This is a genomic window from Actinomadura chibensis NBRC 106107 (assembly GCF_001552135.1).
GTDB classification, from domain to species: domain Bacteria; phylum Actinomycetota; class Actinomycetes; order Streptosporangiales; family Streptosporangiaceae; genus Spirillospora; species Spirillospora chibensis.
This window is the reverse complement of sequence record NZ_BCQP01000040.1, coordinates 1-55741: the sequence shown is the minus strand read 5'-3', so window position 1 is coordinate 55741 and position 55741 is coordinate 1. Positions and strand designations below refer to the sequence as shown.

Here is a 55741-nt window from a genome sequence, read left to right as displayed (position 1 = left end):
GGACGGGTCGCCGCGCCGCGACGTCCGGGTGCGGCGCAGCAGGTCGGCGACCAGCTCGCCGAGCGGGGCGGCGCCGAGCGCGTCCGCGAGCTCCGCCGCCGTCTCCAGCCGGGCGGTCGCCGCGTCGTGGTCGCCGCCCGCGGCGGCGGCCTCCGCCGCGCGGAACAGCGCGCGGGCCCGGTAGTAGGGGTTGCCGAGGGTCTCCCAGGCGGCGGCGGCCGCGTCCCACGCCGCGAGGTCGAGGACGCCGCGGACGCGGGCCAGCTCGGCGGCGAACGTGAGCTGGTGCGCCCGCTGCAGCGGGCCGCAGACGGCGAGCCCGGCCGCGCGCTCCTCCACCCGCCGCAGGTCGTCGGCGGCGGCGTCGCCGAGGTCGGCGCACGCCGCCGTGGCGGCGATCAGCGTCGGCCAGGCGTAGCGGGCGTCGTCCGGCAGGCCGGAGTGGTCGAGGACGGGCCGGACCGCGTCCAGGGCGGCGCGGGCGTCGCCCTCAGCGAGCAGGATGCTCGCCTCGAGCCAGAGCGTGGTGAAGTAGTCCTGCGTCTTCATCCACTTCATCTTGAGGTTCATGATCTCGCGGGACAGCACGAGCCGGGCCCGCGCGGTCTCGATGTCGCCGCGCGCCAACGCCACCCACCCGGACAGGACGAGCAGCGACGTCCGCGTGGTGACGGCCGGGTCCTGCTCGATGGCGTGGTCGAGGACGGCGAGCGCCTCGTCCCACCGGCCGAGCGACACGAGCGGCTCGGCCTGGTTGATGGACAGGAACGTGCCCTGCGTCCGCTCGACGCCGTACTCGCGGGCCAGCTCCTTGCCGCGCGCCGCGACGGCGGCGGCCTCCTCGTGCCGTCCCGCGCCCTCCAGGAAGTGCGACTTGATCACGTAGTAGCGCAGCAGCACGCGGTGGTTGCCCGCGCTCTCGGCGGTCTCCTCGACCTCCAGCAGCCCGGCCTCGGACTCGTAGTCGATGTCGGCGCAGAACCGGGTGATCAGCGCCTCGGCGATGGTGACCGGGTCGCCGAGCGCGCGGGCGATGGAGAGCGCCTCCTCCGCCGTCTGGCGCGCCTTGGCGATGTCGGTGGTGATGCGGACGTAGTTCCCGAGCGTCGACAGGGCGCGGGCGCGCAGGACGCTCGGCGGGTCGACGGGCAGCGCCTCCACGGCGGCGCTCAGGTCCTCGACGAAGCCGGGAAGCGCCATCTGGTTGCGCATCCGGCCGCGCAGCTCCAGCAGCGCGGCGCGCTGCTCGGGCACGTCGCCGCTGGCCTCCAGCTCGCGGAGCGCGGCGTTGACGAGCTTGATCCCGCGGTCGAACTCGCCCGCCTGGTCGGCGGCGGTCGCGGCGTCCTGGAGGACCTTGATCTGGTTAGCGCCGATCCGCTCGGCGGCGTCGGGCACCTCGTCCCACAGGCTGAGGACCCGGGACAGCATGGTCAGGCACTCCGCGTATGCCAACGACTTGCGCGCCTCGGCGGCGGCGCGCCAGGACGCGACCAGCGCCCACGTGCTGTTGTGGGCCCGTTCCCAGTGGAAGCTCAGCTCGACCCAGAGCCGTCCGGGCGGGACGAGGCCCGGGTCGTTCTCCATGGCCTCGGCGTAGCGCTTGTGCAGCCGCGTGTACTCGCCGGGCAGCAGGTCGTCGCTGACGGCCTCGCGGATCAGGGCGTGCCGGAAGGCGTAGCCGTCGCCGTCGACGACCAGGACGTTCGCGGCCACGGCCGGACGCAGCGCGCGGGTCAGCTCGGCGTCGTCCAGCCCGGTGACGGCGGTGAGCAGGGCGTGGTCGATGCGGGTGCCGCCGCCGCTGGCGTCGCGCAGCACCTCCTGCGTCTCCTCGGGCAGCCGCTGGACGCCCGCGAGCAGCAGGTCGCGCAGCGACTCGGGCAGCAGGCACGGCATCGTGCCGTCGTCGTCGAGCAGGGCCTCGATGAACAGCGGGTTGCCCTCGCTGCGGGCGACGACGCGGTCGACGAGCCCGGCGGGCGGGGTGTCGCCGAGCAGTTGGGTGACGAGGGCCGCGGTGTCGGAGCGGGACAGCCGGCCGATCTCCATCCGGCGGACGCGCTCGGTCCGCTCCAGCCCGGCGAGCAGCGGGCGCAGCGGGTGGGTGCGGTGCAGCTCGTCCGACCGGAACGTCACGACGATCAGCACGGGCGCGTCGGCGACGTTGCGGATCAGGAAGGCGAGCAGGTCGCGGGTGGAGCGGTCGGCCCAGTGGGCGTCCTCGATGACGAGCACGACCGGGCCGCTCTCGGCGAGCCGCTCCAGCAGCGTGAGCATGACCTCGAAGAGGCGGGCGCGCTCCTCGTCGGTGGCGGTGTCGGACTCCGGTTCGCCGAACTCGGGCAGCAGCCGGGCGAGGCAGCTCGTGTCGCCGCGCGGGACGAGCCCGGCGATCCCGTCGATTCCGACGTCCCGGACGAGGCCCCGCAGCACGGTCGTGAACGGCGCGAACGGCAGCCCGTTGGAGCCGAGCTCCAGGCAGCCGCCGCTGAGGACGCGGGCGCGGCGGCCGTCCACGGCGGCGGTGAACTCGCGGATCAGGCGCGTCTTGCCGAGCCCGGCCTCGCCGCCGACGAGCACGGCCCCGGGCGCGGCGGCGAGGGCGTCGTCCAACCGCCCGAGCTCGACCGATCTGCCGACGAGGACGGGGCTCATCGCGTGTGCGCTCACGTCACAAGCATGCCAAACGGATCGGACAATCCCACCTGAATATCACTCCGTGAGATGCCGCCGAAGGGGCGTACGGCGCGTGAACGCGCGCCCGGATCGCGGCGGCGCCGGGGCCCGGCGCCTACCGGGACCGCGGGCTCAGAGGTTCAGGCACTTGACGGGGCCCGCGACCAGCGGCACCAGGTTCGCGCCTCCCGGGTTCGACGCCGCGGAGATCGTGCAGTTGATCATGCTGACGGGGTCGGGCGCGGCGGCCCGCGCGGGCTCGGCGCCGGCGGGCAGGGCCAGTGCGGCGACGGCGGCCGTGGCCAGCGCGGCCACGGTGACACAGCGGGTGAGAGCGCTCATGCGGCTACCTCGCTTACTCGCGGTTGATGATCAACACGGAGAGTAGCAGCATGGACACGGATGGCGCGCGACCGTGTACGGCGGGTCACCGGCGTGAAGGATTTGTGGTGGCCGTGGTCCCCCGATGTCCACGGCCACCACACAGTCAGACGTCCGCGCCCGCGGCGAAGTTCGCGTTTCCCGTATACGATTTCCGGCCATTTGTTCAGCCGCCGTCGACCTCGGCGCGGGACACCACGTCGGCGGACATCAGCACCCGGATGTCCCGCCCGCGTCCCGTGAGGACTTCGGTGTACGGGCTCTCGACCTCCATCACATAACCCGTGACCGTGGAGCCGTCCCGGAGCAGGAGCCTCTGCTCGGGCACCCAGACCGTGTCGGTGAGCCCGCCCAGAGCGAGGAACGCCAGCCACCCCACGACGCCCATGTGCGCGTACACCTTCGCCAGGTACGGCCTCAGCGGACCTTGCCGCAGCGTCACCACAAGGAGGGTCGTGCTCACCACGAGCACCGCGACCAGAGTGGGCCAGTCCCGCAGCGTGATCAGGGCGGCCGCGAAGACCCCGGCGAGGGCCGCCATGAACACCGTCTGGTGCGGTTTCCACTCGCCCCGCCGGACGTGCTGGACGTGCCGGGCGAACGCGAGCGGCAGGACCACCGCCAGCAGCACGCCGGTCAGCGTCTCCGCGCCCAGGAACGTGCCGACCACCACGCCGATCACGTCGTCGAAATTGACGGAGCTCGCGAGGGAGAACGCGACGTGCCAGTCGTAGTGCGCGACGGCCAGCAGGCGCAGCAGCAGGAAGATGATGCCGCCGAGGCCCACCGCGTTCACGCCGGTCGCCTTCGACGCCACCGCCCGTCCCCTATTTCGCCGACGGACGGCCCGCGACGAGGTCGCTCAGCCGGTCCCCGAGCCGCTGGAGGGGCTGGCGGTAGCGGCGTTCCCGCACCTCGGCGCGGCGGGCCTTGCGGGAGTCCGGTGAGTACCGGCGGCGCGCCCACGGCGACCCGGGCCGGGCCAGCCGGACGGCCCCGACGATCGCGACGATGCCGATGAACACGCCGATGAGGCCCGTCCAGACCTTGCCTTTGGCGAGGGCGATGATGGCGACGCACAGGTCGAAGACGAGGACGAGCACGATGGCCCAGAAGCCGTCCCCGGCGGCGTCGTCCACGCCCAGCGGACGCAGGCCGAGCAGCATCAGCCCGCACAGCGCGATGGTGATGAACACGACCTCGACCGACAGGCGTCCCTGCTGGCTCCAGTAGACGTCCTCCAGGTGGAGGACTAGGGCGAACTCGTCCAGTACCAGCGCCGCGCCCACTCCGAACACTCCGGCGGCCACCGCCGCTATGGCGGACGATCCGTCCTGGATGGCCAGCCCGCCCACACCGCCGACGCACATGAACACGAGCCCGAACACCACATGGTGGATGTGCTGCCCACCGGGCGTGACGTTCCCCGGCCACCACCGCACCTGCGCCCTGATCATCCGGACGCTGACCCGGATGAAGAGGAAACCGGCGATGAACGCCACGAGGAAGCAGAACAGCCGCAGCCGTCCGGCGTCCGTGATCTCCCGTGTGAACCAGTCCCCCACGTCGCAGACCTTCCGCGGACGGCCCCAGCCCACACCCAACGGTTGGTTACCGAAACTTCGCCTTGAGGACGGCCCAGACGCACTTTCCCTCGGCCTCGTCCCGGACCCCCCGCCTCTCCGACAGCGAGTCGACGATGCCGAGCCCCCACCCGCCGGGGTCGGGAGCGTCGTCCGCCACCGGCCCGCGCGGAACCGACAGGTCGGGCGTGGACGGCCGCGGCCACACCGGAGAGGAGTCCCACACCTCCACGCAGAGGCCGTCGTCCGCGAGCCCCATCCGCAGGGAAATCGCGCGGTAGGGGGTGGCGTGGACGGCGTTCGTGAGCAGTTCCGACGCGACCTGCACGGCCGCGCAGACGGTCTCGCGGGCGAGCCCCCACTGCAACGCCTGCGCCTCCACGATGAGGCGCCCCTCCCTGACGGCCTCCGGCACCCCGAGAAGCCCCCGCCGAAACGCACGCGGCGCCGCCACCGTCCTTTCCACTCGAACCAAACATCCCGTCATCTCGAACCCCCGCCCCACCTCATTCCGCCAAACGATCATTTCCCCCACCACTCCCTTCGCTTCTTGTGAGCAATCCGCTGCACATCGTGGGAGGTTCCCGTTATCGTCGGAAGTGGGGTCGGTTTTGTTGAACTCGATAGTTCCGGAGGGCAACTCGTGGTGAATCGGAAGCAACTCGACCCGACCGAGTCGGCGGCGGCACTTTTCGGGGCAAAGCTCCGGAAGCTTCGCGACAAAGCCGGACTTTCCCAGTCGCAACTGGCGGACGCGATCGGCTACTCCAACGACACGATCTCCAAGGTCGAGACCGCCGCGCAGGCCCCGTCCTTCCAACTGGCCGAGCGCCTGGACGCCCACTTCGGCACCGACGACCAGTTCCAGGAGCTCCAGCCCCTCGCCGCCAAGGAGGGCATCCCCTCCTTCTTCCGCCCCTACGCCAGCCTGGAGAGCACCGCCAACGCCATCCGCGTCTACGAGTCCATCGCCGTCACCGGGCTGTTCGAGACCGAGGACTACGCACGCGCCATCCTGCGACCTGGGCAACGCACCAACGTGCTCGACCGCGCGGTGAGCACGCGAATGGCCAGGCAGGAGATCCTGCAGCAGGAGAACCCGCCCTGGATAGTGGTGCTAATGCAGGAAGCGACGATCCGGAAGATCGTCGGAGACAACGAAATCACCAAGGCCCAGCTCGCCCGGCTCTTGGATCTGGGCAAGGAGCCCAACATCAGCATCCGGATCGTCCCTGCCGAGGCTCAGGTTTTTCCTTCCAGCGGATTCACGCTGTTCGGCTGCGAGGGGGAACCGGAGATTGGGTTCGTGGAAGGCGCGGGCGGTACCGGCCGCGTGATCGAACTAAGCTCCCATGTGGAGCAGCTTCGACAGCTGTGGGACCTCATCAGCAGTGTGGCCATGACCGAAATGGCCTCCGAAGCTCTGATCCGAGAGGTGATGGAGGGCTTGTGAAGGACCTGAAACACGCCGCCTGGCGCAAGAGCAGCTACACCGGCCAGGAGGGCGGTACCTGCGTCGAACTGGCCGACCTCGACACCACCGTGGGCGTCCGCGACAGCACCGATCCCCACGGCCCCGTCCTCCAGTTCAGCCGCCCGGCCGTAGCCGGGCTCATCGGCCGCATCAAGGCCGCCGAACTCGACCGATAGCCGTCCCCCCCACAGGCCCCCTCTTAGGAGGGGGCTTTCTCATTTTCGGCCATGGGCAAGGGCCCCAGGTATTCCCAGGGCCCCTTGCGCATGGGTCAGTGCTTGCGATGAACCTTGGTGTTGGTTTTCACGACGCAGTTCCATCGCTTGTCGGATGACTTGCAGTGCCAGGTGAGAATGTTGCGTAGTACCCCCGGGTTGCAGGCGATCACCGTGTAGGTGATCTCGGCCGTCTGACCGGGTTGCAGATCACCAGTCCAGGTCAGGGTGTGGTCGGTCAGGCGGGCGGCGCCGACGCTGGCGTGGATCGGCCCCTTGAGACGGCCGTTGTCGAGGACGTCGGCCAGGTCATCGGTGAACGTGGCCTTGTGGAAGACGCCGGCGCAGGTGTTGGTAACGCGGATGCGATAGTGCACCGTCCCTCCGACCGGCACCCTGGCCCGGTCGGTGGTCTTCTCGACCTTGAGTTTCTCGTTTGGACACGGTGTAGGAGAGGGCTTGGTCGGCGTCGGCGTCGGCGTGGGTTCCGTTGGCGTCGGCGTAGGCTCCGTCGGCGTTGGCGTCGGCGTAGGTGGGACGCCGCACGACTCGGTGTCGTAGGTGAGTGTCACTTCGCCATCGCCCTGGCGGACGCCGGTGTTGTAGGTGGCATCGGCGGGGCCGAGGCTTGAGCCTCCCGCACCGCCGCCCCCATACATGGTGCCGACCGAGGAGGAGCCGCCGGCGCCACCGCCCTGCGCGCCTCCGCCGCCCCCGCCGCCCGTTCCCATGTGCGGATCCTGGAGGTTCACGGCGCCGTCTCCGCCGACGCCGTCGACCGCGTCGCCGCCGGGGAGGCCGGGCTGGTCGAACTCCGCGACCGGTTGCCCCGCCGCGCCGCCCTTGCCCGCGGAGGTACCGCCTCCGCCCGCGCCGGGCTGGTCAGGGGTGCCGCCGTTGGTGCCGGTACGGCCGCCGTCCCCGCCGTGGCCCGCTGAGACGTCGGTGAAGCTGCCCGCGCCCCCGCCTCCTCCACCCGCGATGATGAGCGGCTCCAGGGCAAGGCTGACCTTCGTCGCCCCGCCACCGCCGCCGCCGACGGTGCCGTTGCCGGGAATGCGCTCTTCGTTGAACGCGCCGGGCTGGCCGCCCCCGCCGTAGCCGCCTCGCGCGGGCGTTCGAACGTTGGCGTCTCCGCCGGTGCCCGCGCCGCCGACGTCGATCGTCAGTGCGTCCCCGGGAGTGACCGGGACAGTGGCGATGACCTCACCGCCCCGTCCCCCGGGAGACCCGTAGAAGGCGTCGCCGCCTGCGGCTCCGAAGGCGTCCACCGTCAACTCGCAGACCCCTTCCGGGACGGTGAACGTCTGCGGCGCTCCGGTGTAGCCGAACGTCCGGCTGACCTGCTGCGCGTGTGCGGTGACCGGCACGAGTGCCAGCGCCGCGGCCGTCGTCGCTCCCGCAAGGAGCGACAACCACTTAGAGTTAAGTTTAGTCACATATAGTAACGTAAGCTGGCACGAGCCAAGAGGTGACCGCCTACCGGCCATGAACTCCCCACGCCGCAGAGCGCGTTCGGTGCCTTGCGGCACTCGTAAGCACACGGGCCGCAATCCGCGTGCCGGCAGGGCGGAACCGACCCGCAGGGCCCCGATCCCCGGTTCAGCCGGACGGTCGGCACCGGTCTCGTCAATCGCACCAAGACCGGTGAACTCGACCGGTAACCCGTCCCCCACAGGCCCCCTCTTCGGAGGGGGCTTTCCCATTTTCGGCCATTCGCTTATGCGGCTTCGCCCAGCTCAAACTGGTGACGGATGGCGCAAGAGTAGTTACAGGGGTGGCGGCTCGGGTCGGGTGCCGGCCATGGGGTCGCCTTTCTGGGCGGTTTCGGCTACAAACTGGAATGGAGACGTGTGGCGGCGCGGCTGGTGTTGGAGCGCCCGGTGGGAGGAGTGGACGTGAGCAGACTGCCCTTGGGGCCTAATCCGGGGATCGGGTACGGCCATTTAGTGTCCACCACCTCTGGTGTCTTTGTGGCCAAGCGCGAGTGGCTCGTCCACCCCGTTCCCGTCGAGCGGCCGGAGCACGGCCACCAGGACACGCGAGTGCAGTGCTCCGCCTGCGGCAGGACGCTGACCGTGCGAGTCTCCTCACTGGCGAGGGCCAGGCGGCGGCAGCAGTTGTTCCGGGGGCTGACGGTTGGCTCTCTGGCGGCTGCGGTGCTCTGCGCGCTGCTGATGATCCCCGCTGGAGAGGCGCTGCGGCCGTTCCTGTTCGGCGGCGCGGGTCTCGGGGTCGTCTTCGCTTTCGCCTTCTACATGCGCCTGGGCGTGGAGGACGGGGTGTCCGTGCGGTGGCCGACGCTGACCCGCATGCGCGGTCACCAACTCCGCTGGCCGCCGGGAACGCCCAGCCGCCTGCACCGCTGACCACCGTCCAAAGGCGAGAAATACCCCTCCATCGACAAAGGGCGCGCGACATACTTCATTTTTGGATTGAAATTTAAAAAATTGACGGCGAGTGGGCGGCGCTGGAACCCTGTGCAAGGTCACCGAAGAAGGCTCTTCATGACCTGGTGACTACGGGGAAACAGAGGGGAAAGCATGCTTCTCACCACTTCCGTCAAGGTAGGGCTGTCGACTGCCGTCGTCGCGTCGGCGCTGCTGATTCCGACCGGCGCTTCGGCGTCCCCTACCTCCGGGAAGACCGTCAGCGCGGCCACCAGCTTTGACGCCAAGTGCAGGAGTCACAGCCGCAATTACATCCTCAAGAGGTACTACCGGGGGCCTCAGGCCTTCACCCTGCGCTGCGGCACGCGAACGTGGGGCTGGAAGCACATCAAGGCACGTCACGGCTGGAACAGAACGATGGACCGGAAGATCGGCACCGCGATCTGGTCCGGTGACCCGAACGGGCGCGGCGGCTATTCCACATACGCGAATCAGTGCCCGCGAAGGGAGAAGTTCCGCACCATCATCGGTACTCCGGCGGGGAGCAACGACCTCCTGACCGCCTACCCGGTCAACCAGCTCGCGGCGACCGGGTCCGCCTGCTAGGCGCGTGTCGGGCGCGGGACGAGGTGAAATGGTAGCCCTGTGGAAGAACAGACGCAGGCCGAGCAGGCCCTGAGTCGCTCGTACGTCACCGCGGACGGGGTCCGCTTCGACATCACCGACCTGTCGGTGGAGCACGATCCGGACCGAGGGCCGACGTTGACGTACCGGCTGACCGTACGCCGCCAAGGCCACCCGGACGAACACTGGGTGGTCACGCTCCCCTGGCACGACAAGTCCTGGGTGGACGTTCTCACCTCGCCCGCGCCCTCTCCCGAAAGACTCCGGCAGCTCGTCCACCTCGTCCACACTCATCTGGAAGAATGGTGGGATACGAAGGGATACAATCGGCAGTCGGCGAAAATGGGACGACGACTCGATTGATCATTCCTTCATTTTCCGAGACGCTAACTCACTGCCCTGAGGGTGCCTGGACGATTTCAGAGAGCGTCGTCCCTGCGCGAAGTAGAGACAGGGCGCATTGGGCGATGGCGTTCAGGCGGGTGTCGAGCGCCTCCAGGGAATGGCTCACGTCGTGAAGGTCCCGGATCGCCGTGACGGCTCGCTGGACGTCCGGGATGCGGTATCCGGCAGCGCGTAGGGCTGCGGTGATTCGGGCTTCGCGGATCGCGGCGAGGTGGTAGCGGCGGGCCGTTCCGGCTCGGGTCTTCATGCGTTCTGGAGTTACCAGGCCCATTTGCTCCCAGAAGCGGAGCGTGGACGCGCGCAGGCCCAGCGCTCGGGACAGTTCGGTGATGGTCATCGAGTCGGCTTCCGCGGGTTCGGCGTCGGTCGCCGCTTCCGCGCGAATGGCACGGAGCGCCTCGCGGGCGGCGAGCGCCTGTTCCCGTTCCTGGTTGAGACGGGCGTGGAAGGAGCAGAGCAGCGCCACCGCTTGGTCTGGCGGCAGCGACCGGATTTCGCGCATTGCCCTACGCGCCTCGACCGGGCCCACCGCATGGGCGAGATCCCGGTAGGCGCGCAGGTCGCGGACGTGCGTCATAGAGAAGCTTCGGTATCCGTTGGGCGCCCGGGACGCGGCCGGAATGACACCCCGCGCCTCCAGGTCGCGGATCTGCTGGACCGAGTAGCCGGTCGCCGCCGCCACGGCCGCGGTACTCAGGGGCTCCACCGCCGGATCGTCGTGGCCCACGAGCCAACCCTCCATAAGCACTTCAACGCCACGCTTGAACCATGAGTATGGAGCAGATCCTCGCGGCGGTCCGTGCGTTCGACGGGGTGCTTGAGCTGGCGCCGTCCGAGGGAAGCGAGTTCCCGGAGATCGCCTGGGGCGACCACTTCTTCTACTACGCGCCCGACAGGCAGGTGCCGCAGCGCACGCAGCCCTACGCCACCATAGTGACGAAGAACTACCCCGACGACAGCCTGAGCGACCTGGACCGTCCCGACCGGTGGCGGCTGAACATCCACGTCGGCAGGCGCGCGTCCGCCGAGCTCATCGGGGAGGAGGCGGGCGAGCCGGTCGACTTCGCGGCGGCCGACACCCTCCTGCCCCACCCCGTGTATCGCGCGCAGGGGTGGGTCTCGATCGTCTGTCCCGGCGCGGAGACCTTTTCGCTGGCGGTTCGCCTCATGCGCGAGGCGCATGAGGCGGCGCGCTCGCGGGCGGCCCGCCGCTGACGGTCCTACTTCGGCGGCGACGCGATCGGGACGTTGTATCCGAGGCTCCGCACGACCTTCGTCGTGCGGTCCACGGTGGCCTGGCTGCCGGAATTCTTGCCGAGCGTCCGGAGCCTGATCGGCGGGCCCGCCGTCACCAGAGTGGGGACGAAGGCGGGCTGCGCCCTCCACCGCTTCTGAGCGTCCCGGGTGAAGGTCAGCCAGGCGATGAGCCCTTCGTGCGTGGTCTGCTCGTTCGCGGTCGGGTTGGCGACCTGGTTCCCCATTCCGTACACGACCCATTTTCCATTGATCTGCTCGAAAGGCTGCACGACATGGGCGTGGCACCCGATGATCAGGTCAACGTTGTTCGACGCCAGCAATGTCCTCGCCAGGCGCCGCTGCTCGGGTGTGGCGGCGTGCTGGTATTCCGTTCCCCAATGGAGGCTGAGTATCACGACTTCGGCACCGGCCTGCTTGGCACGGGCCGCGTCCGAGAGAACCCTGTCGGGGTTGATCGGCGTGTTCACGAGCCAGGTCTTCCCGCCGGGCGCCGAAATGCCGTTGGTGCCATAGGTGTAGGAGAGTTGCGCGACCTTGACGCCCTTCACGGTCATGAGGTTGATCTGCTTCGCCTGTTCCGGGCTGAGGGCCGTGCCCGCGTGCCGGACGTCCACCCTGTTGAGGTCGTCGATCGTCCGGCGGACACCGGGTTCGCCCTGGTCAAGGGAGTGGTTGGACGCCGTGGAGCACGTGTCGTAGCCGAGCCCGCGGATCGCGTCCGCGATCTGCGGCGGTGAACTGAACATCGGATATCCCTCAAAGGGACCCGAGGGCGGGGCCAAGGGCGTCTCGACGTGGCAGACCCCCAGATCCGCCTTGCCGATATATGGCTTCAACTGGGCGAGCATCGGAGTGAAGTCGAAGCCTTTCTTGTCCCTGGCACGGGCGTCCGCGGCGGCCTGTTTGGTGATGGGCTCATGGAGAAGGAAGTCGCCCGTCCCCGCGACGGTGAACCGGCCCGTCCCGGGGGCGGCCGATTCGGTCGCCCCCCGCTGCCCCGCCGGACGCTCCTTACCGCTGTCGCAACCCGACAGCGCGGCGAACCCGAGCGCGCCGACCAGCAGGACGCTCGTCGCCCCCCTGCCGCGAGTGGGCCGCCGCGCCTTCGGGGCCTTCCGAATGCATGCCGAAGTTCCCATGCGTAGGTCATCAACATCTCAATTCACTCGAAACGACGCCTTACCGGAAGCTGGCCCGGCATTAGGCATACTTTGAGAAATTGGATGGCCATCACGAACTCGGCCAAACACGGACGATTCTCCGACCGCCGGAGCCGCGCCCCGCCCGAGCCGCGCCCGGCGGCCGTCCGGCTCCGGCGTCCCGCTCGACAAGACGCGTAACACGATGGTTACATGTCCTCCATGGACGCCTTCGCCGCCGTCGCCGATCCGGTGCGCCGCCGCATCGTGCTGCTGCTCGCCACCGGCGGCCCGCGCACGGCGGGCACGCTGGCCGCCGCGTTCCCGGAGATCAGCCGTCCGGCGGTGAGCCGCCACCTGCGCGTGCTGCGCGAGGCGGGCCTCGTCGCGGCCGAGACGGCGGGCCGCGAGCGGCACTACCGCGCCGACCCCGGCCCGCTCCGGGAGATCGACCGGTGGCTGGCGGCCGTCCGCGGGCAGGCGTGGGAGCAGCGGCTCGACGCCCTGGACACCGAGGTCCACCGCGCCCGGCGCGACCGGCGAACGGCCGCCGAACCGACCGACACCCCGAAGAGGAGCGCAGGATGACACCACCGCCCACCGGCCGGTTGCTCACCACCGCGACCGGCTCCGACCTGCAACTGACGCGCCACTACAAGGCCGCGATCGAGGACGTCTGGGCCAGCATCACCGAGTCCGAGCGGACGGCGCGCTGGTTCGCGAGCTGGACCGGCGACGGCAGGCCGGGCGCGACGGTGCGGCTCACGCTCGTCCACGAGGAGGGCGCGCCGGAGAGCGACATGACGATCATCGCCTGCGAGCCGCCCCGCCGCCTGGAGGTGGAGACGGTCGACGAGTACGGCCGCTGGCACCTGGAGGCCCGGCTCAGCGAGGCGGACGGCGAGACGACGCTGACCTTCCTCCACCACCTCGACCCGGGAACGGACGTCACCACGACCGGTCCGGGCTGGGAGTACTACCTCGACATGCTCACCGCCTCCATGACGGACGCCCCCAAGCCCGAATTCGACGACTACTACCCCGCGCAGGTCGCCTACTACGAGGGCCTCTCACCCGAATGACCGCCGAAACGGCGAGGAGCCTCCAGGAGAAGGCGGCCAGGGCCCTCCCGGCGGACGACACCAGAGAAGTCGGCGGATGGCGCCTCCGCCACACCCGAGGCCCGTCCTGGTGGATCGGGACCGTCCTCCCCCATGGCGACGCCGAGCCCGGCGAACTGGCGCGCAGAATCGCCGAAGCCGAAGACTTCTACGCCCGCCGCGGCGCCGCCGCGCGCTTCCAGATAACCCCGGGCGTGTGCCCGGACACGCTCGACGCCGCCCTCGCCGAACGCGGCTACCAGCGCGAACTCACGGTGTCGCTGAGAGTGGCGGCGACCAGGCGCCTTTTGACGCGGCCACCGTCGAAGCGGGTCCGGGTGGACGACCACCCGTCCCGCGAATGGCTCGAAACCTGGCAGGCGGTCAACGGCGGCGACGTCGACGCCGAACGGGACCTCCTCCGGCGCGTGCCGGGGCCGTCCGGATACGCGAGCCTCATCGACGGCGGTTCCGTCGTCGCGGTCGGACGCGCCGTCGCCGACGACGGCTGGGCCGGGATATTCGGCATGGCGACCCGTGCCGAGGCACGCGGGAGGGGCGCGGGGCGGGACGTGCTCGCCGCGCTCGCGGACTGGGCCCGTGCGCGGCGCGCGACCCGCATGTACCTCCAGGTGCTGACCGGCAACCGTCCGGCCGTCCGGCTGTATGAGGGGGCGGGGTTCGGGGAGCTGTGCGGGTACCACTACCGGCGCCGGTGAGCGGGATGTCCTGGATCTGCAAACGCCGACGTCCGGGAGAGGAAAGACGGGGGTGGTGAACGCGAGGTTCACTCACGGCAACGTGCTGTGAGAGGAGCCGTTCACATGCCTGAAACCCCCAGTTCGGAGTTCTGGAAGAACCTCAAGCCGATCGAGAACTCCCTCAAGCCGGACGCGCTGCCGGAGGTCTACATCCCGAATGTGGCCACCGACGACGACCGGTACTACGTGCCGTTCACCGAGACGGTCGGTTCCCGCCCCCTGTGGATCAACGTCAAGGACAACACCTGGTCCGACATCCTGCGGTCCAAGGAGGCCGGGCTCGTCAACCGGCACTACCACCCGCACGAGGTGTTCGCCTACACGATCTCCGGCAAGTGGGGCTACCTGGAGCGGCCCTGGACGGCGACGGCTGGCGACTTCGTCTACGAATCCCCCGGCGAGGGCCACACGCTCGTCGCCTACGAGCACGAAGAGCCCATGAAGACGCTGTTCATCGTCAAGGGCCCGCTCATCTGGCTGGACGAGAACGGCGACACCGCCGGGTACTTCGACGTCCACGACTACATCGACATGTGCCGCAAGCACTACGACAAGGTCGGACTGGGCGCGGACTACATCGACTCGCTGTTCAGGTAGCCCATGGTCACCCTGCTGAAGCGCGCATCGCCCGCGACGACGCCGGACCGGTACGAGAACCGGTTGCTGGCCGTCCTGTTCCTGGCGTTCGGCTTCGTGTTCTTCGACCGGCAGGCCCTCGCGTTCCTCGCCCCCTACATGGACGACGACTTCGGCCTGTCGAACTCGCAGTTGGGCGTCCTGTCCGGGGTGCTCGCGCTGACGTGGGCACTCGCGGGGATGTTCGCCGGGAGCCTGTCGGACCGCCTCGGCAGGCGCAAGCCGATCCTGATCGCGGCGGTCCTGCTGTTCTCGCTGTTCTCGTCGGCGTCCGGGCTGATGAGCGGCTTCCTCGGGCTGCTCGCGGCGCGGGCGCTGATGGGCACCGCGGAGGGCGCGGTGCTGCCGATGGCGCAGTCGCTCATGGTCGAGGCGTCGCGGGAGTCGCGGCGCGGGCTGAACATGGGGCTGCTGCAGGGCTCGTCGGCGGGCCTGCTCGGCGGGATCGTCGCGCCGGTCGTGGTCGTGTGGATGGCGGACGCGTTCGGCTGGCGGACGGCGTTCTTCGTCACGATCGTCCCCGGCCTGATCGTCACCGCGCTGATCGCGAAGTTCGTGCTGGAGCGGGCGCCCCGCGCGGCCGCCGCGCCCCGGGAGCGGGCCGAGAAGACCCCCGTCAAGGACGTCCTGCGGCTGCGCAACGTCGTGATCTGCATGCTGATCGCGCCCTGCTACCTGACGTGGTTCGTCACGCTGATCACCTTCACCCCCAAGTACCTGACCGACGAGAAGGACTGGGGCTCCGGGACGATGAGCGCCGTCATGACCTGCCTCGGCGTCGCCTGGGTGCTGTGGGGCTTCGCGACCCCGGGGATCTCCGACCGGATCGGCCGCCGCAAGGCGCTGATCGGGTTCACGCTGCTCGCCGTCTGCTGCCCGGTCGCCGTCGTGTACGTGGACAGCCCGCTGCTGCTCGGCACGCTGATGATCCTCACCTACACGGGGCTCGGCTGCTTCACGCTGTTCATGGCGACGATCCCGGCCGAGACCGTGCCGCGCGCCGCGCTCGCCACCGCGCTCGGCGTGATCATGGGCGTGGGCGAGCTGGCGGGCGGGTTCCTCGGCCCGCTGGTCGCCGGGCGGGCGTCCGACATCTGGGGACTGGACGCGGCCATGTTCATCGCCGCGGGAGGGGCGGCGCTCGTGGTGCTGCTGTCGTTCGGCCTCCGCGAGACGGCCCCGGCCGTGCTGCGCCGACGTGAGGCGGTCACTCGATGAAGGCTGCTGTCTGGCATGGGCCCAGGGACGTGCGGGTCGAGGACGTCGCGCCTCGGCTGCCCGGTCCCGGCGAAGTGGCGATCACCGTCGCGTACTGCGGGATCTGCGGGAGCGACCTGCACGAATACGCCGACGGGCCGCACGCGATCCCGGTCAAGGAGCCGCACCCCGAGTCGGGGCGGACCGCGCCGCTCACCCTCGGCCACGAGTTCTGCGGGACGGTCGCCGCCGTCGGCCCCGGCGTCACCGGGTTCGAGCCCGGCGACCCCGTCGCCGTCGAGCCGCACTACCGGTGCGGCGAGTGCGCGCGGTGCGAGGCGGGCGAGTACAACCTGTGCCGCCACTTCGGGTTCGCCGGGCTGATGGGCGACGGCGGGCTCGCCGAGCGGGCGGTCGTGCCGTCCTACATGCTGCACCGGCTGCCGGACGACGTTTCGCTGGAGCAGGCGGCCGTGTTCGAGCCCGCCGCGGTCGCGCTGCACGGCGTCCGCCGGTCCGGGCTCCGGGAGGGCGAGACCGTCGCGGTCGTCGGGCTCGGCCCGATCGGGCTGCTGGTCGTGCAGCTCGCCGTCCGGTACGGGGCCGGGAAGGTGATCGGGTGCGACCCGTCCCCGACCCGCCGCGCGCTCGCCAGGCGGCTCGGCGCGGCGGACGTCGTGGACGCCGGTGAGCTGCCGCCCGGCGCCGCCGACCTCGCGTTCGAGGCGGTCGGCGCGGAGCGGACGCTGTCCGACTGCCTCGCCGCCACCCGGCGCGGCGGCCGGGTCGTCCTGCTCGGCCTCGGCGGGACGTTCGCGATCGACGCGTTCGCGCTGGTCAACAACGAGCAGTCGATCATCGCGTCGGTCGGGTACCGGGACTGCCACCCCGAGCTGATCCGGCTCGCGTCCGAGGAGGGCATGGACTTCGCGTCCATCGTGACCTCGGTCGTCCCGCTGGACGAGGTCGTCCGCGACGGGTTCGAGACGCTGCTGAACACCATGGAGGAGATCAAGGTGCTGGTGCGGCCATGACCGACGCCACGGAGGGGTTCGCGCCCGGCCTGTTCGCCGGGCGGCGGGTGTTCGTCACCGGCGGGACGTCCGGGATCGGGTCGGCGACCGCCGTCCTGTTCGCCGAGCTCGGGGCGGAGGTCGTCGCGCTCGGGCTGCTGCCGTCCGATCCGGACGAGCTGCCGCGCCACGCCGGGGTCCGGGTCGTCGAGCACGACGTGCTGGACGACGGCGGCCTGACCCGGATCATCGCCGACACCGACCCGCTGGACGTCCTCGTGAACTGCGCGGGCGTCAGCCACGACCGGGACGAGTACGACCTCGGCCGGTGGCGCCGCGTCCTGGAGATCAACCTGACCGCGACGATGGTGGCGTGCCAGGCGGCCCGTCCGGCGCTCGCCCGGCGCGGCGGGTCGATCGTCAACGTGTCGTCGATGTTCGCGTTCTCGGGGAGCCGGGACCGTCCCGCCTACAGCGCGAGCAAGGGCGGGATCTCGCAGCTCACGAGGTCGCTCGCGGCCGAGTACGCGGCGGACGGCGTCCGGGTCAACGCCGTCGCGCCCGGCTTCGTGGTCACCCCGCTGGCCCGGGGCCTGCTGGACGACCCGCCCGCCGCGGCGGCCGTCCTGGCGCGGATCCCGGCGGGCCGGTACGGGCGGCCGGGCGAGGTCGCGGCGGTCGCGGCGTTCCTGTGCTCGCCCGCCGCGTCCTACGTGAGCGGCGCGATCCTTCCGGTGGACGGAGGCTACCTGGCGGTTTGACGGGTAAAGCGGCGTAGGCTCCGACTGAGGCCGCCCGTCACCGGGAGGAAGAGACCAATGCCGGGACCCGCACAGATGATCTCCCAGGCCAGCACGGAGGACGTCGATCCGCGCGAGCGCATCGAGTTCTGGGAGGAGTACAACCGCAGAGCGCTGGTCGGGCTGTCCGTGTCCGCGTACTCGGAGCACGGGCTGCTCGCCCGGCAGTCCAACTTCGACCTCGGCGACGTCCGGCTGGCGGAGATCAGCGGCAACGCTCACGCCGTCGAGCGGACCCCGCAGGTCGCGCGGTCCACGCCGAAGGACTCCGTCTTCGCGACGCTGCTGGTCAAGGGCGAGGCGGTGTTCCTGCACGAGCACGGCTGCCTGTCCGCCGCCGCGGGCGACCTCGTCGTGTACGACACGCGCCGCCCGTACCTGTTCGGGTTCTCGTCGTCGATGCGGCAGTTCCTGGTGGACGTTCCCCGCGACCTGTTCGTCGAGGAGTGCGTGTCGGGCGGCGTCGCCGCGCCCATGCTGTTCGGGCGCGGGACGGCCCGCGAGGGCGAGCTGCTCGGCGCGCTCCGCACCGTCCTGGAGAACCCCGGCGCGGACGGCCCGGAGGGCGCCCGCGACACCGTCCTCGACCTGATCAGGATGCTCGCCACCGAGCGCGCGGGCGGCGGCGACGCGCCCGCCGCGTACCGGACGCAGCTCATCGTCGCCAAGGACTACATCGAGCGGCACCTGCACGACCTCACCCTCACCCCGGGCCAGGTCGCCGGGGTGATGGCGGTGTCGGCGCGGCACCTCGGCCGGATCTTCGAGTCGGCCGGGACGACCCCCGCCAAGTACATCCTGGAGCGCCGCCTCCAGCGCGCCCACGACGAGCTGACCGCCCCCGGCGCGGCGGACACGACGATCGCGGACGTCGCCTACCGCTGGGGCTTCTCCAGCCAGGCGCTGTTCGCCCGGCACTTCCGGGCCCGGTTCGGGCGCACCCCGTCCGAGGCCCGCGCGGGCCGCTAGCGACCTTTGAAGTCGGGCGGGCGGTTCTCCAGGAAGGCCGTGATCCCCTCCTTGGCGTCCTCGGTGGCGGCGAGGCCGACCAGCTCGCCGAGCAGGTAGGCCACCTGGTCCTCCAGCGGGCGCCCCTCGACCGCGAAGAAGGCGTCGCGGCCGCGGCGCAGGCCGACCGGGCTCTTGGACGCGATCACGGCGGCCAGCTCGTCGACGCGGGCGTCCAGGTCCGCGCGCGGCACGACCTCGGTGACGAGGCCGATCTCGCGCCCCTCGGCGGCGGTGATCCGGGAGCCGGTGTAGTACAGCTTGAACGCGTGCTTCGGCGCGACGTTCCGGTCGATGATCGCCATGATCATCATGGGCCAGAGACCGACGTTGACCTCGGGGGTCGCGAGCTTGACGTCATCCGCCGCGATCACCAGGTCGCAGGCGGCGGCGAGGCCGAGGCCGCCCGCGACGGCGTGCCCGGCGAGCCGCGCGATGATCGGCTTGCCGAGCCTCGGGAACGCGGTGAACAGGCGGAAGGGCGCACTCCGCCGGATGTCGGCCACGTCCAGGCCGGCGCGGCCGAGGCCGCCGAGGTCGGCTCCGGCGCAGAACGCCCGGTCTCCCGCCCCGGTCAGGACGATCACCCGTACGGCGTCGTCGGCCGCCGCCCGCTCGAACGCGGCGAGCAGCTCCCCGATCATCCGGTCGTTCAGCGCGTTGCGGGCCTCGGGCCGGTTCAGCGTGATGCGCGCGACCCGATCGTCCACCGAGTAGAGGACCGTCTCATCCATTTCCAGCCCGTTCCCAGCCGCCGCGCGCGGCCCGCCCGTCCAGCCCAGCGGGCGGGCCGCGGCGGGGGCTACAGCCGCTCGATGATCGTGGCGTTGGCCTGGCCGCCGCCCTCGCACATGGTCTGCAGGCCGTAGCGTCCGCCGGTGCGCTCCAGCTCGTGCAGGAGCTTGGTCATCAGGATGCCGCCGGTCGCGCCGAGCGGGTGCCCGAGCGCGATCGCGCCGCCGTTCGGGTTCGTCTTCTCCAGCGACGCGCCCGTGTCGCGCGCCCATGCCATCGGGACAGGCGCGAACGCCTCGTTGACCTCGAACACGTCGATGTCGTCGATCTTCAGCCCGGACCGCTCCAGCGCACGCTCCGTCGCGGGGATCGGGCCGGTCAGCATGTAGACCGGGTCGGAGCCGGTCACCGCGAGCGTGTGGATCCGGGCGCGCGGGGTCAGGTTGTGCCGCTTCACCGCAGCCTCGGACGCGATCAGCAGCGCGGACGCGCCGATCGAGATCTGCGAGGCGAGCGCGGCGGTCATCCGGCCGCCCTCGCGCAGCAGCTTGAGGCCCGCCATCTTCTCCAGCGTCGTGTCGGGGCGGGCGCCCTCGTCCTTGGTCAGCCCCGCGATCGGCGCGATCTCCCGGTCGAAGTAGCCCGCCTCGATGGCGGCGGCGCCGCGCCGGTGGCTCTCCAGCGCGAACCGCTCCATCTCCTCGCGGCTGAGGTCCCACTTCTCGGCCATCAGCTCCGCGCCGCGGAACTGGGAGATCTCCTGCATGCCGTAGCGCTCGGCCCAGCCCTCGCCGAACGGGAAGTCCATCCCCTGGACGATGGTGGACCCCATCGGCACCTTGGCCATCTGCTCGACGCCGGACGCGACGACGAGGTCCTGGGTTCCGGACAGCACGCCCTGCGCGGCGAAGTGGATCGCTTGCTGCGACGAGCCGCACTGCCGGTCGATGGTCACGCCGGGCACGCTCTCCGGCAGCCCGGCCGACAGCCACGCGGTGCGCGCGACGTCGAGGGTCTGCGGGCCGACCTGCATGACACAGCCCATGATCACGTCTTCGACCGCGGACGGGTCGACCCCGGTGCGGTTGACGAGCTCCTTGAGCACGTGGGCCCCGAGGTCGGCCGGGTGGACGTCCTTGAGAGCGCCCTTCTTGGTGCCGACGGGGGTACGGACCGCGCCGACGATGTACGCCTCGGCCACTGCGCCTCCAAGTGGTGGGGTGGGTTCCGTCCCGGGAAACCGAGCGAGATTCGGTCTGTCGTTACGAGGTTACATCGCCCGCGCCCCGCACGGGCTGTGAAGTCGGTCTCGGGCCTGCTACGCCGGGCCGGCCCCGGTGGGGCCGCCCGGTCCGGCGGCGGGACGCCGGCCGAGGACGCCGCCGTCCGCGTCGTCCCCGAGGGACTCCTCGGCGAGCCGCCGCAGGACGTCGGTCAGCTCCGGATGGGCCTCCGGCGACCAGCCGTCCAGGTGCCGGGAGAGGCCCTCGCAGCGCGTGCGGAACAGCCGCTGGGCGGCGTCCTCCCCGGACGGGGTGATGGCGAGCGTCCCGTCGACGCGGCGGACGTAGCCGTCGTCCACCAGCCGGTCGATGTACGGGCGGCCCTGCTCGACGGTGACCCCGGCGCGTTCGGCGAGGTCGGCGCCGGGGACCGTCCGGTCCTTGGCGATCCGGCACAGCGCCCACACGCTGCCCGGCGGCAGGTCGAGGCCGGAGCGGGCGGCGAGCCGGTCGTAGAGCTCGCGGGCCTTCGGGTCCTTGCGCATCAGCTCGCTGAGCGCCCGCTCGATCTCGTGCCTGGACGACCGGACGGTCGGCGCCGCCCCGAACCCCTCGCCGTAGTCGCGCGCCGCCGAGGTGGCCCGCAGCGGCACCTCCCGCAGGAACCACGTCAGCACGAACGCGACGGCCGCCACGGGGACGGCCCAGAAGAACACCGCGTCGATCGACTGCGCGTACGCGTGCAGCACGCCCGCCTTCACGGGGGCCGGGAACCGGTCGAGCAGGCTCGGGTTCCCCTGGACGGCCGCCGGGTCGAACCCGGGCGGCAGCCGCGGCCCGAGGTCGGTGATGCGCCGGGCGAGCTGGTTGCTGAAGATCGACCCGAACACCGCGACGCCGAACGACCCGCCGATCTGCCGGAAGAACGTGACCCCGGACGTCGCCGACCCGAGGTCCTCGTACGGCACGGCGTTCTGGACGGCGATCACGAGCACCTGGAGCACGAGCCCGAGCCCGAAGCCGAGCAGCGCGAAGCGCAGGCTCATCGCGAGGACGGTCGAGTCCTCGTCCAGGCCCGAGCAGAGGAACAGCGCCAGCGCGATGATCGGCGTGCCCACCATCGGGAAGACCTTGTAGCGGCCGGACCGGGTGATGAGCTGCCCGGAGCCGATCGAGGCGATCAGCATGCCGAGCATCATCGGCAGCAGGTAGACGCCGGACAGCGTCGGCGACACCCCGTGCACCACCTGCAGGAAGATCGGCAGGAACGTCAGCGCGCCGAACATCGCGAAGCCGACCGCGAAACTGATCGCCGCGCCGAGCGAGAACACCGAGTTGGCCAGCAGCCGGGGCGGCATGATCGGCTCGGCGGCGCGGCGCTCCACGAGCAGCCACAGCGCGATCAGCGCGACCGACCCGGCGGCCAGCCCGATGATCGGGGCGGACAGCCAGTCGTAGCGCGTCCCGCCCCAGGTCGTCATCAGGACGAGCCCGACCGCCCAGCCGACGATCAGCAGCGTGCCGAGGTAGTCGATGCGGTGCCGCTCCCGCTCGCCGCCCGCGTGCAGCACCGCCGCGATCACCAGCAGCGCGACGATCCCGATCGGCACGTTGATGTAGAACACCCAGCGCCAGGTCAGGTTGTCCACGAACCAGCCGCCGAGCAGCGGCCCGCACACGCTCGCCACGCCGAACACCGCACCGAACAGCCCCTGGTACCGGCCGCGCTCGCGGGGCGGGACGACGTCCCCGACGATCGCGACCACCAGCACCATCAGCCCGCCGCCGCCGAGGCCCTGCAGCGCGCGGAAGACGATCAGCTCCAGCATGTCCTGCGCGAGCCCGCACAGCGCCGACCCGACCAGGAAGATCACGATCGACGTCTGGAACAGCCGCTTGCGCCCGTACTGGTCGCCGAGCTTGCCCCACAGCGGCGTCGACGCGGTCGAGGCGAGCAGGTACGCCGTCACGACCCAGGACAGGTGGTTCAGCCCGCCGAGGTCGCTGACGATCGTCGGCAGGGCCGTGGACACGATCGTCTGGTCCAGCGCGGCGAGCAGCATCGCCAGCATGAGCGCGCCGAGGATGACATAGAGGTCCCGGCCCACCGGCATGTCCCGCTCGTCCCGCGTCGTCGCCGTCTCCGCCGCCATGCCGGACATCTACCCATGAGCCGGAAGGGATCACCCCCGGCGCCCCTCCGGACGGATCAGCCGAAGCCGCGCCCGCCGGACCTCAGCCGAGCAGGTCGCGGGCGACCTTGGCGGCGCCGAGCCCGGCCGCCGCGCCCGCGATGCCGACCGCCCCGGCGGTGGCCCACAGCGGCAGGCCGGGCCGCGTCCGGACGGCGCTCATCGTGTCGGCGGCGTCCACGGCGAGGCCCACCCGCGCCCACAGCGCCCGCCCGGAGCCGTCGCGGCTCAGCAGGTAGCCCGCGCCGAGCGCGACCTCCCGCGCGCCGAACGCCCGGACGAGGTACTCGCGGCCCGGGTCGGCGCCGCCGCCCATGCCCATGGCCCGACCGGTCAGCCGGGGCACGGCGAGCGCCGCGAGGCCGACCGCGATCCGGCCCCGCGCCAGGTTCGTCATGAGGCCGTCGAGCCGGTCCCGGCCGTCGAGTTCGTCCCGGTCGTCTATTTCCTTCGCATCTGCCACAGAGCGAGGTTAGCCGGGTTCCGCCGGTCCGTCCGGACGCGGGGGAATCCGCGCTCCACCCGTCTATCGTTCTTGGAGGCGGCTCTCCCCCCGGACGGAAGGTCAGCATGGTCACCACGGAAGGCATGATCGGCCTCGTCGTCGTGGCGCTCCTCGCCGCGTTCTGCGTCCGCTGGGCCGCCGTGCGGCTCCGGCTGCCCATGCCCACCAGATCGGCGGTGCTCATCGTGTTCGTCCTCGTGGCGCTGACCATGTTCGGCAACCACCTCCGGTAGCGGCGGACCGCCACCGCCGCCGGCTCGGACCGGACGAATTGCCCGCCGTTCCGAACTTCCCGCCCCGACGGAGAGTCATAACTGGCGAAACCGGCTTCTCGCGAGTTGTTACCCCGTCCGGCGGAGCCGGTCCGAGCAAGGGAGAGCATCCGGTGACCGCGATCCGGGAGAGCGGCGCGATCGCCCCGCATCTGAGGCGACTGCTGGAGTTCGTGGAACCCGGCCGTGACGACGTGTGCCTGGACGTGGCGCGCGGCGACGGCCCGATGCCCGCCGCGCTCGGCCCGCAGGTGGGGCATCTCACCGCGGTCGACGCGATGCCCGCGGCGCGGGCGGTGCCCGCCCCGGCGGCGGAGCGCGGAGCGGGCTCGGCGCGGCGGATGGCCACGGTCGAGTTCGGGACCGGTCCAGTCCGGATCGCCGACGGGGACTCGCCGCCCGTCGCCACCACCCGCGAGGACCGGGTGCCGCATCCGCTCGGGCCCGACCACGTCCGGGTCAAGGCCGACGCCACCGCCCTGCCCTACAGGGACAACACGTTCTCGCTGGTCACCGCCCGCTTCTCGCTGTACAACCTGGGCGATCCCGATCATGTGCTGCGCGAGCTGCTGCGGGTCTGCCGCCCCGGCGGGCGCGTGATCATCGCGGATCTCGTCCGCGGCAACCTCGCCGGGCCCGACCGCGACCGCATCGAGCGGCTCCGCGACCCGGACCACCCCGGCACCCCGTCCATCGCCCGGCTCACCGAGATGATCACCTCGGCGGGCGGCAGCATCCGCCGCCTGGACGTGTTCACGGTGGAGCGTCCCATCGAGCCGTGGCTCGCCGGGGCCTGCGACGACGCGACCGCCGAGCGCATCCGCACCGCGCTCGTCGACGAGGTGGACGGCGGGCCGAAGACGGGCGCGAAGCCCCGCGTCATCGGCGGCGAGCTGTGGTTCACCCAGACCTGGGCCCACGTCGCCGCCGAGCCCATCCCCTGACCCGCCCCGTCAAGGGACGAGCACGGCCGCTCCCGTGAACCGGTCGGCGGCGAGGTCGGCGAGGGCGCGGTCGGCGTCGTCCAGGCCGTATGCGCGGGTGGTGACGGCGACGCCGAGGCGGGCCGCCAGGGTCAGGAACTCCGCGCCGTCCGCGCGGGTGTTCGCGGTCACCGACCGGAGCGTGCGCTCCTGGAACAGGTGCCGCTGGTAGTCCAGGGACGGCACGTCGCTCAGGTGGATGCCCGCGACGGCGCACGTCCCGCCCCGGTCGAGCCGCTCCAGCGCCGCCGGGACCAGCTCCCCCGCCGGGGCGAACACGATCGCCGAGTCGAGCGGCGCGGGCCCGGTGTCGAACGAGTCGCCCGCCCACGCCGCGCCCAGCTCGCGCGCCAGCTCCCGGGCCGCCGGGCTGCGCGTGAACACGTGCACCTCGGCCCCTTCGGCGAGCGCGATCTGCGCGGCGAGGTGCGCGGACCCGCCGAACCCCCAGATCCCGAGCCGCCCGCCCGGCGGGACGGCGGCGCGGCGCAGCGCCCGGTAGCCGATGATGCCCGCGCACAGCAGCGGCGCGGCGCCGACGTCGTCCAGCTCCGGCGGCAGCGCGTAGGCGTAGGCGTCCACGGCGAGGGCGAACTCGGCGTAGCCGCCGTGCGCGTCCCAGCCGGTGTAGACCGAGTACGGGCACAGGTTCTCGGCGCTGCGGCGGCAGAACCGGCACGCGCCGCACGTCCCGCGCAGCCACGCCACGCCGATCCGGTCGCCGGCGCCGTGCAGGGCTCCGGGGCCCGCCTCGACGACCTCGCCGACGATCTCGTGGCCGGGCGTCACGCCGGGCAGGTGGACGGGCAGGTCGCCCTCCGCGACGTGCAGGTCCGTCCGGCAGACGCCGCAGGCCAGCACCCGCACCAGCAGCTCCCCGGGACCCGGCGACGGCGTCGCGCGGTCGGCGCGGCGGAGCGGCCCCGACTCGATCGGGCCCGGCGTCCGCACCGTCCAGGAGCGCATCGCTACGGGGCGAGCGGCAGCTCGAACCAGACGGCCTTGCCGTCGGACGTCGGCCGCGCGCCCCACCGGGTGGCGAGCTGGTCGACCAGGTAGAGGCCGCGCCCGCCCTCGTCGGTCTCGCCCGCGCTGCGGATGCGCGGCAGCCGCATGTCGGAGTCGAACACCTCGACCCAGACCGCGTCCGCGCCGCGCCGCAGCCGGAGCCGGAACTCCTTGGTCGGCGGCTCGCGGCGGCCGAGGTCGGCGCCGAGGTTCCAGTCGTCCTCGTCGAACGCGCCGCCGTCGAAGGGGCCCTCGAACGGGTCGCCGTCCAGGGCCGTCGCGCCGAAGTCGGTGTTGAACTGGACGGGCGGCGGCGCGCCCAGCGGCTCCCCGCCCCGCCCGGGGGGACCGGCGGGCACCGGCACGACCGGCTCGCGGCGCGGCGTCGGCGTCGCCGTGGCGTGCAGGACGACGTTCGTCACGACCTCCGACACCAGCAGGCACGCCAGCTCGGACTGCTCGTCGAGCATCCCCCAGGACGCGAACGTGTCGGCGGCCATCCGGCGGGCCTCCGACACCATGATCGGCTCGGCGTCGAAGGTGCGCTCGGCGACGGCGAGCTCGTCCCCGGCGGTGCGGATCACGACGATCGCGACGTCGTCGTCGATGTCGCCGGGCACCGCCTCGTAGGCGGCGTTCGCGATCGCCTCGACGCCGCCGCGCGCGACGGCCGCGACCGCGTTGCGGACCATCTCCCGCGACTCCTCGCGGGTGTAGTAGTCGCCGTCGTCGCGGGGCCGCCGGTCGATCAGCCCGTCGGTGTACAGGACGAGCGTCGACCCCGGCTTCAGCTCGGTCGTCTCCTCGTTGAAGAGGATCTCGCCGCCGAGGCCGGGGGCGCGCAGCCCGAGCATGCCGCCCTGGCTCTCGAACGGCAGCTCGCCGACGTGGCCGTCCACGATCAGCAGCGGCGGGTCGTGCCCGGCGTTCGCGAACTCCAGCACCCGCGACCACGCGTCGTAGACGAAGTACGTACACGACACGAGCGGCGGACGGACGAGGTCGTCGCTGTTCCACCCGGACCGCATCCGCTCCGGACGGGTCATCGTCCGCACCCACTCGTCGAGCTTGCGGAGGATGTCGGCGGGCGGCTTGTCGTCCTGGGCGAAGGCGCGCAGCGCGGCGCGGAGCTGGCCCATCACGGCGGCGGCGCGGGCGCCGCGGCCCTCGACGTCGCCGATGACGAGGCCGACGCGGCCCGCCGACAGCGGGATCACGTCGTACCAGTCGCCGCCGACCTGCGTCTGGATGCCGTGCCCGTGCGACTCCAGGGGCCGGGCGGGCTCGTACCGCCAGGCGATCTGCAGGCCGTCCAGCCGGGGCGGGCGGTCGCCGGGCAGCAGGTGCTTCTGGAACGCGAGCGCGGTGTCGCGCTCCTCCTCGAACAGCAGCGCGTTGTCGACGGCGAGCGCGACCCGGCTGGCGATCGCGCCGAGCAGGTCGCGGTCGAAGCCGTCGTAGTGCGGGTCGGGCCGCTTCGACAGGTTGGACAGCGCGAGGCTCATCACGCCGAGCAGCTCGCCGCGCACCAGCAGCGGCGCGGAGATCACCGAGGTGATGCCCATCTCGACGCCGAGCCGCCGGGACGGCTCGGACGGCGCCGAGAACCGGTGCTGCACCATGTCCTCGACGAGGACGGCGTCGCGGCGGCTCATCGCCTTCTCGCTGAAGTGCCCGGGCGGGTAGCTGACGGGCTCGCCGACCTCGGCCCAGGTGCCGGGCGGCGGCTCCCAGTTCCCCGCGTGCCGCGACACCCGCCGGTAGAGCCGGTCGCCGCTGTAGAGGTCGATGAAGCAGTGGTCGGCGAACTGCGGGACGAGGGTGTCGGCGACGCGGCGGAGCGTGCTCTCCAGTTCGAGGGACCCGGCGAGCCGCTCCCCGATCCGCTCCATCAGGCCGTAGCGGTCCTGTTCGCGCTGGTTCGAGCGGAGCGCCTCGCGGGCGAAGATCACGACGCCGTCGACCGCGCCGGACGGGTGCCGCAGCGGGACGGCGTGCGCCCGCGTGTACACGGTGCTGCCGTCGGCGCGCAGGTTGCAGAAGGTGCCCTCCCACACGCCGCCCTTGAGGACGTGCTTGGCCAGCTCGGTCGCCTGCTCGTGGTCCTCCTCGGCGATGCCGAGGGACAGCACGGAGTGCCCGATGACCTCGTCCCCGCCGAAGCCGAAGAGCTGGCGCGCGAAGGCGTTGCCGTAGATGACGTTGCTGAAGCGGTCGCAGACGATGACCGCCATCTCCATCTGGTTGAGGACGGTCTCGGGCGGCAGACGCGCCTCGTCAGGCGCTTCCCCCCAGTGCTTCATCTCCCCATCCCGAAAACAGTGCCAAGCCCGCCGGCGGCCGTGTGCCCGCCGCCCGGCCACCCGGCGCCGCCCGCCGCCATGATCACCGGGCGTCGCGGCGCGGATGCCGCGCGTACCTCCTCCGTCGTATTGAACGACGAACCGGCCGCCGGGATACGCCCGAAAGGCGGGAAGCCACGGAGATCTTCGGTATAGACCGTCGAGATGGGGCCCCGTCCCCCGGCGAAACGCACGCCGCCCGCCGGCACGCCGCGCGGAACCCGTGCGCCCACCGTTCGCACGCCGGCCGGGTCAGCGCCTGCTGACGAAGACGTGTTCGGCGATGTCGCGCGGCAGCTCCGTCGCTGGACTGTCGGCCTCGTCGTCACTGATCACCTGCACCCCGTCATCGGTCGCCCGAAGCGTCACCTCTCGTCCCGGTTGTATCCCTATTTGCTTGAGTCTAAGCATCAGGTCGCTGTCGCTCTGCACCTGCTCGCTGATCCGGCGGATCACCGCGTCGGCGCCCGCGGAGGAGGCCACGGCGGTCATCACCGAGAGCGGGGCGGGGTCGCCGTCGGCGCCGTGCCCGCCGAGTTCGGCCAGGCCGGGGATGGGGTTGCCGTGCGGGCAGGTGGTGGGGTTGTCCAGCAGCGCGACGAGGCGGCGCTCGACGTCCTCCGACATCACGTGCTCCCACCGGCACGCCTCGATGTGGACGTCCTCCCAGGGCAGCCCGATCACGTTGACCAGCAGGCATTCGGCGAGCCTGTGCTTGCGCATCACGCGGGTGGCGAGCCCGCGGCCGCTCTCGGTCAGTTCGAGATGCCGATCGCCCTCGACCCGCAGGAGCCCGTCGCGCTCCATCCGCGCGACCGTCTGGCTCACCGTCGGACCGCTCTGGGAGAGCCGCTCGGCGATGCGCGCGCGAAGGGGGATGATCCCCTCCTCTTCGAGCTCGAAAACCGTCCGGAGGTACATCTCCGTGGTATCGATCAGGCCGTGTGAGGTCACAGCTCCCTCCAGTCTTATGGGCAGAAGTCTACTTGCTCGGACCTCCCGACGCCGGGTCCGGCGAATATCCCCCTGAAGCCGGGTAGGGGGAACGCGAGATGAACGCCAAAACTTCCCACGACGCTTTTCCCTTCCTTCCCGACACCCCGGAGGAAAGGTCCGATCTCGGCGCGCTGAGCCGCGCGGCGGAGGGCTGCCGGGGCTGCGGCCTCTACGAGAACGCCACCCAGACGGTCTTCGGCGAGGGCTCCCCGGGCGGACGCGTCATGTTCGTCGGGGAGCAGCCCGGTGACCAGGAGGACCGCCAGGGCCGCCCCTTCGTCGGACCGGCCGGGCGCGTCCTCGACCGGGCGCTCGCGGAGGCCGGGATCGAGCGCGGCGACGTCTACGTCACGAACGCGGTGAAGCACTTCAAGTTCCGGCGGCGGGAGGGCGGCAAGCGCCGCATCCACGAGCCGCCGAACGCCGGGGAGCTGCGCGCCTGCCGCCCGTGGCTGCTCGCCGAGCTGCGGGTCCTGGACCCGGACGTCGTGGTCGCGCTCGGCGCGACGGCGGGCAAGGCGCTGCTCGGGTCGTCCTTCCGGGTGACCAAGCAGCGCGGACGCCTGCTGGCGCTCCCCGACCTGGCGGACATCGGCACCCCGGCCGCGTCCGGCGACTCCGGGGAGGAGGGGCCGGGCGCGCGGCTCGTCGCGACGATCCATCCGTCCGCCGTGCTGCGCGCCGAGGACCGCGACGCCGTGTACGCGGGGTTCCTCGACGACCTCAAGGTCGTGGCGTCCGCGCTGCGCTGAGGCGGGTCACCCGTCGACCGGGACCGTTCCGGCGGTGCGCGTGTCGTAGCGCAGCAGCGCCGGGACGGCGAACCCGGCGACGACGACCAGCGCCGCGCAGGCGAGCCCGCCCCCGACCCAGGACGCGGTGGCCCCGGCGACGCTCGCGGTCGCCCCGGCGCGGACGTCCCCGAGCCGCGGCCCGCCCGCGACGACGACGGTGAACACGCCCTGGAGGCGTCCGCGCATCTCGTCCGGCGCGTAGGTCTGGAGCATCGACTGGCGGAAGACGGCGGACACCAGGTCGGCCGCGCCGCCGACGGCGAGCAACGCCACCGCGAGCCAGAGCTGCCCGGCCAGTCCGGACGCCGCCACGGCGAGCCCCCAGACGACGATGGACACGACCAGCGCGATGCCCTGCTTGTGCACGCGTCCGATCCAGCCGGACGACATCCCGCCGAGGAGCGCGCCGATCGCGATCGCGGCGAACAGGTAGCCGACCGCCCCCTCGCCGCCGAACTTCGTGTCGGCGACCTCGGGGAACAGGGCGCGGGGCATCGCGATCGCCATCGCGATGATGTCCACGACGAACGACATCATCAGCACCGGCTGCGCGGACAGGTAGCGCAGGCCGTCGATCACCGACCGCAGCCCCGGCGTGCCGGTGAGCTCGCCGAGCGGCGGCATCGGGGGCAGCCGCAGCGCGGCGTACAGCACGAACGTGAACAGGACGGCGTCGAGGGCGTACGCGACGGCGTAGCTCCAGTGGGAGATGATCACACCGGCGAACAGCGGCCCGGCGAGGCCGCCGCCCTGCATGACGGTGAAGTTCAGCGTGTTCGCCGCCGGGACGAGGGGCGCGTCGACCAGCCGGGGGATCATCGCGCTGCGGGTCGGCGAGGACACCGACACCCCGACCGCCTGGACCGCCACCGCGACCATGATCAGGATGAGGCTGTCCAAACCCAGCAGAGCTTGGACGAGCAGCAGGAACGTTCCCGCCCACATCACATAGGACGAGACGAGCAGGAGCCTGCGCCGGTCCATGTGGTCGGCGACGGCGCCGCCCCACAGCCCGAACACGATCAGCGGGACGAGGTTCACGAACCCGAGCACGCCGACCCAGAACGACGACCGGGTCATGTCGTACACCTGGACGGGCACCGCCACGGCGGTGACCTGGAACCCGATGAACGACACGCCCTGCCCCAGCCAGAGCCGCCGGTACGGGCCGCTGGACAGCGGGCGGGTGTCGATCGCCAGGGCGCGCAGCATGCCGCGCCGCCCGGGCTTGGGCGGTCTCAGCGGATGCTCGGGTTCGGGCTCGGGTTCGGCGCCGTCGGGCGGGGAGAGGTTGTCAGGAGCGTGGGTGGGGGTTGGCTGCTGTTCCGGATTCACGGGGACAGTCTCTCCATGACCCACCTCCCCGTCTCCCCCAGGGTTCCGTCCAGCGCGAGCGGACCTCCCTCGCGGCGGTACCGGACGCGGTCGTGCAGCCGGTCGCGGCGGCCCTGCCAGAACTCGATCCACTCGGGCACGAGCCGGTACCCGCCCCAGAAGTCCGGCAGCGGGACGGCGTCGGCGGACTCGGCGTCCGGCGCGCCGGGGGGACGTCCCTCGGCGGGGTCGGGCCAGCGCTCGGCCAGCTCGGCGAAGCGGCGCTCCAGGACCTCCCGCCCGGGGATGACGCCGGACTGGTGCTCGCTCGCCCAGGCGCCGAGCCGCGAGCCGTGCGGGCGCGTCCGGAAGTAGGCGGCCGACTCGTCCCTGGACAGCTCGAACACCGGGCCCGCGGCCCGCACCTGCCGGTGCAGCGCGTGCCAGGGGAACACGACCGCCGCGCGCGGGTTCTCGGCGAGCTCCACGCCCTTCTGGGACGTCAGGTTCGTGAAGAACCGGAATCCCTGCGGGCCGTATCCCTTGAGCAGGACGGTCCGCGCGTTCGGCACGCCGTCACCGGACGCGGTCGCGAGCACCATCGCGTTCGGCTCGGCCAGGCCGGACTCGTGCACCCCGGCGAACCAGGCGGCGAACAGCGCGAGCGGGTCGGCGGGGAGCGCCGACTCGGACATTTCGCCCGCCTCGTAGGATCTGCGGAGCCGTGCGGGGTCGGGCGTTGCGGAGTCCACAGCGTCCGAGCCTCTCACCTGGCCCTTGTGCAACTGACGGGACCCCTGGGTACTGGACGGTAAAGCAGACAGGGTTCAATGGCACGGCACCGCCTTATCAACCGAACATTCCTCGCCCCCAACCTGCGCGGACCGGCCGCGCGCGCTCGGCGAACGGGCCGGACGGGGAATGCTCACCGGAGACGAAAGGCAGGACGACATGTCCGACTTCAAACCTGGTCTCGAGGGGGTCGTGGCCTTCGAGACCGAGATCGCCGAACCGGATAAGGAGGGCGGCGCCCTCCGGTACCGGGGCGTGGACATCGAGGAGCTCGTCGGCCGCGTCTCCTTCGGCGACGCCTGGGGCCTCCTCGTGGACGACAGCTTCGACCCCGGCCTCGCCCCCGCCGACCCGCACGTCCTCCCGGTCACCTCCGGCGACGTCCGGGTGGACGTGCAGAGCGCGCTCCCCACCCTCGCCCCCGCCTACGGCATGCGCCCCCTGCTCGACATCACCGACGAGGAGGCCCGCGCCGACCTCGCCCGCGTGTCGGTGACGGCGCTCTCCTTCGTCGCGCAGTCGGCGCGCGGCATCGGCGTCCCGATGGTCCCGCAGCACCGCATCGACGCGGCGAGCACGATCACCGAGCGGTTCATGGTCCGCTGGCGCGGTGAGCCCGACCCCAAGCACGTCCGGGCCATCGACGCTTACTGGGTCTCCGCCGCCGAGCACGGCATGAACGCCTCCACCTTCACCGCCCGGGTGATCGCCTCCACCGGCGCGGACGTCGCGGCCAGCATCTCCGGCGCGATCGGCGCGATGTCCGGGCCGCTGCACGGCGGCGCGCCCGCCCGCGTCCTCCCGATGATCGACAAGGTCGAGCAGATCGGCGACGCCCGCAAGGTCGTCACCGACATCCTCGACTCCGGCGACCGGCTGATGGGCTTCGGCCACCGCGTCTACCGGGCCGAGGACCCGCGCGCCCGGGTGCTGCGGCGCACCGCGAAGGACCTCGGCGCGCCGCGCTTCGAGGCCGCGAAGGCCCTGGAGGACGCCGCGCTGGCGGTGCTGCGCGAGCGGCGCCCGGACCGCCCGATCGAGACGAACGTGGAGTTCTGGGCCGCGGTCATCCTCGACTTCGCCGAGGTCCCCACCGCGATGATGCCCGCCATGTTCACCTGCGGCCGCACCGCCGGGTGGGCGGCGCACATCCTGGAGCAGAAGCGCACGGGCCGGCTGGTCCGGCCGAGCGCCAGGTACACCGGTCCCGGGACGCGGTCGATCGACGACGTCCAGGGCGCGGCGGAGGTCCTCAAGCGTCACGCCGGCTGACGCCGGCGTCGCCCCCCGAACGCCTGAGGCCCCCGGTCCGGACCGGGGGCCTTGCTCGTTTCCGGGTCGCTCGTCCCCTGGTCAGGTGTCGGACGTCCCGTCTCCGGGCGGGCAGTGGGCGGGGCCCTGGCGTCCCGCGATGAGGCGGCCGCAGACCTGCTTGACCTCGGTGGTGCCGTCCGGCCTGAGGGTCGCGAGCATGACCGGCTTGTCGAGCACCTGGTGCCCGGTCGTGCGGGAGCTGAACCGGATGACGCCGCTCGCCCCGTTCCGCAGGACGTCGTGGTCCGGGTCGTTCAGCGCCGCGAACACCGACGTCGCGGACGGGAGCGCCTTCTCCTGCCAGTAGACGCGTCCCGCCACGCTGGCGACGAGCGTCACCGCGTCGTAGGACACGGCGGCGCGGGTGATCGCGGGCTGCCTGCTCTGGTCGGCGTTCCCGTCCGTCATGGCCCGGACGGCGGGGTCGTAGTCGGAGTAGAACGTCTGCGGCGACTGGCCGCCGATCCAGCGCGCCGTCCACGCCTCGCGGGCGGCGAGCGGCGTGAAGTACAGGTCGAAGGTGTTCTTGCGGCCGAGCTCGTAGGAATTGTCGCTGACGTATTTCGCGATCTCGTCGTCGGCGAGGACGAGCGGCCGTTTCGGGCACGACAGTTCCAGGACGTTGACGAACGAGCGGAACTCGTCGGCGCGGCCCGCGTAGTAGAACATCTCGGGCTGCTTCTGGCATGCCTCCCGGACCAGTTTGTTCAGCTCGCCGGGGTTCCGGTACGGCAGCATGCGCGCCTTTCCCGGGCGGAACGCCTTCTGGAAGTCGGACGCCATGTTGCCGCTGTAGAGGTCGTCCGGGTCGCCGTTGTAGACGACCGCCGCCTCCCGCGCCTTCGCGCCGCCGACGTCGCCGTTCCGCGCCCAGAACGCGGCGTGCTTCGCCGTCCGCGAATTCGGGGACGCGAGCCGGAAATAGTACGGCGAGTAGCCCGCGTCGCCGTCGAGCAGGGCCGTCCCGTCGTAGCTGTTCGCCGTCCCGACCAGCGGCAGCGCCGACTTCGCCAGCAACTGGATCGCCTGCTGGGTCTGCCGCCTGCTCTGCTCGAAACCGAGCACCGCGACGATGGTGCGGTCCTTCAGCGCCCGTTTGCGGATCTGCTGGGCGACGTGCACGGCGTACCGGAACTTCGCGCCCGCGTTGGCGATCAGCACGCGCAGCCGGAGGTCGTCGCCCTCGGCCGCGTCGTTGAACCGCTTCTGCGCGACGGCGAGCCCGATCAGCTCGCCCTGCACCCCGGCGAGGAGGTCGATCCGCCGGTTCTCGATGGACGGGTCGGCCGTCACCGGCCCGAGGTAGACGACGGTCGAGTACGGCTTTCCGGATTCCTTGACGCGGTCGTTCTGCGACTCGATCTCGTCCAGGACCTTGTTCAGCCGGTTGTCGTTGTTCCGGCCGCCGGAGTTCTCGCCGAAGCGGAACGACCCGTCGGTGATCCCGACGCATTCGCCGTTCGCCATCCGCCGGATCCCGAACGGCGAGCAGTACCGCACCACCTGGACGGAGATGACGCTGACGGACGCGGCCGCGACCGCGACCATCGCGATCCACGGCAGCGCCGGGTGCGCGAGCCGCGGGCGGCGCCGCACCGGCCGGACGGACGGCAGGTCGCCGCCCGGGTCGCGGGTGATGTCGACGCGCAGCTCCCGGCGCGAGCCGAGCGCGCCGACCCGGCGCTGCTCGCGCGTGTAGCCGTCCCACAGGACGCGCGCCGCGACGACGCCGCACGGCTCGCCGGACGACACGTCCACCCGGACGGCCTCGGCGAGCCGGTCGACCAGCCGCGGCCCGGCGGCGGAGTCGTCGGCGGGCGCGTTCGGGTCCACCCCCGCCGTGACGACCAGCGGGTCGAAGCCGGGCAGGCCCTCCGTCGCCTGGGTGTCGGCGCGGACCCGCTCGACCAGCTCCACGAACGTCACGCCCGGGTGCCCGGCCGCCAGGTGCTCGAAGATCAGCACCGGGTAGCGGACCCGCGCCCACGCCGCCCGCCGGTAGTCGCGCCGGTAGTTGCGCCGCAGATCCTCCAGGAAGGCGGCGACCAGCAGCAGGTCGATCTGCGCGCCGTGGTCGTCCGGCTCGACCGGGCGCGGATCGAACACGCCCAGCGCGAAACCGAGGAAACCCGTCGAGTCATGATCGACATACGGCTGTTTCAGGAACCACGCGAACTGGTGCACCCCGTACCAGCCGCGCGTGCGCGCGAGGATCTGCACGGTCACGAACGCCAGCCCGATCACGGCGGCCAGCACCGCCGCCGCCAGGTCGAGCGCGGCGGCCGTCCCGGCGCTGACCAGCGCGACCACCGCGATCCCGATCGGCGCGATCTGCTCCAGGAACGCCAGGAACGTCGCCGGACGACCGCGCCGCTCCTCCAGGTCGCGCAGCACGTCCCGGCCGCGCCGCCGGATCACCCGGTTCAGCTCCCGGCGCCGCGTGTTCTCGTTGTCGCCAACCGGCGGGTGCGTCAGCCGCCGCACAAGCAGATGGTTCTCCCGCTCGGCCGCCGACGCCCCACGCGGCGGCGGACGGTCCCCGGCGAGCCGGATCTCCCGCAGGTCGCGCAGCCACAGCGCCATCTCCAGCAGCGGGAACCGCAGCGGCGGCTCCCCGCGCCCGTGACTGCTCGGCTGCGACAGCTCCCGCTTGGCCTCCCGCAGCACCCCCGACACGTCGGTCGCGGGCGTGTCGGCCGCGATGTGCGAGACGGGCGCCCGCTCGTCCTCGCAGCGCGTCTTCAGCATCTCCGCGAGATGGGATGTGGCCCGCGCCGGGCCGAGCAGCAGGAGCAGCGGTCGCAGGCGTTCGCGCCACCGCCACGGCGGCCGCTCCCGCAACCGCTCGAACAGGTCGAGCACTCCGCGTAACCGATCCTCGCTCAGGACCCGGTCGCCGTCGCCCGCCATCTCGCACGCCTCGCTTCCCCTACCCGACGCTGATCCTCCGGCCGCCTCCCCGAGACCCCTCCCGCCCTATCCGCATTTGACGCAGTGCGTCCCGAAAAGGATCGAAACTTTCCAATACGGGACGTCCCGCACCGGAAACTCGGCCACTTTGTCATCATTGACGGCATGAGTGAAGACCCAGCGGAGTCGGAGCGCTACGAGGCGGAGCGCTGGGAGGCCGAGCGCGAGGAGCGCCGCCGCGAGGTCAACGCCCTGTCGGGACGGGTCGCGGTCGTCCTCGTCGCGCTGTTCCTGGCGTTCCTGACCTACGACTCCGCGCGGACCGCCGTCCAGGCGCACGCGCGCGGCGACGACTGGATCTACCCGCCCGCCGTGATCGGCGGGATCTGCGCCGCCGCGCTGGGGACCCTGGTCGCGTGGGTCGCGCGCCGGGTGAAGTAGCCTTCTGTGAGTGACCGACAGCGCGAATCCAGCCATTGACATCCCCGCCGACCTCAAGCCCGCCGACGGCCGCTTCGGGTGCGGGCCGTCGAAGGTCCGTCCGGAGCAGCTCGCCGCGCTCGCTGAGTCCGGCTCGACCTACATGGGCACCTCGCACCGGCAGAAGCCGGTGAAGTCCCTGGTCGGACGCGTCCGCGCGGGCCTCGCCGAACTGTTCTCGCTACCCGAGGGGTACGAGGTCGTGCTCGGCAACGGCGGCACCACCGCGTTCTGGGACGCCGCCGCGTTCGGGCTCGTCCGGCAGCGGTCGCAGCACCTCACGTTCGGCGAGTTCTCCAGCAAGTTCGCCAAGGTCACCACGTCCGCGCCCTGGCTCGGAGACCCGACCGTCATCTCCAGCCCGCCCGGCACGCACCCCGAGCCGTCCGCCGAAGAGGACGTGGACGTCTACGCCCTCACCCACAACGAGACGTCCACCGGCGTCGCGCTGAACGTCGCGCGCCCGGCGGGGACGATCGCCCGCGAGGGCCTCGTCCTGGTGGACGCCACGTCCGGCGCGGGCGGCCTCCCCGTGGACGTCACCGAGACCGACGTCTACTACTTCGCCCCGCAGAAGTGCTTCGCGGCGGACGGCGGCCTGTGGGTGGCGCTCGCGTCCCCGGCCGCGCTGGAGCGGATCAACGAGATCGCCATGTCCGACCGGTACATCCCGGAGTTCCTCAACCTGAAGACGGCGGTCGACAACTCCGCCAAGGACCAGACCTACAACACCCCGGCCGTGGCGACGCTCCTGCTGCTCGCCGAGCAGATCGAGTGGATGAACGGCCAGGGCGGGCTCGACTGGACGACGTCCCGCACCGCCGACTCGTCCGGGCGGCTCTACACCTGGGCCGAGAAGACGTCCTACACGACGCCGTTCGTGGTCGACCCGGCGCAGCGTTCCCAGGTCGTCGGCACGATCGACTTCTCCGACGAGGTGGACGCCGCCGCCGTCGCGAAGGTCCTGCGGGCCAACGGGATCGTCGACACCGAGCCGTACCGCAAGCTCGGCCGCAACCAGCTCCGCATCGGCATGTTCCCCGCGATCGACCCGGCCGACGTGGAAGCCCTGACCAACTGCATCGACTACGTGGTCGAACGCCTTTAGTCCATCGGGGGGGCGACCCCCCGAACCCCCCGGCTGCGCGCACGGGTCTCCTCGCTCTGGTCGCTGGCGCTCCCTCCGCTGCGGGGACGCGGCGCGCCGGGCATGCCCGCTGCGCTCGCAGAGCTCGCTCCGCGTGCCTGTCCCGTAACCGGTGGCCAGGGTCGTCTCAGGCGACGGTCAGCAGGTCGGGGCGGGGCGCGGGGGTTGCGAGGCGGTGGCGGAGGGTGGTGCGGTCGCGGTGCTCGTCGGCGGGGGTGAAGCCCGTCCAGACGCGGTCGTCGAGGTCGGTGGCGCGGGCGGTGGGGACGAAGCTCGCGGTCGCGAGGACGCCGGGACGGTCGCGGCGGCCGGGGCGGCGCTCCGTCCCGATCTTCATGTAGGTGCCCTCGCGCAGCATGACGGCGGCGGCGAGCTCGACCCGCGTGTACCGCTCGACCTCGCGGAACCAGCGCGGGTTGGACGCCCAGTAGAGGTTGTGGTCGGTGTCGACGGCGACGGTCAGCGGGCTGAGGGCCGCGCGGGCCAGGTGCACCACGGTCGGGCGGTCGCGGTCGACCCACGCGAGCGCGGCCCGTCCGACCAGCGCGGCGAGGGCGTCCGCCGCGTCGGACGGCCCGGCGCAGCCCGCGAGGACCTGGAGGATCGGCTCGCTGTCGGTCGTCCCGGCGGCGGGCGGCAGCGCGTACCGGGACCGCAGGTCGGCGGCGTCGACGTCGCCGTTGTGCGTGCCCACGACCCCGGCGGAGGCCCGCCCGGGGCGCGCGAGTGCGGCCGTCCCCGGGACGACCATCGGGCTCGCGTTGTCGGCCTCGACCGGCGAGCCCTGCGTCGCCCACCGGGTGTGGCCGAGCGCGACCGGCGCGCGGTCGAGCTCGGCCAGGAACTCGGGCCGCCAGATCCCGGAGAAGCGGCCCCGGCCCTTCACGACGCGGCAACCCCCGCCCGCGTCCGGCCCGCCGAGCCCCGGCCAGTCGCCGAGCAGGGCCAGCCCGGCCGAGTCGGTGCCGCGCTCCTCGGCGAGCGCGCCCAGCGTGACGAAGACGTCCGACGCCCGTCCCGGGTCGTCGGCGAAGGGAGAGCGAACCACCCCGAACAATCCGCACATGCAGGATGAGATGCAGATCATGGGTGGACGGTTCGCGTCGCTCGGGCGGCCGAATAAGCTCGGACCCGTGAACCGCGCGCCCCGCTGGCTGCTCCCCACCGTGCTGACCGCGCTCGTCCTGGCCGTGGTCGTCGGTGCGCTGCTCCAGTGACCACGGCGCGGGCATGATCGGCGGGGCGCGGAACGGGGATGATCGGGGCATGGCGGGCAACGGGTGGGCGCTGCGCGCCGGAGCCGCGCTGACGGCCGTCGGGACGGCGGGCTGCGCGCTCGCCCCGGCCGCCGCGGCGGCGGGCGGCGACGACGACGAGGTCGCGTTCACGATCAACGATCCGCGGATCACCGAGTCGAGCGGGCTCGCGGCCAGCACGCGGCATCCCGGCATCGTGTACACGCACAACGACTCGGGTGGCGTCCCGCGGATCTACGCGCTCGGCATGGACGGCCGGGTCCGCGCGGTGCTGACGGTCGCGGGCGCGGGCGCCCGCGACTGGGAGGGCATGGCGCTCGGCAGGGACGCGGCCGGACGTCCGGCGATCTTCGTCGCGGACATCGGCGACAACCTCGGCGGGGCCTGGCCGTACGTGACGGTGTACCGCGTCCCGGAACCCGCGCGGATGCGGAGCCAGACGCTGCGCGCGACGGCGTTCCGGGTCAAGTACGCAGACGGCCCGCGCAACGCCGAGACCGTCATGGTCAACCCGCGCACGAACCGGCTCTACATCGCCAGCAAGCTGTTCGGCGGCAAGCTCTACGAGGCCCCGGCCAGGCTCAGCACCGGCGGCTTCAACACGATGCGCAAGATCGGCGACGCGCCGCCCATCGCGACCGACGGCGCGTTCTCCCCGGACGGCCGCACCTGCGTCGTCCGGACCTACTTCGGCGCCCGCTTCTACGAGGTCGGCCCGGACGGCAGGCCCGGCAGGACCCTCAAGACGATCGACCTCCCGATGCAGAAGCAGGGCGAGTCGGTGACCTACACGCCGGACGGCCGCTCCATCCTGGTGGGCTCGGAGGGGCGGGGCCAGCCGGTCTACCGGATCCCGCTGCCGAAGGAGGCGCGGCCGTCGTCGGCCCCGTCCGCGAAGGGGCCGAACAGCGCGGGCGAGGCGGGCGGCCCGGAATCCGGCCGCAAGGACGCGACGAACACGAGGGTGGGGCTGTTCCTGGCGCTCGCGATCGCGGGCGCCGTGGGATACGGGTTGGTGCGGAGACGGGGGGCGTAGGCGGGACGGGAGTGACGAAGGCGAACGGCTCGACCTGACCGGCGCGATGGAAGTCGGTTCCGGAGGGCGATCGGATCGTGGAAGGGGGCGACGGGCCCTCGGGGGCCCGTGTGAGGATGCGGACTGTGGAGCATGAGCTGGTGGGCCTCGCGGGTCCTGGCGGCCGGTGGCGTCCGGTCGCGGCCGGGCCGTTCGCCCTCCTCGCGGTGGCGCTCGCGCTGCTGCCGATCCGGCCGGTGTGGCTGTGGGCGGCGCTGATCGGGACGGTCGCGGCGATCCCCTGGGTGCTCGGCGCGGCCCCGGAGGCGCGGCGGCGGCGGCCCCGGCCGTACTGGCGGCTGTCCGCGTCCGGTCTGGAGCAGATCGGGCCCGGCGGGCTGAGCGTCGTCTCCTACGAGCGGTCCCGGATCGACGGCCTCGCCATCACGACCGGCGACGGCGTCCTGACCGTGTTCCACCGCTTCGGACGCACCGCCGTCGGCGGGCTGACCACGATGGGCCTGGAGCCGCTGGCCGTGTTCGTGACGGCGCGGCGGCTCGGCATCCCCATGCACGTCTTGGACGGCGAGGCCAGCGACCTGCTCGACCCCGCGCTGGACGAGGCCCTCACCGTCCCCGGCCTGGACGACGACGTCCCCGGCGGCGGCACCCTGCCCCGCGACCACGCGGCGGAGCGGCGGCTGCTCGACCAGGAGGCGGCGCTCATGGCGGCGGCGCACGAGCCCTCCATCCGGGCGGGCGGGCCGTCCGCGCGCGGGACGGGCGGCGGGCAGCAGCTCGACACGCCGGAACCGCTGCCGAGCCGCCGCCGGGTGGTCGTCCTCGGCGCGCTGACCGCGCTGCTCGGCGCCGTCATGATCATCCGGATCGCGGTGGACGGGACGAGCGCGTTCGGCGCCCGGCTCGCCGCCGGCTGCTGGGCGCTCGCCGCCATCGCTGGCGTCCTCGCCGCGCGCCGCAGGCTGCTGCGCGCCGCCCAGGTCCGCTGGACGATCACCGCCGAGCGGCTGCTGGTGCGGGCCCGTCCCGGCCGCCGCCGCGAGGCGCAGGATCTTCGCGCGGGCGACGTCGCCGCCGTGGTCGTCGGCCCCGGGCTGCGGCTCGACCCGGTGAGCGGCGAGCCGCGCCGCGCCGACCTCGCCGCGCTCGCGTTCGGGCACCGGCTCGAACTCGTCGCCCGGCTGCCCGCGCACGGCCTGGACGGCTTCCAGCTCGCGCACGCCCTCGACGACCACGGCTACCGGGTGATCACGCCGGGGGCGCGGGCGCCGCGCCGTCCGCAGTACGGCCTGGAGGGGCTGCCCGAGGTGTTCTCGCAGGTCCCCGGCGGGCGGCTGGTCGTCGCCGACGGCGGGCTCGGCTGGGCCGACGCGGCGGGCGACGTCGTGCTGAAGATGCCGGAGGACCGCATCGGCGGCATCGAGCTGCTGACGATCGGCGGGCACGCCTGGGTCCGGCTGTACGACACAGACGGCGACGAGTTCTTCGCCGCGCCGCTGTCCGCGCTCCGGATCTCCCGCACCGACCTGCGCGACGCGGCGCGGCGCGCGGGCCTGCCGGTGAACGACGCCGAGTACGACGCCTACCTGAGCGCCGCCTTCCACTCCGCCGTCTCGACGCTGGCCGTCCCGGAGGAGGAGGCGGCCGAGCCCGCGGCCGCGGCGCTGCCCGCGCAGAGCGCCGGGCGGGACGGCGGGTCCGGCGCGGCGACGCGCGCGGAGACCCCGGGCGAGCACGACGTGACGTTCACGGTGTCCGCCCCGCCCGACCCGGTCACCGCGCCGGGCGCGCTCCTCGACGCGACCCGCCGCTCCCGCGTCGGGACGTACGGGATGAGCGTCCTGCTGTGCGAGGCGGTGGCGCTGCTGGGCGCGGTGTGGCTCGGCCCGGAACTCGGCGGGTTCAACCGGACGGCGACGTGGTCGGTGCCCGCCGGGCTGGTCATCGGGCTCGTCGGGTACTGGCTGTACGACCGGAACCGCCCGCAGCTGCGGGTGTCGTCGGCGGGGCTCGCCGTCGTCACGCGGCGCGGCCGGGTCGAGTGGAACCTCGGCCGCGACCGGGTCGGCGGCGTCGGCATCGACGAGGCGGCCGAGCGGATGCCCCGGCTCGTCGTGTGGAGCCCGTCCGGGCGGGTGCTGCGGCAGGTCGCGTTCCCGCCCGACCTGGACGCGCTGCGCCGCGCGTGCGAGCGCTACGGCCTGCCGTGGGGGCCGCCGGACGCCGACCGCCCCGCGCCCCCGCCCCCCGAGCTCTGACCGCCCGAACTCTGACCGCCCGAACTCTGGCCGCCCGGGCTCTGCCGCAGCGACCACGTCTTCAGCGGCTCGTAGGCGAGCTGGTCGTAGTCCTTGCCGGGCAGGTGGCTGCGGATGAGCTGGACCGACTCGGCCGTCCACGGGGCGCCCGCGAACGCCGACAGCGCCTCGATGAGCGGGCGGACGTCCACCGGCCTTCTGGACCGCGCCAACGTGAGGTGCGGGCGGAAGCCCCGGTGCTTGTCGGGCAGCGTGCCGACCCGGCGCCCGGCCGCCGTCGTGGACGCCGCGAGCCGCGCGACCCGGCGGCGGTCGCCGAACAGGCCCGTCCACAGGACGCGGGCGTGCGCGCCGCTGCCGGGGAACGCGCCCGCGCCCGCGAGCGACAGCGCCATCCGCTCGTGCCGCCCGACGGCCCGCTCCAGCCTCGGCAGCAGCCGGTCGAGGGTGCGGTCGTCGACCTCGCCGAGGAACGTCAGCGTGACGTGCATCAACTCGCGTCTGACCCATTTCAGCTCCGGCACCGACGCGCGGTGCGGGCGGACGGCCTCCTCAAGCTCGTCCAGGATGTCCGGCGGCGGAACGAGCGCCACGAAAAGCCTCATGGGAGCGTCCGGAGGGCCACCGGGTCAGCATTTCAGCAGATGGCACCCGTTGTCACGCGGAACCGGCCTCCCGCGAGGCGGAACCGGCGGGCGGCGGGCCCGGCCGCCGCCGCAACCGCGCGAGCGCCGGGCGGAGCGAGCCGCGCGGCGCGGCCATCGCGCCCACCGCGAGCGAGGCGAGGGCGGAGACGAGCCCGCCGAGGACGATGCCGGTCCGGGCGCCGAACTCCTCGGCCAGCCAGCCGATCGCGGGCGCGCCGACCGGGTTCGACCCGAGGAACACGAGCATGTAGAGCGCCATGACGCGGCCGCGCATCTCCGGCGCGACGCCGAGCTGCATGGTCGCGTTCGCCGCCGTCATGATCGACATCATCGCGATCCCGGTGGGGACGAGCAGCGCGACGAACGTCCAGTACGTCGGCATCAGGCCGGTCGCGACCTCCAGGAGCCCGAACAGCAGGCCCATCGCGACCAGCAGCCGCAGCCGCGGCCGGGACACCCGGCGGGCCGCGAGCAGCGCGCCGCTCAGCGCGCCGAGCGCCAGCATGCTGGACGCGACGCCGAACGCCGCAGAGTCGGTGTGGAAGGTCTCCTTGGCGACGAGCGCGACGGTCGTGGCGAAGTTCATGCCGAACATGGCGAGGAACCCGATGAGGATCAGCACCAGCATCAGGTCGCGCCGCCCGCGCACGTAGCTGAGCCCCTCGCGGAGTTGCCCCTTGGCGCGTTTGACCGGGGGCGCGGAGTGCAACTCCTCCGGCCGCATCGCGTACAGGCCGAACAGGACGGCCCCGAACGACGCGGCGTTCACCAGGAACACCGGGCCCGTCCCGATCATCGCGATCAGCACGCCCGCGACGGCGGGGCCGAGCAGCCTGGCGCCGTTGAAGGTGGCGCTGTTCAGCGCGATCGCGTTCGGCAGGTCGCGCTTGCCGACCATCTCGACCACGAACGACTGGCGGGCCGGGTTGTCGACGACGGTCGCGAGGCCGAGCCCGAACGCGAGCACGTACACGTGCCACACCTGCGCGGCGCCGGTCACCGCGAGCAGGCCGAGGATGAGCGCGAGGACGCCCATCGACACCTGCGTCAGCACGAGGATGCGGCGCTTCGGGTACCGGTCGGCGATGACGCCGCCCCACAGGCCGAACAGCAGCATCGGCAGGAACTGGAGGCCGGTGGTGATGCCGAGCGCGGTGCCGCTGCCGTGCGCGAGTTCGAGGACGAGCCAGTCCTGCGCGACGCGCTGCATCCACGTCCCGGTGTTGGAGACCACCTGCCCGGCCGCGTACAGCCGGTAGTTGCGGACGCGCAGCGAGCGGAACATGCCGCCGCTCTTGGGCTCCTCGACGCCCGCGGCGCCGGCGGCGGCCTCGGGTTCAGATGCGAGGGCCTCCTCCGGCTCCGGCGGTTCCGGTGTTTCCCGCGGTGTCGGGGCCTCCGGCGCTTGGAGCGATCCAAGCCGCTCGACGGAGGCCTTCGCGCGGACGGGTTCGTCCGCGTGCGAGGGCGGCCCGCAGGGTTTCGCGGCGTGCCGTCCCGGCGGATGCGCGGTCGGACGGTGCCGCACCCGCGCCGTCAGGCCGGGCGCGGACGACGGGGGCGGGGAGAGGGGGAGGGCCGCGGCCCGGCCGGTGCGCGCCGGAACCCGCCCGCGGGGCCCGCGCGGCGCGGCCCCCTCGGGTTCGTCGAGGCTTTCGTTAGCAGAAGTCATTAACCCTGCTAACAATAATCGGGGCGCGGTCATTCCGGCAAGCGCGCCCCGATCCGTCAGGAGCGGCTGAGCTTGTCGATGATCGGCGCCGCGCGGCGCAGGATCCGCCGCTCCTCCTCGGTCAGCTCGGTGAGCCGCCTGGCCAGCCACGCCTCCTTGCGGCGCCGCTCGTCCGCCAGCAGGTCGGCGCCCGCCTCGGTCGCGTTCAGCACGACCTGGCGGCCGTCCGTCGGGTGCGGGCTGCGCGCGACGAGCCCCCGCTCCTCCAGGAACGCGATGACCCGGGTCATCGACGGCGGCTGCACCTTCTCGTGGTCGGCGAGCTCGCGCGGCGTCATCGACCCGTGCCGTTCGATCGCGGCGAGCGCGGCGAACTGCGTGAGCGACAGCGGGCTGCGCGCGGGGTCGGCGCTCGCCGGCCCGCGCAGCGTGCGCAGCCGGCGGGACAGCCGCGCGATCGAGATGCGCAGCTCCTCGGCCAGTCCCGGCTGGGAGGTCGCGCGGTCCCGGGTCGGTGGCGTTGTCATGGTCATCGCTCTCCTGTGCCGCCGTCGTGGACGCCGGAGGACGCCGGCGCCCGCCCGCCAGGGCGGTCGCGGGAGGGCAGAGGTCGCATCGCCCTCCCCTTATAAGCATGTCCGCAATCGGGCCGCGTTGCGACAGCGGGTCGCCCGCTTTCGCAGGTCGCGCGTGCCGTGCGCCGCCCGGCCCCGGCCGCGTAGCCTGATCGCATGACCCGACCGCGCCGCCCCGACCCGCCCCCGATGCGGACCAACGACGTCCGCATCGCGGCCGCGGGCGCCGCCGCCTGGACGGTGGCGCTCGTCGTGCTGCTCATCGTCGGCCTGCCGTCCGAGGATCGCTGGTGGCTGTGGGTGTGCGTCACGGGCGCCGCGAGCGGCGTCTTCGGGGTCTGGTACGTCCCGCGGCTCCAGTCCCGCCGGGCGGGCCAGGAGGCGGCGCGAGCGGCGAGGCGGGAGTCCGGCTGAGGCCCCCCGGCCGGGGTCCCGGCCGGAGGCTTCCCGGCTAAGGCTCCAGTTCCGCTTCGGCCAGCAGGAAAGGGAGCCTCGCCGGATCGCGCAGGACGGCTTCGATGGTATGCCGCTCGGTCCAGTTTCCGGTGGACCACGCCAAGGCTCGGGCGAGCCCGGCCGTTCCGGCCGCGCGGATTTCGCCGTCTCTCGTCCACCACGGGACGTTCTGACCGTCCACGATCAGGCGTTCGTGGGCGAGGTAGTGGGCGGGGACGTCGGGCAGGACGGCTCGTACCACGTCCGGCACAGGACGCTTCTCGCCCTCGCTCTGCACGACCCCAGGGATCTCGTCACCGGCGAGGGGCAGGTCGAGGAGTTCGGCTAGGCGGACGTCCCGGCCTTGGGCGGCGATGACGAGCGGTTGCCCCTGGAGCAGCGGCAGGACGTCCGGACCGTCGAGGACGAGGGCGTCATCGGCGTCCACTACCTCGACCTCGCCGTCCACGACCGCGCGTACGTGGACGGGCGGTTCGACGTCCGGGTGGGGGGCGTCGGCCAGGGCCGTCCAGAGGACGGCCAGTTGGGATCGGGTCACAGATCGCGCCGGGTCACCGAGGCGGTCGAGCAGCTCTTGGGCTCCGGCGGGTTCGTCCAGCAGATCCGCCAGGGACGTGCGGACGCCCAGGGCGAGGAGCAACCGTTCGTCGAATCCGCCTGGGGCGATGTCGTAGAGACCGGACAGGGTGTCGTCCCCGGGGAGCCTGAACTCGCCGGGCCTGCGTCCGTCCAGTACCGGACGGCGGCTCAGCCACCACGCCGTATACGACGGGACGGAGGCGCGCCGCCCGTCATGCAGGGTCACATGGACCGGATCGACGATCGCCGCCCGCCACGGCGCCTCGGCGAGGACGCGCAGCGCGGCGGACCAGTCGTCCACGAGCTCCAGGTCGCGTACGGCCGCGAACTCCGGGACGAGCGGCGGCAGGTCCTGCGGGCCCACGCGCCGCAGCGTCTCGTCGGCCCAGCGGTCCTCGTCGTCCAGGTCCAGGGTCTCGGCCTCGTCGGCGAGCCCGGTGAGGTTCACGTCCTCGGCCTTGGCCAGGGCGAACCCGTCCAGGACGCCGACCGCCGTGAGCGTCTCCGCGCCCCACCGCTCCAGGAGGTCGGGCCCGACGACGCCGAACGGCGCGTCCTCCGCCATGAGGTCGCGCAACGGGCTGTGCGGCAGGAGGAGTTCCCCTGCGGGGTAGAGGTCCCCGTCATCGCCCGGTAGGGCCAGCTCCGCGAGCCAGGGCTCCTCCCCCGGTTCGATCCGTGCGGACGCGACCAGCCCCAGGACGGCCTCGGCGACGGCGTCGGGATCGTCCGCCTCGAACGACTCCTCGACCGCCGCGCGGACGGCGGCGTCGGCGAGGACGGCGCGCGGCCCCGCCTCCACTGCGCCCAGCCGGGCCAGCAGCGGATGCACCGCCTCGGGGTGGACGAACCGCAGCCCAAGCGCGTCCAGGCCCGCCGGATCGACCCCGTCGGCGATCAGCAGCCCGCGCGGGCCGCGGACGGTCCGTCCCCCGCCGGACTCCCGCGCGCCCGCCAGCGGTACCGGGAGAGCGCCCAGAGCGTCTGTCGCGGCTCCGGCGAGCGCCTCGTACACCCGGTGCCACCACGCCGGTTCGCGGTCCACAGCGGCCAGCTCATCGACGACGTCGGCCAGTTCCACGCGGCGCACCCCGAGCGCGGCGAGCGCCGGGCTCCGCGCGGGCCACTCCGGCGGCAGCAGCCCGCCGACCACGCCGTCGCGCAGCACCTCGACGAAGGCGGGCGGCGCGTCCACGGCGACCGCGTCGCGGCCGCGCGCGCGGCCGGGCAGCAGCGGCGCCTCGGGGAGGCGTTCGAGAACGCCGCGCCGGAGGCGGGCGTCCAGTTCGCCCGCCCCGACGGGCCCCGGCACGAGGCGAAGCACCCCCGGCGAGGCGGGAAGCCCGGTCAACAGCCGCACATAGGTCTCGGCCGCCCGCTCGATGAGGAAGTCCGTCAGCGGGCCGGGCGCGACATGGCGCCGGTCGGGCGCGAGCGGGAACGACGCGAGAAGCAGCGCGGGCAGGTCGAGGCGTTCGTCGCTGGGCGTGGGGGCGTGGACGACGCCGGGCGTGCCCTCGGGGAGGCCGTCCTCGGGCAGCGCCCACCGGACCTGCCAGAACGGCCGCGCCCGTTCCTCCACCGGACGGTCCGCCAGGAGCGCGGCCGGAGTTTCGCCGTGTTCCTCGGCCGTCCGCCACACGGCCCCGTCGATGACCACCTCGCCCGTCGGGCGATGCTCGGCGGTCAGCTCGCGCGCCTCGCCGTCGACGTCGATCTCGACGGTCTCCAGGGCGGGCAAGGCCAGCATCAGCGCCGCGTCGATCTGCCCCAACTGCGCCCGGACGGCCTCGACCGCGTCCGCGCGCAGCGGGAGCCGCACCACCGTGTCGAAACCGCCGGGGATCTGCGGCGGGTCGTCCATGGCGAACGGCAGCCGGAGCAGCGGCACGTGCCCGCCCCGCCGCTCCAACTCCCCCGAGAGGGCGGGTTCGGCGTCCACCAGTTCCCGGGCGCGGCGGCGCGACCAGAGCACGCCGCCCGTCCGGGACGCGATGGCGGGCTCGTCCGAAACAGCCACAACAGCCGCGAAGCCCACGCCGAACCGTCCGACCGCGGCGGCGTCGTCGCGTTTCGCGGAGGCGCGCAGGGTCGACAGCGCCTCCACTCCGGCGGCGTCTAGGGCCGACCCCGTGTTCGCCGCCGTCAGCACGGAACCCCGCAGGGCCAGCCGCAGCCGCCCGGGGACACCGGCGCGCGACGCCGCGTCGGCGGCGTTCTGCGCCAGCTCGACCACCACGCGGTCGCGGTAGCCGCCGAGGGCGTGGTCCTCCTCGGCGTTGGCGTCCTCGCGGAACCGGGCGGGCGACTCGCTCCACGCGCGCAGCACCCGGGTGCGCAGCGCCCGAGTCCCGAACGCGTCCATGGTCAGCTGTGGCCGAGGGCCTCGTCGTCCAGGGGCGCGATGTCCTCGGCGAGGTCCTCCGCGATGCCCTCCGCAGTACCGGCGGCCGGGCTCGCGGGGACGACCTCGTACCCCAGTTCGTCGATCACCGGCGGGTTGTGCTCGGACACCGCCGGGAGCGACACGGCCTCCGAATGCGCCCCGCACCCGTGGTCGGCGGACACGACCCGCCCGTCGTCGGGCGCGTACTCGTTCGCGCACACCCCGAACATCTGCCGCAGCTCGCCCGCCAGCGCGACGAAGAACCCGCAGGTCGAGCACTGCGCCGGGGCGGAGGCGGCGATCGGGGCGCGCGGCCCGCCGACGCCTTCGTACCAGCGTTCGGCCGCCTCGTCCCGGCCCTCCCTGGACAGCACCCGGACGCGGCCGAGCCCGAGCTCCCACTCCGCCTGCCGGTCGGCCGAGTCGTCGACCGCCGTGTAGCCGGGCGCGAGCCGGACGTCGTCAGGCGCGGTCGGCAGCAGGTCGCCGGGCCCGAGGTCGCCGGGGCGCAGCCGCTCAAGCCACGGCACCCACGGCGGGGCGAGCAGGGCGTCGTCGCCCGGCAGCAGGACGCACTCGCTGACCGTGACGACCTTGGCCCGCGACGCCCGCGTCACCGTGACCGCCCACCGCCAGCCCTCGTACGCCGGGTCGAGGCACTCGAAATAGTGCGTGACCACGCGGTCGCCCTCGGCCCGCAGGCCGAGGTGCTCGCCGACCTGGCCGGGCCGCGCCGTCTCCGCCGCGGCCTCGCGGGCGAGGTCGACGGCCTCGGCGCAGGCGGCGTCGACGGCGGGCGTGCGGGTCCGCCGGGCGGGCCCTGAGGTGGTGCGCGCGGACGCGGACCGCGCGGGGCTGGTCTGACGCAATGGGCTCACATGTCGATTCTCGCCCATGGAACGACGTGTCCGGGCACCCCGCCCACCCCGAACGTGAAATCCCCCGCCGCCGGAACGGAGGTGAGGCCGCATCGCCGCGGGGAACGTAGTCTCAGTTGGGTCGCCGTATCGGCCGAATCGCTTCGGGGGCGCGCACCCCGGCGAACGGCCCGAACGACCGCAGGGAGAGATCAGGGCGCATGGGTGACCGGACGCGGCTCGGGCGGGCCGTGCGCGCCGCCGCCGAGGGATCGGCGCTGCCGCTGCGCGGCGCCCGCTCCGCCATGCTCGGGACCGGGCGGCTGACCCGCCGGGTCACGCACGCGAACGGGGCCGGACGCAGCGGCCTCGGCAGCCTCATCGAGGCGTCGGCGTTCAACGCGGCGGGCGACGCGCTCGTCACCGTCGCGCTCGCGGGCACGCTGTTCTTCGGCCTGGACGTCAACCAGGCGCGCGGCCAGATCGCGCTGTACCTCGTCGTGACGATGGCGCCGTTCGCGCTGGTCGCGCCGCTGATCGGCCCGGCGCTCGACCGGGCCCGGCACGTCCGCCGGTACGCGATCGCGAGCTCGTTCGTGATCCGCGCGCTGCTGTGCTGGGCGATGGCGAGCGCGCTCCCGCACGGCGACCAGGTCACGTTCCTGCCCGCCGCGTTCGGGGTGCTCGTCCTGTCCAAGGCGTTCGGGGTGCTGCGCGCGGCCGTCACGCCGCGCGTCCTGCCCGACCAGATCACGCTCGTCACGGCGAACGCGCGGGCCTCGTTCGCCGGGCTGATCGCCGCGTCGGTCACCGCGCCGGTCGGCGCGGGCCTCGCGCTGCTGATCGGCGCCGACTGGGTGCTGCGCATCGGCACGATCGTGTTCCTGCTCGGCGTCGTGTTCACCATGCGGCTGCCGCAGCACGTCGACGTCCCGGAGGCGGAGTGCCGCCCGGACGACGGCGAGGGCGCCGCCGTGCGGGGCGCCAGGCACTGGCGGACGTTCCCCCGCGTCGGCCCCGTCGTCGCGGAGGCGATGCAGGCGAACGCCGTGCTGCGCGCCTTCTCCGGCTTCCTGATCATCTACCTGGCGTTCCTGCTGCGCCAGGAGCGGTTCGACCCGGTGTCCCACAAGGTGGCGCTCGGCCTGCTCGCGGCGTCCGCCGGGGCGGGCGGCCTGATCGGCACGGCGCTCGGCGCGTGGATGAAGGCGCGGGCGCCCCGGTTCATCGTGTCGGCGACGCTCGCGGCCGTCACGGCGGTCGCGGCGGCGAGCGCCGCCTTCTTCGGGCTGTGGGCGGCGCTCGCGGTGGCGACGGCGGCGGGCCTCGGCCAGGTGCTCGGCAAGCTGTCCATGGACGCGGTCGTCCAGCGCGAGATCGGCGAGGAGATGCGCTCCTCCACGTTCGCGGTCTCGGAGACCCTGCACCAGCTCGCCTGGGTGGTCGGCGGGCTGCTCGGCCTCGGCATGTCGATCGTGGCGGACGGCCAGCTCGCCCTCGCGGTCGTCTCGGCCGCGCTCGCCGCCTCGTTCGCCTGGCTGCTCAGCAGGCAGGCCGGGACGCGCCGCCGCGGCAGCCGGGACGGCCGGGACACCCGGGAGAGCCGGGCCCATCCCACGATCACGGACGCGCACCCGGAGATGCGCACCTGAGACCGCCTCGCCGAACGGCTAGGGCGCGGCCAGGTCGTCGGCGACGGCGCGCAGCACGGTCGCGATCTTCTTGGCCTCCGCCGGGGCGGGGTGCTTGCCGCGCCGGTAGGTGTTGGAGATCCCGTCCAGCAGCTTGATCAGGTCCTCGGTGATGACGACCATCTCGTCCGGCTTCTTGCGCCGCTGCTTCGCGATGGTCTTCTCGACCGAGGGGAGCGTCTCCAGGACCCGGACCTGGAGCGCCTGCTGGCCTCTGCGCCCCTCGACCACGCCGAACTCGATGCGCTGGCCCGGCCGGAGCGTCGTGACCCCGCCCGGCAGCGCCGAGGAGTGCACGAAGACCTCACCTCCGTCGTCGCGGGTGAGGAAGCCGAACCCCTTGTCGGAGTCGTACCACTTGACCTTGCCAGTCGGCACCGGAGACCTCGTTCGGTAATCGTCCTGAATCGACCTCAAGATTAGTGCCTCGCCAAGGGCCGGTGTACACACCGGGTTCCCTTACCGGAGGCCCGTGGGCCGCCCGTCCGACGCTATCCCGGCGGTGCTCCGGCGGCATCCGAATATCGCGCCGCAGCTCACGACTAGCGCGCCGGCGCGCGGGCCGCGGAGAACCCGCCGAGCCATTCGGGAAACGCCAGCAGGTCGGGCAGGACGACGTCCGCGCCATACGCCGTGAGCGCGGCCGAATCGAACGCGCCTGTCGCCACCCCGACCGCGACGGCGGACGCCGCGCGGGCCGCGTCCACGTCCCCGGTGTGGTCGCCGATGTAGGCGGCGGCGCCGTGCTCGCGGAGGGCCGCGCCCTTGTCGGCGCCGAACAGGCCGCCGACCACCGCGTCGGCCTCCAGCCCCAGGTACCGGACGGTCCGCTCGGTGTCGGCCTGGTTCTTGCCGGAGACGACGATGACGCGTCCGCCGCGGGCGCGCACGGCGTCCACAGCCGCCGCCGCACCGGGCATCGGCAGGGTCGCGGGAATGGCGAGGCCCGGGTAGATCTCCCGGTACAGCTCCACCATCGCGGGCACCCGCTCGGGCGGGAACCAGTAGGCGAGCTCCTCCTCCAGCGGGGGGCCGAGCCGCCGCACCACGGCGTCGGTGTCGATGGCGACGCCGGTCCGCGCGGCGATCGCCGCGTACACGGCGCTGATCCCGGCGCGCGTGTCCGCCAGGGTCAGATCGAGGTCGAATCCGAGCGCGAACGCGCCGCCGGACGATTCCAGGGGGTCGAGATCGAGCACGCCCACCAGGTTAAGGGGCTGGACACACGCGAAAACCCGCGCTCTCCTGGTAGTGGCGATGCGACGGGATCCGAGTAGGAGAGCGCGGGAACTTTCGCGCGGGAACCGTTCTGTTGTGGCCGGAACCGGCGTCGCCCGGTCCACCGGGAACGGCCGCCCGTGCTGCGGATATACCCGGGCCCCCGACCACAAACCAGGTGACCAGGGAAAACACAGGACTCGAACAGACCACCCCCGGCAAAAGGACGAGCGGGCCCCGCGGTCCGGCCCGGCCGTCCGCCCGCGAACGCCCCCGGCGAAGGAGGCCGCAGATGGCTGACACCCCCGACCGCCCGTCCGGCCAGGACCCGTTCGGGACGGCCACCGGCGAGCACGCGACGACCCGCGTCGATCCGGGCAGGGGACAGGACGGCCCGCCCGCGCGCCGGTCGCTGACCGCCAGGGCGGCCGCCGCCCGCCGCCGGACCGTCGGCGTCCTCGCCACCGCCGTCTCCGCCGCCACCACGCTCGTCGTGGCGATCCTCGCCGTGCACATCGTCTTCGTCGCGTTCGAGGCGAACACCGCGAACGGCATCGTCCAGTGGTTCGGGGACCGGGCGCACGAGCTGTGCTGGCAGTTCAAGGACGTCTTCCAGCCGTCCGATCCCAAGCTGGAGGTGGCCGTCAACTACGGCCTCGCCGCCGTCGTCTACCTGGTGGGCGGCCGGATCGTGGTCGCCCTCGTCCGCCGCCTGGCCTGACGCCGCGCGGCCCCAGGGGGACTCGCGGGGCTCAGCCGCGGCCGGGGAAGCGGACGCTGTCGAACGGCCACGCCGTCGTGAGCCACTCGCGGACGAACTCCTCCAGCTCCTTCTCCAGGGCGGAGTTCTCCTCGTCGGCGCGGACCCAGAACACGACGACCGCGTCGACGTCGGGGTCGTCGCACGGCGCGACGTGGATGCGGCCGAGCTGGCGCTCCCCGTCCGGCGTGATCACGACGTAGCTGAACGAGCGGCGGAGCTGCCCCTGCTTCTGCAGCCAGGCGACGTCGATCAACGCCTGCTCGAACGTGAACTCGCTGTCCGGCCAGCCCCACTCGGGGCCGAACCGGCCGGCGAGGCGGTCCAGGCTGCCGATCACGGCGCCGTAGTCCTTCACCACGTCGTGCACGGTGATCGGACGGATCTGGAACCGGGGACCGGCCACCAGCGTGGGCACCACGAAGTCCTCGGGGAGGAAGGCCCCGTCGGCCGCCTTCCGCGGAGACATGAACATCGTCGACCCTTCCGGTGACGCCCCTCCCTGCGACGGGGCGACGTGACGAAGCCTAGTCGCCCCGGCCCCGGAGCGAGACAGATCACGGATTCGGGCGTGCCGCGCGGGACGGGGGGAGCCCCCCAGGTCGAAGATGCCTTACTGTTCTTGCGGAGGAATTCATCACCATGACGACATCTACGCGCGAGCGGATCGTGGTCGAGTCGCTCCGGCTCTTCGCCGACCGGGGCTACGCGGCGACCTCGGTCGCCGAGATCGAGGCGGCCGCCGGTCTCTCGCCGGGGGCGGGGGGCCTTTACCGGCACTTCCGGTCCAAGGAGGAGGTCCTCGCCTCCGCCATCCGCGAGCACATCGAGCGGACGGGCAAGCAGATCAGCGACGTCCTCGACCAGGCGACCGTCTTCGAGGACCGCCCGCTGGAGATCCGGCTGCGGATGACCTGCCAGGCCGGGCTCGCGAAGATGCGCGAGGAGCAGGACCTCATCCGCGTGCTGTTCCGCGACCTCGACCAGTTCCCGAACCTGGTCGCCGAGATGCGCGAGGGCATCGTCAACCCCCTCTACGACGGCATCGCGACCTGGCTGTCGACGCAGCCCGAGTTCGCGGGCGCCGACGAGGACTGGCCGGCCGTCGCCGCGATCCTCGGCGGCGCGGTGGTGAACTACTGGCTGGCGAACGAGTCGATGTACGAGCCGCCGAGCCACATCGACGAGAAGCGGTTCGTGGAGAGCTGGGCCCGGCTCGGCATGGGCCTGGTCCGCGCCCCGGCGGACGGCGCACCCGTGGAGGGCACGCCCGTCGAGGGGGCGCCCGCCACCTGACCCGGCGTTTCACGTCGGGAGCGCGCATCCCCTCCCCCAGCAGGTCATCGCACAGGTCATGGCACGGGGACTCCTACCCTTGAGGGGGCCCGGCACGGGCGGCGCGCACGCCACCTAAAGTTGAGGGACGGCATGGAGACGTATGCGGACTGGTTGCGCGCGCGAGGCGACGACGAGCTTCGCGCGCTGCTGTCCGCGCGTCCCGAGCTGCTCGCGCCCGTCCCCGCCGACCTCGCCGCGCTCGCGTCCCGCGCCGCGACGCCCGCCGCGGTGTCCCGCGCGCTCGACCGGCTCGACCGGTTCACGCTCGCCGTGCTGGAGGCGCTGCTCGTCCTCCCCTCGCCGGACGGCCTGCCCGCCGCGCTCGGCGCCCCGCCGGAGCGCGTCGAGGACGCCCTCGGCACCCTCCGCCGGTACGGGCTCGCCTGGGGCGACGACCCGCCCGTCCCCGCGCCGGGCGTCCGGCAGAGCCTGCCGCACCCGGCCGGGCTCGGACCGCCCGTCCAGGAGGTCTTCGCCGGGTACTCGCAGGAGCGGCTCGCCGACCTCGTCACCGACCTGGCGGGCGAGGCGCCGCGCGGCTTCGCGGACGCGGCGCGGCTGCTGCGCCGCCTCGCCGAGCTGCTCGCCGACCCCGCCGCGCTGATCGAGGACGCCGGTCCCGAGGCCCGCGCCGCGCTCGACCACCTCACCTGGGGCCCGCCGGTCGGACGGGTCGCCGACGCGCGCCGTCCCGTCCGGATCGGCACCGCCGCCACCCCCATCGAACGGCTCCTCGCCCGCGGCCTGCTCGCCGCCGAGGACGACCGGACCGTCACCGTCCCCCGCGAGGTCGCGCTGCACCTGCGCGGCGGGCGGCTGTTCCGGGACGTCCCCGCCGACCCGCCGCCGCTCACCGCCGCGCCCGGCGACCCGCGTCCCGCCGACGTCGTCGTGCGGGCCGCGGCGGGCGAGGTGTTCAACGCGGTCCGGCTCGTCGAGGAGCTGCTGGAGCGCTGGGGGCTCGACCCGCCGCCGGTGCTGCGCAGCGGCGGCCTCGCCGTCCGCGACCTGCGCGCCGCCGCCGTCCTGCTGGACGTCCCAGAGTGGAAGGCGGCGCTGCTCGTCGAAGTCGCGTACGCGGCCGGGCTGCTCACCCGGTCCGGCGACCTCGACGGCGAATGGCTCCCGACCCCCGCCTACGACCTGTGGCTCATGCGCGACACCGCCGGGCGCTGGACCGAGCTCGCCCGCGGCTGGCTGAAGTCCGACCGCGTCGCCGGGCTCGCCGGGGAGCGCGACGACCGCGACCGGCTGATCAACGCGCTCAGCGAGGCGATGGTCCGCAGCAGCGCGCCCGCGACGCGGCGGGCCGCGCTCGACGTCCTCGCCGAGGCGGGCCGCGG

At 72.9% G+C, this 55741-nt stretch carries 54 protein-coding genes and 1 pseudogene (1 of these 55 cut by a window edge); 28 read left to right on the top strand and 27 right to left on the bottom strand.

Annotation, left to right across the window (positions count from 1 at the left end):
* The 5 genes from ACH01S_RS46555 to ACH01S_RS23240 all read right to left on the bottom strand — a co-directional run.
* On the bottom strand, window positions 1–2673 hold the 5' portion of the coding sequence (locus ACH01S_RS46555) for a helix-turn-helix transcriptional regulator (protein WP_281289181.1). The gene continues 294 nt to the left of window position 1, outside the view; only the first 2673 of its 2967 coding nucleotides appear in the window; its start codon is at window positions 2671–2673; its stop codon lies off the left edge, out of view.
* A gap of 138 nt (window positions 2674–2811) precedes the next feature.
* Window positions 2812–3021, bottom strand: a complete 210-nt coding sequence (locus ACH01S_RS23255) for a hypothetical protein (RefSeq protein WP_148344278.1) — start codon at window positions 3019–3021, stop codon at window positions 2812–2814.
* A 205-nt stretch (window positions 3022–3226) separates the two neighbouring features.
* Complete coding sequence (locus ACH01S_RS23250; protein ID WP_067895093.1) at window positions 3227–3877, bottom strand: hypothetical protein; 651 nt, start codon at window positions 3875–3877, stop codon at window positions 3227–3229.
* Between the two features lie 10 nt (window positions 3878–3887).
* Window positions 3888–4625 (bottom strand): hypothetical protein, encoded by a 738-nt coding sequence (locus tag ACH01S_RS23245; protein WP_067895090.1) that lies wholly within the window; start codon window positions 4623–4625, stop codon window positions 3888–3890.
* Between the two features lie 46 nt (window positions 4626–4671).
* Window positions 4672–5058 (bottom strand): ATP-binding protein, encoded by a 387-nt coding sequence (locus tag ACH01S_RS23240; protein ID WP_169809338.1) that lies wholly within the window; start codon window positions 5056–5058, stop codon window positions 4672–4674.
* A 228-nt stretch (window positions 5059–5286) separates the two neighbouring features.
* Between ACH01S_RS23240 and ACH01S_RS23235 the strand changes: the two genes are divergently transcribed.
* The gene (locus tag ACH01S_RS23235) at window positions 5287–6096 is read left to right on the top strand and encodes a helix-turn-helix domain-containing protein (RefSeq protein WP_067895084.1); all 810 of its coding nucleotides are present in this window, start codon (window positions 5287–5289) and stop codon (window positions 6094–6096) included.
* A complete protein-coding gene (locus tag ACH01S_RS23230; protein ID WP_067895081.1) occupies window positions 6093–6293 on the top strand; it encodes a DUF397 domain-containing protein in 201 nt (66 codons plus the stop codon). The genes ACH01S_RS23235 and ACH01S_RS23230 overlap by 4 nt, the downstream gene beginning before the upstream one ends.
* Before the next feature lie 95 nt (window positions 6294–6388).
* Here ACH01S_RS23230 and ACH01S_RS23225 read toward each other — a convergent pair whose 3' ends face one another.
* The gene (locus ACH01S_RS23225; RefSeq protein ID WP_169809337.1) at window positions 6389–7747 is read right to left on the bottom strand and encodes a DUF7927 domain-containing protein; all 1359 of its coding nucleotides are present in this window, start codon (window positions 7745–7747) and stop codon (window positions 6389–6391) included.
* Between the two features lie 558 nt (window positions 7748–8305).
* Between ACH01S_RS23225 and ACH01S_RS23220 the strand changes: the two genes are divergently transcribed.
* From ACH01S_RS23220 to ACH01S_RS23210, 3 genes are all read left to right on the top strand, one after another.
* Window positions 8306–8701, top strand: a complete 396-nt coding sequence (locus ACH01S_RS23220) for a hypothetical protein (protein WP_148344276.1) — start codon at window positions 8306–8308, stop codon at window positions 8699–8701.
* Between the two features lie 174 nt (window positions 8702–8875).
* Entirely contained in the window at window positions 8876–9328 is a 453-nt protein-coding gene (locus ACH01S_RS45445) for a hypothetical protein (RefSeq protein WP_218010358.1), read from the top strand.
* A 39-nt stretch (window positions 9329–9367) separates the two neighbouring features.
* On the top strand, window positions 9368–9709 hold the full coding sequence (locus ACH01S_RS23210; RefSeq protein ID WP_067895071.1) for a hypothetical protein: 342 nt from the start codon (window positions 9368–9370) through the stop codon (window positions 9707–9709).
* 28 nt (window positions 9710–9737) lie between these two features.
* Here the strand turns inward: ACH01S_RS23210 and ACH01S_RS23205 are convergent, their stop codons facing one another.
* Window positions 9738–10478 carry a MerR family transcriptional regulator gene (locus tag ACH01S_RS23205; RefSeq protein WP_246236579.1) on the bottom strand — a complete coding sequence of 247 codons (741 nt, stop codon included), beginning with the start codon at window positions 10476–10478 and terminating at the stop codon, window positions 9738–9740.
* Between the two features lie 41 nt (window positions 10479–10519).
* Here ACH01S_RS23205 and ACH01S_RS23200 point away from each other — a divergent pair, with 41 nt between their 5' ends.
* Window positions 10520–10966, top strand: coding sequence for a DUF6194 family protein (locus ACH01S_RS23200; RefSeq protein ID WP_067895065.1), 447 nt, complete (start codon window positions 10520–10522; stop codon window positions 10964–10966).
* Window positions 10967–10971: 5 nt separating this feature from the next.
* On the opposite strand, the gene ACH01S_RS23195 is transcribed toward ACH01S_RS23200, so the two are convergent.
* Window positions 10972–12147 (bottom strand): CapA family protein, encoded by a 1176-nt coding sequence (locus ACH01S_RS23195; RefSeq protein WP_067895063.1) that lies wholly within the window; start codon window positions 12145–12147, stop codon window positions 10972–10974.
* Window positions 12148–12360: 213 nt separating this feature from the next.
* On the opposite strand from ACH01S_RS23195, the gene ACH01S_RS23190 reads away from it, so the two are divergent.
* The 8 genes from ACH01S_RS23190 to ACH01S_RS23155 all read left to right on the top strand — a co-directional run bounded on the left by ACH01S_RS23190 (window position 12361) and on the right by ACH01S_RS23155 (window position 18623).
* Window positions 12361–12735 (top strand): ArsR/SmtB family transcription factor, encoded by a 375-nt coding sequence (locus ACH01S_RS23190; RefSeq protein WP_306303259.1) that lies wholly within the window; start codon window positions 12361–12363, stop codon window positions 12733–12735.
* Window positions 12732–13229, top strand: coding sequence for an SRPBCC family protein (locus tag ACH01S_RS23185; protein ID WP_067895058.1), 498 nt, complete (start codon window positions 12732–12734; stop codon window positions 13227–13229). The genes ACH01S_RS23190 and ACH01S_RS23185 overlap by 4 nt, the downstream gene beginning before the upstream one ends.
* Window positions 13226–13966 (top strand): GNAT family N-acetyltransferase, encoded by a 741-nt coding sequence (locus ACH01S_RS23180; protein ID WP_067895055.1) that lies wholly within the window; start codon window positions 13226–13228, stop codon window positions 13964–13966. The genes ACH01S_RS23185 and ACH01S_RS23180 overlap by 4 nt, the downstream gene beginning before the upstream one ends.
* A 105-nt stretch (window positions 13967–14071) precedes the next feature.
* Window positions 14072–14605, top strand: coding sequence for a 2,4'-dihydroxyacetophenone dioxygenase family protein (locus ACH01S_RS23175; protein ID WP_067895052.1), 534 nt, complete (start codon window positions 14072–14074; stop codon window positions 14603–14605).
* 3 nt (window positions 14606–14608) lie between these two features.
* Entirely contained in the window at window positions 14609–15862 is a 1254-nt protein-coding gene (locus tag ACH01S_RS23170) for an MFS transporter (RefSeq protein WP_067895049.1), read from the top strand.
* On the top strand, window positions 15859–16875 hold the full coding sequence (locus ACH01S_RS23165) for a 2,3-butanediol dehydrogenase (RefSeq protein ID WP_067895046.1): 1017 nt from the start codon (window positions 15859–15861) through the stop codon (window positions 16873–16875). Before ACH01S_RS23170 ends, ACH01S_RS23165 begins: the two co-directional genes overlap by 4 nt.
* Complete coding sequence (locus tag ACH01S_RS23160) at window positions 16872–17615, top strand: SDR family NAD(P)-dependent oxidoreductase (RefSeq protein WP_067895043.1); 744 nt, start codon at window positions 16872–16874, stop codon at window positions 17613–17615. The genes ACH01S_RS23165 and ACH01S_RS23160 overlap by 4 nt, the downstream gene beginning before the upstream one ends.
* A gap of 57 nt (window positions 17616–17672) precedes the next feature.
* Window positions 17673–18623 carry a helix-turn-helix domain-containing protein gene (locus ACH01S_RS23155; RefSeq protein WP_067895040.1) on the top strand — a complete coding sequence of 317 codons (951 nt, stop codon included), beginning with the start codon at window positions 17673–17675 and terminating at the stop codon, window positions 18621–18623.
* On the opposite strand, the gene ACH01S_RS23150 is transcribed toward ACH01S_RS23155, so the two are convergent.
* The 4 genes from ACH01S_RS23150 to ACH01S_RS23135 form a co-directional block, all read right to left on the bottom strand.
* Window positions 18620–19396, bottom strand: coding sequence for an enoyl-CoA hydratase-related protein (locus ACH01S_RS23150; RefSeq protein WP_083981017.1), 777 nt, complete (start codon window positions 19394–19396; stop codon window positions 18620–18622). The genes ACH01S_RS23155 and ACH01S_RS23150 overlap by 4 nt on opposite strands.
* Before the next feature lie 68 nt (window positions 19397–19464).
* Window positions 19465–20598, bottom strand: coding sequence for an acetyl-CoA C-acetyltransferase (locus ACH01S_RS23145; RefSeq protein ID WP_067895037.1), 1134 nt, complete (start codon window positions 20596–20598; stop codon window positions 19465–19467).
* A 117-nt stretch (window positions 20599–20715) separates the two neighbouring features.
* Window positions 20716–22773, bottom strand: a complete 2058-nt coding sequence (locus tag ACH01S_RS23140) for a DHA2 family efflux MFS transporter permease subunit (protein WP_083981033.1) — start codon at window positions 22771–22773, stop codon at window positions 20716–20718.
* 82 nt (window positions 22774–22855) lie between these two features.
* Window positions 22856–23275 carry a hypothetical protein gene (locus ACH01S_RS23135; protein ID WP_067895034.1) on the bottom strand — a complete coding sequence of 140 codons (420 nt, stop codon included), beginning with the start codon at window positions 23273–23275 and terminating at the stop codon, window positions 22856–22858.
* Between the two features lie 107 nt (window positions 23276–23382).
* Between ACH01S_RS23135 and ACH01S_RS44550 the strand changes: the two genes are divergently transcribed.
* Complete coding sequence (locus tag ACH01S_RS44550) at window positions 23383–23550, top strand: hypothetical protein (RefSeq protein WP_169809336.1); 168 nt, start codon at window positions 23383–23385, stop codon at window positions 23548–23550.
* A gap of 152 nt (window positions 23551–23702) precedes the next feature.
* Window positions 23703–24533: a class I SAM-dependent methyltransferase gene (locus tag ACH01S_RS23130; protein WP_067895032.1), complete on the top strand. Its 831-nt coding sequence runs from the start codon at window positions 23703–23705 to the stop codon at window positions 24531–24533.
* A 9-nt stretch (window positions 24534–24542) separates the two neighbouring features.
* Here the strand turns inward: ACH01S_RS23130 and ACH01S_RS23125 are convergent, their stop codons facing one another.
* The 3 genes from ACH01S_RS23125 to ACH01S_RS23115 form a co-directional block, all read right to left on the bottom strand.
* A complete protein-coding gene (locus ACH01S_RS23125) occupies window positions 24543–25538 on the bottom strand; it encodes a zinc-dependent alcohol dehydrogenase family protein (RefSeq protein WP_067895029.1) in 996 nt (331 codons plus the stop codon).
* 2 nt (window positions 25539–25540) lie between these two features.
* On the bottom strand, window positions 25541–27883 hold the full coding sequence (locus ACH01S_RS23120) for an ATP-binding SpoIIE family protein phosphatase (protein ID WP_067895027.1): 2343 nt from the start codon (window positions 27881–27883) through the stop codon (window positions 25541–25543).
* 291 nt (window positions 27884–28174) lie between these two features.
* The gene (locus ACH01S_RS23115; RefSeq protein ID WP_067895024.1) at window positions 28175–28876 is read right to left on the bottom strand and encodes an iron-dependent transcriptional repressor DtxR; all 702 of its coding nucleotides are present in this window, start codon (window positions 28874–28876) and stop codon (window positions 28175–28177) included.
* A 98-nt stretch (window positions 28877–28974) separates the two neighbouring features.
* Between ACH01S_RS23115 and ACH01S_RS23110 the strand changes: the two genes are divergently transcribed.
* The gene (locus ACH01S_RS23110) at window positions 28975–29670 is read left to right on the top strand and encodes a UdgX family uracil-DNA binding protein (protein WP_067895021.1); all 696 of its coding nucleotides are present in this window, start codon (window positions 28975–28977) and stop codon (window positions 29668–29670) included.
* Between the two features lie 6 nt (window positions 29671–29676).
* Here ACH01S_RS23110 and ACH01S_RS23105 read toward each other — a convergent pair whose 3' ends face one another.
* The gene (locus ACH01S_RS23105; RefSeq protein WP_246236578.1) at window positions 29677–31047 is read right to left on the bottom strand and encodes an MFS transporter; all 1371 of its coding nucleotides are present in this window, start codon (window positions 31045–31047) and stop codon (window positions 29677–29679) included.
* A complete protein-coding gene (gene pdxH, locus ACH01S_RS23100; protein WP_148344275.1) occupies window positions 31044–31778 on the bottom strand; it encodes a pyridoxamine 5'-phosphate oxidase in 735 nt (244 codons plus the stop codon). The genes ACH01S_RS23105 and pdxH overlap by 4 nt, the downstream gene beginning before the upstream one ends.
* 199 nt (window positions 31779–31977) lie before the next feature.
* On the opposite strand from pdxH, the gene ACH01S_RS23095 reads away from it, so the two are divergent.
* A complete protein-coding gene (locus ACH01S_RS23095; RefSeq protein ID WP_067895266.1) occupies window positions 31978–33090 on the top strand; it encodes a citrate synthase 2 in 1113 nt (370 codons plus the stop codon).
* Between the two features lie 81 nt (window positions 33091–33171).
* On the opposite strand, the gene ACH01S_RS23090 is transcribed toward ACH01S_RS23095, so the two are convergent.
* A complete protein-coding gene (locus ACH01S_RS23090) occupies window positions 33172–36042 on the bottom strand; it encodes an ABC transporter substrate-binding protein (RefSeq protein ID WP_067895012.1) in 2871 nt (956 codons plus the stop codon).
* Window positions 36043–36207: 165 nt separating this feature from the next.
* Here ACH01S_RS23090 and ACH01S_RS23085 point away from each other — a divergent pair, with 165 nt between their 5' ends.
* The gene (locus ACH01S_RS23085; RefSeq protein WP_067895009.1) at window positions 36208–36483 is read left to right on the top strand and encodes a hypothetical protein; all 276 of its coding nucleotides are present in this window, start codon (window positions 36208–36210) and stop codon (window positions 36481–36483) included.
* A gap of 10 nt (window positions 36484–36493) precedes the next feature.
* Window positions 36494–37630, top strand: coding sequence for a phosphoserine transaminase (gene serC / locus ACH01S_RS23080; RefSeq protein WP_067895007.1), 1137 nt, complete (start codon window positions 36494–36496; stop codon window positions 37628–37630).
* Between the two features lie 166 nt (window positions 37631–37796).
* On the opposite strand, the gene ACH01S_RS23075 is transcribed toward serC, so the two are convergent.
* On the bottom strand, window positions 37797–38717 hold the full coding sequence (locus tag ACH01S_RS23075) for a class II glutamine amidotransferase (RefSeq protein ID WP_067895004.1): 921 nt from the start codon (window positions 38715–38717) through the stop codon (window positions 37797–37799).
* Between the two features lie 16 nt (window positions 38718–38733).
* Here ACH01S_RS23075 and ACH01S_RS43735 point away from each other — a divergent pair, with 16 nt between their 5' ends.
* The 3 genes from ACH01S_RS43735 to ACH01S_RS23065 all read left to right on the top strand — a co-directional run bounded on the left by ACH01S_RS43735 (window position 38734) and on the right by ACH01S_RS23065 (window position 42219).
* Window positions 38734–38886 (top strand): hypothetical protein, encoded by a 153-nt coding sequence (locus tag ACH01S_RS43735; RefSeq protein WP_157406303.1) that lies wholly within the window; start codon window positions 38734–38736, stop codon window positions 38884–38886.
* Window positions 38887–38935: 49 nt separating this feature from the next.
* Window positions 38936–39961, top strand: a complete 1026-nt coding sequence (locus ACH01S_RS23070) for a hypothetical protein (RefSeq protein ID WP_067895001.1) — start codon at window positions 38936–38938, stop codon at window positions 39959–39961.
* A gap of 125 nt (window positions 39962–40086) precedes the next feature.
* Window positions 40087–42219, top strand: a complete 2133-nt coding sequence (locus ACH01S_RS23065) for a hypothetical protein (RefSeq protein ID WP_067894998.1) — start codon at window positions 40087–40089, stop codon at window positions 42217–42219.
* Here the strand turns inward: ACH01S_RS23065 and thpR are convergent.
* Genes thpR through ACH01S_RS23050 form a run of 3 tightly spaced genes read right to left on the bottom strand, consistent with a single transcriptional unit; the run spans window position 42156 to window position 45065 of the window.
* Entirely contained in the window at window positions 42156–42824 is a 669-nt protein-coding gene (thpR, locus tag ACH01S_RS23060) for an RNA 2',3'-cyclic phosphodiesterase (protein WP_067894995.1), read from the bottom strand. The genes ACH01S_RS23065 and thpR overlap by 64 nt on opposite strands.
* Window positions 42825–42876: 52 nt before the next feature.
* The gene (locus ACH01S_RS23055) at window positions 42877–44538 is read right to left on the bottom strand and encodes an MFS transporter (protein WP_306303258.1); all 1662 of its coding nucleotides are present in this window, start codon (window positions 44536–44538) and stop codon (window positions 42877–42879) included.
* A gap of 56 nt (window positions 44539–44594) precedes the next feature.
* On the bottom strand, window positions 44595–45065 hold the full coding sequence (locus ACH01S_RS23050) for a MarR family transcriptional regulator (RefSeq protein ID WP_067895260.1): 471 nt from the start codon (window positions 45063–45065) through the stop codon (window positions 44595–44597).
* A 204-nt stretch (window positions 45066–45269) separates the two neighbouring features.
* Between ACH01S_RS23050 and ACH01S_RS23045 the strand changes: the two genes are divergently transcribed.
* Window positions 45270–45527 (top strand): DUF2530 domain-containing protein, encoded by a 258-nt coding sequence (locus ACH01S_RS23045; protein WP_067894992.1) that lies wholly within the window; start codon window positions 45270–45272, stop codon window positions 45525–45527.
* Window positions 45528–45564: 37 nt separating this feature from the next.
* Here ACH01S_RS23045 and ACH01S_RS23040 read toward each other — a convergent pair whose 3' ends face one another.
* The gene (locus ACH01S_RS23040) at window positions 45565–48513 is read right to left on the bottom strand and encodes a sacsin N-terminal ATP-binding-like domain-containing protein (RefSeq protein ID WP_067894989.1); all 2949 of its coding nucleotides are present in this window, start codon (window positions 48511–48513) and stop codon (window positions 45565–45567) included.
* 2 nt (window positions 48514–48515) lie between these two features.
* A complete protein-coding gene (locus ACH01S_RS23035; protein WP_067894986.1) occupies window positions 48516–49403 on the bottom strand; it encodes a DUF3027 domain-containing protein in 888 nt (295 codons plus the stop codon).
* 209 nt (window positions 49404–49612) lie between these two features.
* Here ACH01S_RS23035 and ACH01S_RS23030 point away from each other — a divergent pair, with 209 nt between their 5' ends.
* The gene (locus ACH01S_RS23030) at window positions 49613–51043 is read left to right on the top strand and encodes an MFS transporter (RefSeq protein WP_246236577.1); all 1431 of its coding nucleotides are present in this window, start codon (window positions 49613–49615) and stop codon (window positions 51041–51043) included.
* Between the two features lie 18 nt (window positions 51044–51061).
* Here the strand turns inward: ACH01S_RS23030 and ACH01S_RS46550 are convergent, their stop codons facing one another.
* On the bottom strand, window positions 51062–51460 hold the full coding sequence (locus ACH01S_RS46550; RefSeq protein WP_067894983.1) for a cold-shock protein: 399 nt from the start codon (window positions 51458–51460) through the stop codon (window positions 51062–51064).
* Window positions 51461–51624: 164 nt separating this feature from the next.
* Complete coding sequence (locus tag ACH01S_RS23020; RefSeq protein ID WP_246236576.1) at window positions 51625–52281, bottom strand: HAD family hydrolase; 657 nt, start codon at window positions 52279–52281, stop codon at window positions 51625–51627.
* Between the two features lie 311 nt (window positions 52282–52592).
* On the opposite strand from ACH01S_RS23020, the gene ACH01S_RS23015 reads away from it, so the two are divergent.
* Complete coding sequence (locus tag ACH01S_RS23015; protein WP_083981013.1) at window positions 52593–53021, top strand: hypothetical protein; 429 nt, start codon at window positions 52593–52595, stop codon at window positions 53019–53021.
* A 31-nt stretch (window positions 53022–53052) separates the two neighbouring features.
* On the opposite strand, the gene ACH01S_RS23010 is transcribed toward ACH01S_RS23015, so the two are convergent.
* Window positions 53053–53535 (bottom strand): GNAT family N-acetyltransferase, encoded by a 483-nt coding sequence (locus ACH01S_RS23010; protein WP_246236575.1) that lies wholly within the window; start codon window positions 53533–53535, stop codon window positions 53053–53055.
* Between the two features lie 167 nt (window positions 53536–53702).
* Here ACH01S_RS23010 and ACH01S_RS23005 point away from each other — a divergent pair, with 167 nt between their 5' ends.
* Window positions 53703–54356: a TetR/AcrR family transcriptional regulator gene (locus ACH01S_RS23005; RefSeq protein WP_067894980.1), complete on the top strand. Its 654-nt coding sequence runs from the start codon at window positions 53703–53705 to the stop codon at window positions 54354–54356.
* Between the two features lie 132 nt (window positions 54357–54488).
* Window positions 54489–55741: pseudogene (locus tag ACH01S_RS23000) on the top strand (helicase-associated domain-containing protein); the annotation flags it as partial.

What these genes read in the sequence shown, in the direction of transcription:
- ACH01S_RS23255 (WP_148344278.1), bottom strand. Translation starts at nt 3,021, where the DNA reads ATGAGCGCTCTCACCCGCTGTGTCACCGTGGCCGCGCTGGCCACGGCC.
- ACH01S_RS45445 (WP_218010358.1), top strand. Translation starts at nt 8,876, where the DNA reads ATGCTTCTCACCACTTCCGTCAAGGTAGGGCTGTCGACTGCCGTCGTC.
- ACH01S_RS23200 (WP_067895065.1), top strand. Translation starts at nt 10,520, where the DNA reads ATGAGTATGGAGCAGATCCTCGCGGCGGTCCGTGCGTTCGACGGGGTG.
- ACH01S_RS23195 (WP_067895063.1), bottom strand. Translation starts at nt 12,147, where the DNA reads ATGGGAACTTCGGCATGCATTCGGAAGGCCCCGAAGGCGCGGCGGCCC.
- ACH01S_RS23190 (WP_306303259.1), top strand. Translation starts at nt 12,361, where the DNA reads ATGTCCTCCATGGACGCCTTCGCCGCCGTCGCCGATCCGGTGCGCCGC.
- ACH01S_RS23185 (WP_067895058.1), top strand. Translation starts at nt 12,732, where the DNA reads ATGACACCACCGCCCACCGGCCGGTTGCTCACCACCGCGACCGGCTCC.
- ACH01S_RS23180 (WP_067895055.1), top strand. Translation starts at nt 13,226, where the DNA reads ATGACCGCCGAAACGGCGAGGAGCCTCCAGGAGAAGGCGGCCAGGGCC.
- ACH01S_RS23175 (WP_067895052.1), top strand. Translation starts at nt 14,072, where the DNA reads ATGCCTGAAACCCCCAGTTCGGAGTTCTGGAAGAACCTCAAGCCGATC.
- ACH01S_RS23170 (WP_067895049.1), top strand. Translation starts at nt 14,609, where the DNA reads ATGGTCACCCTGCTGAAGCGCGCATCGCCCGCGACGACGCCGGACCGG.
- ACH01S_RS23165 (WP_067895046.1), top strand. Translation starts at nt 15,859, where the DNA reads ATGAAGGCTGCTGTCTGGCATGGGCCCAGGGACGTGCGGGTCGAGGAC.
- ACH01S_RS23160 (WP_067895043.1), top strand. Translation starts at nt 16,872, where the DNA reads ATGACCGACGCCACGGAGGGGTTCGCGCCCGGCCTGTTCGCCGGGCGG.
- ACH01S_RS23155 (WP_067895040.1), top strand. Translation starts at nt 17,673, where the DNA reads ATGCCGGGACCCGCACAGATGATCTCCCAGGCCAGCACGGAGGACGTC.
- ACH01S_RS23150 (WP_083981017.1), bottom strand. Translation starts at nt 19,396, where the DNA reads ATGGATGAGACGGTCCTCTACTCGGTGGACGATCGGGTCGCGCGCATC.
- ACH01S_RS23140 (WP_083981033.1), bottom strand. Translation starts at nt 22,773, where the DNA reads ATGGCGGCGGAGACGGCGACGACGCGGGACGAGCGGGACATGCCGGTG.
- ACH01S_RS44550 (WP_169809336.1), top strand. Translation starts at nt 23,383, where the DNA reads ATGGTCACCACGGAAGGCATGATCGGCCTCGTCGTCGTGGCGCTCCTC.
- ACH01S_RS23125 (WP_067895029.1), bottom strand. Translation starts at nt 25,538, where the DNA reads ATGCGCTCCTGGACGGTGCGGACGCCGGGCCCGATCGAGTCGGGGCCG.
- ACH01S_RS23120 (WP_067895027.1), bottom strand. Translation starts at nt 27,883, where the DNA reads ATGAAGCACTGGGGGGAAGCGCCTGACGAGGCGCGTCTGCCGCCCGAG.
- ACH01S_RS23110 (WP_067895021.1), top strand. Translation starts at nt 28,975, where the DNA reads ATGAACGCCAAAACTTCCCACGACGCTTTTCCCTTCCTTCCCGACACC.
- ACH01S_RS23095 (WP_067895266.1), top strand. Translation starts at nt 31,978, where the DNA reads ATGTCCGACTTCAAACCTGGTCTCGAGGGGGTCGTGGCCTTCGAGACC.
- ACH01S_RS23090 (WP_067895012.1), bottom strand. Translation starts at nt 36,042, where the DNA reads ATGGCGGGCGACGGCGACCGGGTCCTGAGCGAGGATCGGTTACGCGGA.
- ACH01S_RS23085 (WP_067895009.1), top strand. Translation starts at nt 36,208, where the DNA reads ATGAGTGAAGACCCAGCGGAGTCGGAGCGCTACGAGGCGGAGCGCTGG.
- ACH01S_RS43735 (WP_157406303.1), top strand. Translation starts at nt 38,734, where the DNA reads ATGCAGGATGAGATGCAGATCATGGGTGGACGGTTCGCGTCGCTCGGG.
- ACH01S_RS23070 (WP_067895001.1), top strand. Translation starts at nt 38,936, where the DNA reads ATGGCGGGCAACGGGTGGGCGCTGCGCGCCGGAGCCGCGCTGACGGCC.
- thpR (WP_067894995.1), bottom strand. Translation starts at nt 42,824, where the DNA reads ATGAGGCTTTTCGTGGCGCTCGTTCCGCCGCCGGACATCCTGGACGAG.
- ACH01S_RS23055 (WP_306303258.1), bottom strand. Translation starts at nt 44,538, where the DNA reads ATGACTTCTGCTAACGAAAGCCTCGACGAACCCGAGGGGGCCGCGCCG.
- ACH01S_RS23050 (WP_067895260.1), bottom strand. Translation starts at nt 45,065, where the DNA reads ATGACAACGCCACCGACCCGGGACCGCGCGACCTCCCAGCCGGGACTG.
- ACH01S_RS23045 (WP_067894992.1), top strand. Translation starts at nt 45,270, where the DNA reads ATGACCCGACCGCGCCGCCCCGACCCGCCCCCGATGCGGACCAACGAC.
- ACH01S_RS23040 (WP_067894989.1), bottom strand. Translation starts at nt 48,513, where the DNA reads ATGGACGCGTTCGGGACTCGGGCGCTGCGCACCCGGGTGCTGCGCGCG.
- ACH01S_RS23030 (WP_246236577.1), top strand. Translation starts at nt 49,613, where the DNA reads ATGGGTGACCGGACGCGGCTCGGGCGGGCCGTGCGCGCCGCCGCCGAG.
- ACH01S_RS23015 (WP_083981013.1), top strand. Translation starts at nt 52,593, where the DNA reads ATGGCTGACACCCCCGACCGCCCGTCCGGCCAGGACCCGTTCGGGACG.
- ACH01S_RS23010 (WP_246236575.1), bottom strand. Translation starts at nt 53,535, where the DNA reads ATGTTCATGTCTCCGCGGAAGGCGGCCGACGGGGCCTTCCTCCCCGAG.
- ACH01S_RS23005 (WP_067894980.1), top strand. Translation starts at nt 53,703, where the DNA reads ATGACGACATCTACGCGCGAGCGGATCGTGGTCGAGTCGCTCCGGCTC.